The organism is Rhodanobacter aciditrophus, from assembly GCF_042679525.1.
Lineage (GTDB): Bacteria > Pseudomonadota > Gammaproteobacteria > Pseudomonadales > Marinomonadaceae > Marinomonas > Marinomonas aciditrophus.
Map to the genome: position 1 here is coordinate 57,672 of NZ_JBHTMN010000003.1, position 57,671 is coordinate 115,342.

General features: G+C 47.8%; 44 protein-coding genes and 3 tRNA genes (2 of these 47 cut by a window edge). 25 read left to right on the top strand and 22 right to left on the bottom strand.

The window, feature by feature from the left end; all coding sequences use genetic code 11:
* From ACFQ45_RS01005 to ACFQ45_RS01045, 9 genes are all read right to left on the bottom strand, one after another.
* Positions 1 to 1,549 carry the 5' portion of a GNAT family N-acetyltransferase gene (locus ACFQ45_RS01005; protein ID WP_377364418.1) on the bottom strand. 458 nt of this gene lie to the left of the window's left edge, so only the first 1,549 of its 2,007 coding nucleotides appear in the window; its start codon is at positions 1,547 to 1,549; its stop codon lies off the left edge, out of view.
* 75 nt (positions 1,550 to 1,624) lie between these two features.
* Positions 1,625 to 3,595 carry a methyl-accepting chemotaxis protein gene (locus tag ACFQ45_RS01010; protein ID WP_377364420.1) on the bottom strand — a complete coding sequence of 657 codons (1,971 nt, stop codon included), beginning with the start codon at positions 3,593 to 3,595 and terminating at the stop codon, positions 1,625 to 1,627.
* Between the two features lie 195 nt (positions 3,596 to 3,790).
* Positions 3,791 to 5,278: a 2-methylcitrate dehydratase gene (prpD, locus tag ACFQ45_RS01015; RefSeq protein ID WP_377364422.1), complete on the bottom strand. Its 1,488-nt coding sequence runs from the start codon at positions 5,276 to 5,278 to the stop codon at positions 3,791 to 3,793.
* A gap of 31 nt (positions 5,279 to 5,309) precedes the next feature.
* Positions 5,310 to 6,437 (bottom strand): bifunctional 2-methylcitrate synthase/citrate synthase, encoded by a 1,128-nt coding sequence (gene prpC / locus ACFQ45_RS01020; protein ID WP_377364424.1) that lies wholly within the window; start codon positions 6,435 to 6,437, stop codon positions 5,310 to 5,312.
* Positions 6,438 to 6,559: 122 nt separating this feature from the next.
* The gene (gene prpB / locus ACFQ45_RS01025; RefSeq protein WP_377364426.1) at positions 6,560 to 7,441 is read right to left on the bottom strand and encodes a methylisocitrate lyase; all 882 of its coding nucleotides are present in this window, start codon (positions 7,439 to 7,441) and stop codon (positions 6,560 to 6,562) included.
* Between the two features lie 114 nt (positions 7,442 to 7,555).
* Complete coding sequence (locus tag ACFQ45_RS01030) at positions 7,556 to 8,245, bottom strand: GntR family transcriptional regulator (protein WP_377365063.1); 690 nt, start codon at positions 8,243 to 8,245, stop codon at positions 7,556 to 7,558.
* Between the two features lie 150 nt (positions 8,246 to 8,395).
* On the bottom strand, positions 8,396 to 9,109 hold the full coding sequence (locus tag ACFQ45_RS01035; RefSeq protein WP_377364428.1) for an SDR family NAD(P)-dependent oxidoreductase: 714 nt from the start codon (positions 9,107 to 9,109) through the stop codon (positions 8,396 to 8,398).
* A gap of 53 nt (positions 9,110 to 9,162) precedes the next feature.
* Positions 9,163 to 9,558 carry a thiol-disulfide oxidoreductase DCC family protein gene (locus ACFQ45_RS01040; protein ID WP_377364430.1) on the bottom strand — a complete coding sequence of 132 codons (396 nt, stop codon included), beginning with the start codon at positions 9,556 to 9,558 and terminating at the stop codon, positions 9,163 to 9,165.
* 9 nt (positions 9,559 to 9,567) lie between these two features.
* Entirely contained in the window at positions 9,568 to 10,014 is a 447-nt protein-coding gene (locus ACFQ45_RS01045; protein WP_377364432.1) for a DUF3429 domain-containing protein, read from the bottom strand.
* A gap of 209 nt (positions 10,015 to 10,223) precedes the next feature.
* On the opposite strand from ACFQ45_RS01045, the gene ACFQ45_RS01050 reads away from it, so the two are divergent.
* Positions 10,224 to 11,600, top strand: coding sequence for a glycine--tRNA ligase (locus ACFQ45_RS01050; protein ID WP_377364434.1), 1,377 nt, complete (start codon positions 10,224 to 10,226; stop codon positions 11,598 to 11,600).
* Positions 11,601 to 11,697: 97 nt separating this feature from the next.
* Here ACFQ45_RS01050 and ACFQ45_RS01055 read toward each other — a convergent pair whose 3' ends face one another.
* Positions 11,698 to 12,555: an alpha/beta hydrolase gene (locus ACFQ45_RS01055; RefSeq protein ID WP_377364436.1), complete on the bottom strand. Its 858-nt coding sequence runs from the start codon at positions 12,553 to 12,555 to the stop codon at positions 11,698 to 11,700.
* A gap of 121 nt (positions 12,556 to 12,676) precedes the next feature.
* On the bottom strand, positions 12,677 to 14,617 hold the full coding sequence (locus tag ACFQ45_RS01060; protein ID WP_377364438.1) for a bifunctional 2',3'-cyclic-nucleotide 2'-phosphodiesterase/3'-nucleotidase: 1,941 nt from the start codon (positions 14,615 to 14,617) through the stop codon (positions 12,677 to 12,679).
* A gap of 222 nt (positions 14,618 to 14,839) precedes the next feature.
* Between ACFQ45_RS01060 and nfsA the strand changes: the two genes are divergently transcribed.
* Together nfsA and ACFQ45_RS01070 are read left to right on the top strand one after the other, a co-directional pair.
* On the top strand, positions 14,840 to 15,577 hold the full coding sequence (gene nfsA / locus ACFQ45_RS01065; RefSeq protein ID WP_377364440.1) for an oxygen-insensitive NADPH nitroreductase: 738 nt from the start codon (positions 14,840 to 14,842) through the stop codon (positions 15,575 to 15,577).
* 102 nt (positions 15,578 to 15,679) lie between these two features.
* Positions 15,680 to 15,756 (top strand) — tRNA-Ile (locus tag ACFQ45_RS01070).
* 76 nt (positions 15,757 to 15,832) lie between these two features.
* Here ACFQ45_RS01070 and ACFQ45_RS01075 read toward each other — a convergent pair.
* Positions 15,833 to 18,136, bottom strand: coding sequence for a methyl-accepting chemotaxis protein (locus ACFQ45_RS01075; RefSeq protein WP_377364442.1), 2,304 nt, complete (start codon positions 18,134 to 18,136; stop codon positions 15,833 to 15,835).
* 407 nt (positions 18,137 to 18,543) lie between these two features.
* Here ACFQ45_RS01075 and ACFQ45_RS01080 point away from each other — a divergent pair, with 407 nt between their 5' ends.
* On the top strand, positions 18,544 to 20,532 hold the full coding sequence (locus ACFQ45_RS01080; RefSeq protein ID WP_377364444.1) for a methyl-accepting chemotaxis protein: 1,989 nt from the start codon (positions 18,544 to 18,546) through the stop codon (positions 20,530 to 20,532).
* Positions 20,533 to 20,597: 65 nt separating this feature from the next.
* Here the strand turns inward: ACFQ45_RS01080 and ACFQ45_RS01085 are convergent, their stop codons facing one another.
* Genes ACFQ45_RS01085 through ACFQ45_RS01110 form a run of 6 tightly spaced genes read right to left on the bottom strand, consistent with a single transcriptional unit; the run spans position 20,598 to position 31,178 of the window.
* The gene (locus tag ACFQ45_RS01085) at positions 20,598 to 21,908 is read right to left on the bottom strand and encodes a DEAD/DEAH box helicase (protein ID WP_377364446.1); all 1,311 of its coding nucleotides are present in this window, start codon (positions 21,906 to 21,908) and stop codon (positions 20,598 to 20,600) included.
* A 40-nt stretch (positions 21,909 to 21,948) separates the two neighbouring features.
* Positions 21,949 to 22,830, bottom strand: a complete 882-nt coding sequence (locus tag ACFQ45_RS01090) for a transglutaminase family protein (RefSeq protein ID WP_377364448.1) — start codon at positions 22,828 to 22,830, stop codon at positions 21,949 to 21,951.
* Positions 22,827 to 25,394: a circularly permuted type 2 ATP-grasp protein gene (locus ACFQ45_RS01095; protein ID WP_377364450.1), complete on the bottom strand. Its 2,568-nt coding sequence runs from the start codon at positions 25,392 to 25,394 to the stop codon at positions 22,827 to 22,829. Before ACFQ45_RS01095 ends, ACFQ45_RS01090 begins: the two co-directional genes overlap by 4 nt.
* A gap of 22 nt (positions 25,395 to 25,416) precedes the next feature.
* Positions 25,417 to 28,779: a transglutaminase family protein gene (locus tag ACFQ45_RS01100; protein ID WP_377364452.1), complete on the bottom strand. Its 3,363-nt coding sequence runs from the start codon at positions 28,777 to 28,779 to the stop codon at positions 25,417 to 25,419.
* Positions 28,776 to 29,720 (bottom strand): alpha-E domain-containing protein, encoded by a 945-nt coding sequence (locus tag ACFQ45_RS01105; protein ID WP_377364454.1) that lies wholly within the window; start codon positions 29,718 to 29,720, stop codon positions 28,776 to 28,778. Before ACFQ45_RS01105 ends, ACFQ45_RS01100 begins: the two co-directional genes overlap by 4 nt.
* A 3-nt stretch (positions 29,721 to 29,723) precedes the next feature.
* Positions 29,724 to 31,178, bottom strand: coding sequence for a circularly permuted type 2 ATP-grasp protein (locus ACFQ45_RS01110; protein WP_377364456.1), 1,455 nt, complete (start codon positions 31,176 to 31,178; stop codon positions 29,724 to 29,726).
* 310 nt (positions 31,179 to 31,488) lie between these two features.
* Between ACFQ45_RS01110 and ACFQ45_RS01115 the strand changes: the two genes are divergently transcribed.
* Both ACFQ45_RS01115 and ACFQ45_RS01120 read left to right on the top strand, forming a co-directional pair.
* Positions 31,489 to 32,691, top strand: coding sequence for an FAD-dependent monooxygenase (locus ACFQ45_RS01115; protein ID WP_377364458.1), 1,203 nt, complete (start codon positions 31,489 to 31,491; stop codon positions 32,689 to 32,691).
* Between the two features lie 52 nt (positions 32,692 to 32,743).
* On the top strand, positions 32,744 to 33,625 hold the full coding sequence (locus ACFQ45_RS01120; RefSeq protein WP_377364460.1) for a DMT family transporter: 882 nt from the start codon (positions 32,744 to 32,746) through the stop codon (positions 33,623 to 33,625).
* 7 nt (positions 33,626 to 33,632) lie between these two features.
* On the opposite strand, the gene ACFQ45_RS01125 is transcribed toward ACFQ45_RS01120, so the two are convergent.
* The gene (locus ACFQ45_RS01125) at positions 33,633 to 34,202 is read right to left on the bottom strand and encodes a TetR/AcrR family transcriptional regulator (RefSeq protein ID WP_377364461.1); all 570 of its coding nucleotides are present in this window, start codon (positions 34,200 to 34,202) and stop codon (positions 33,633 to 33,635) included.
* 101 nt (positions 34,203 to 34,303) lie between these two features.
* On the opposite strand from ACFQ45_RS01125, the gene ACFQ45_RS01130 reads away from it, so the two are divergent.
* Together ACFQ45_RS01130 and ACFQ45_RS01135 are read left to right on the top strand one after the other, a co-directional pair.
* Positions 34,304 to 35,497: an efflux RND transporter periplasmic adaptor subunit gene (locus ACFQ45_RS01130; protein ID WP_377364463.1), complete on the top strand. Its 1,194-nt coding sequence runs from the start codon at positions 34,304 to 34,306 to the stop codon at positions 35,495 to 35,497.
* A gap of 18 nt (positions 35,498 to 35,515) precedes the next feature.
* On the top strand, positions 35,516 to 38,620 hold the full coding sequence (locus tag ACFQ45_RS01135) for an efflux RND transporter permease subunit (RefSeq protein ID WP_377365066.1): 3,105 nt from the start codon (positions 35,516 to 35,518) through the stop codon (positions 38,618 to 38,620).
* A 72-nt stretch (positions 38,621 to 38,692) separates the two neighbouring features.
* Here the strand turns inward: ACFQ45_RS01135 and ACFQ45_RS01140 are convergent, their stop codons facing one another.
* Positions 38,693 to 40,636 carry a DUF7800 domain-containing protein gene (locus tag ACFQ45_RS01140; protein ID WP_452600437.1) on the bottom strand — a complete coding sequence of 648 codons (1,944 nt, stop codon included), beginning with the start codon at positions 40,634 to 40,636 and terminating at the stop codon, positions 38,693 to 38,695.
* Between the two features lie 182 nt (positions 40,637 to 40,818).
* On the opposite strand from ACFQ45_RS01140, the gene ACFQ45_RS01145 reads away from it, so the two are divergent.
* The 8 genes from ACFQ45_RS01145 (at position 40,819) to ACFQ45_RS01180 (ending at position 48,445) form a co-directional block, all read left to right on the top strand.
* On the top strand, positions 40,819 to 41,601 hold the full coding sequence (locus tag ACFQ45_RS01145) for a hypothetical protein (RefSeq protein WP_377364467.1): 783 nt from the start codon (positions 40,819 to 40,821) through the stop codon (positions 41,599 to 41,601).
* A 104-nt stretch (positions 41,602 to 41,705) separates the two neighbouring features.
* Positions 41,706 to 43,295 (top strand): peptide chain release factor 3, encoded by a 1,590-nt coding sequence (gene prfC / locus ACFQ45_RS01150; protein ID WP_377364469.1) that lies wholly within the window; start codon positions 41,706 to 41,708, stop codon positions 43,293 to 43,295.
* A 79-nt stretch (positions 43,296 to 43,374) separates the two neighbouring features.
* On the top strand, positions 43,375 to 43,716 hold the full coding sequence (gene erpA, locus ACFQ45_RS01155) for an iron-sulfur cluster insertion protein ErpA (protein WP_452600438.1): 342 nt from the start codon (positions 43,375 to 43,377) through the stop codon (positions 43,714 to 43,716).
* A gap of 78 nt (positions 43,717 to 43,794) precedes the next feature.
* A complete protein-coding gene (locus tag ACFQ45_RS01160) occupies positions 43,795 to 44,316 on the top strand; it encodes an outer membrane beta-barrel protein (protein ID WP_377364471.1) in 522 nt (173 codons plus the stop codon).
* A 91-nt stretch (positions 44,317 to 44,407) separates the two neighbouring features.
* The gene (locus ACFQ45_RS01165) at positions 44,408 to 45,505 is read left to right on the top strand and encodes a polyamine ABC transporter substrate-binding protein (RefSeq protein WP_377364473.1); all 1,098 of its coding nucleotides are present in this window, start codon (positions 44,408 to 44,410) and stop codon (positions 45,503 to 45,505) included.
* Between the two features lie 95 nt (positions 45,506 to 45,600).
* Positions 45,601 to 46,722 carry a polyamine ABC transporter ATP-binding protein gene (gene potA / locus ACFQ45_RS01170; protein WP_377364475.1) on the top strand — a complete coding sequence of 374 codons (1,122 nt, stop codon included), beginning with the start codon at positions 45,601 to 45,603 and terminating at the stop codon, positions 46,720 to 46,722.
* Positions 46,723 to 46,739: 17 nt separating this feature from the next.
* Positions 46,740 to 47,633 carry an ABC transporter permease subunit gene (locus ACFQ45_RS01175; protein ID WP_377365071.1) on the top strand — a complete coding sequence of 298 codons (894 nt, stop codon included), beginning with the start codon at positions 46,740 to 46,742 and terminating at the stop codon, positions 47,631 to 47,633.
* The gene (locus ACFQ45_RS01180) at positions 47,630 to 48,445 is read left to right on the top strand and encodes an ABC transporter permease subunit (RefSeq protein ID WP_377364477.1); all 816 of its coding nucleotides are present in this window, start codon (positions 47,630 to 47,632) and stop codon (positions 48,443 to 48,445) included. The genes ACFQ45_RS01175 and ACFQ45_RS01180 overlap by 4 nt, the downstream gene beginning before the upstream one ends.
* Before the next feature lies 1 nt (position 48,446).
* Here ACFQ45_RS01180 and ACFQ45_RS01185 read toward each other — a convergent pair whose 3' ends face one another.
* Entirely contained in the window at positions 48,447 to 49,259 is an 813-nt protein-coding gene (locus ACFQ45_RS01185; RefSeq protein WP_377364479.1) for a hypothetical protein, read from the bottom strand.
* An 86-nt stretch (positions 49,260 to 49,345) separates the two neighbouring features.
* Positions 49,346 to 49,648 (bottom strand): YhbY family RNA-binding protein, encoded by a 303-nt coding sequence (locus ACFQ45_RS01190; protein ID WP_377364481.1) that lies wholly within the window; start codon positions 49,646 to 49,648, stop codon positions 49,346 to 49,348.
* A 532-nt stretch (positions 49,649 to 50,180) separates the two neighbouring features.
* Here ACFQ45_RS01190 and ftsH point away from each other — a divergent pair.
* The 9 genes from ftsH to nusA form a co-directional block, all read left to right on the top strand.
* Complete coding sequence (gene ftsH, locus ACFQ45_RS01195; protein ID WP_377364483.1) at positions 50,181 to 52,157, top strand: ATP-dependent zinc metalloprotease FtsH; 1,977 nt, start codon at positions 50,181 to 50,183, stop codon at positions 52,155 to 52,157.
* A 40-nt stretch (positions 52,158 to 52,197) separates the two neighbouring features.
* Entirely contained in the window at positions 52,198 to 53,037 is an 840-nt protein-coding gene (gene folP, locus ACFQ45_RS01200; RefSeq protein WP_377364485.1) for a dihydropteroate synthase, read from the top strand.
* Positions 53,030 to 54,382, top strand: a complete 1,353-nt coding sequence (glmM, locus tag ACFQ45_RS01205; protein ID WP_377364487.1) for a phosphoglucosamine mutase — start codon at positions 53,030 to 53,032, stop codon at positions 54,380 to 54,382. Before folP ends, glmM begins: the two co-directional genes overlap by 8 nt.
* Before the next feature lie 84 nt (positions 54,383 to 54,466).
* Positions 54,467 to 55,210 (top strand): triose-phosphate isomerase, encoded by a 744-nt coding sequence (gene tpiA / locus ACFQ45_RS01210; protein ID WP_377364489.1) that lies wholly within the window; start codon positions 54,467 to 54,469, stop codon positions 55,208 to 55,210.
* A gap of 4 nt (positions 55,211 to 55,214) precedes the next feature.
* On the top strand, positions 55,215 to 55,577 hold the full coding sequence (gene secG, locus ACFQ45_RS01215) for a preprotein translocase subunit SecG (protein ID WP_377364491.1): 363 nt from the start codon (positions 55,215 to 55,217) through the stop codon (positions 55,575 to 55,577).
* 23 nt (positions 55,578 to 55,600) lie between these two features.
* Positions 55,601 to 55,686: transfer RNA gene (locus ACFQ45_RS01220), tRNA-Leu, on the top strand.
* 45 nt (positions 55,687 to 55,731) lie between these two features.
* Positions 55,732 to 55,808 (top strand) — tRNA-Met (locus tag ACFQ45_RS01225).
* A gap of 144 nt (positions 55,809 to 55,952) precedes the next feature.
* Positions 55,953 to 56,414, top strand: coding sequence for a ribosome maturation factor RimP (gene rimP, locus ACFQ45_RS01230; RefSeq protein ID WP_377364493.1), 462 nt, complete (start codon positions 55,953 to 55,955; stop codon positions 56,412 to 56,414).
* Between the two features lie 30 nt (positions 56,415 to 56,444).
* On the top strand, positions 56,445 to 57,671 hold the 5' portion of the coding sequence (nusA, locus tag ACFQ45_RS01235; RefSeq protein ID WP_377364495.1) for a transcription termination factor NusA. It continues 264 nt past the right edge of the window; 1,227 of the gene's 1,491 nt are visible here — the first part of the coding sequence; the start codon lies at positions 56,445 to 56,447; its stop codon lies off the right edge, out of view.

A 57,671-nucleotide genomic window follows, 5' to 3' on the forward strand; every position in this document is an offset into this window, starting at 1 on the left:
CTTGATCCTGGCTGGTGCCAAGTCGAACACTTACGAAGTGATTCTTTTGCCAAAAGGTGAGCACTTCCGTGGTGGCCCCAAAGCTGGTGCAGACAAAGTCTATTTGCTCAGATTGTGCCTTGCGGTAGATGTCATCTAATAGACGACTCCCGTGCCCCTGTTGGCGAACGTTGGGGGCCACAGCAATACGACTCACTCGCCAGTAACGGTACCGTCCTGCGTCCTCAATGCCCTCGTGAGCTAATAATGACTGGGGTAATAAATGCCCCCGTGGGCGGCGTTTACCTTGAGCTACTTGCTCCGATAAGTCGTCTGGCAAGGAACCTTCTTCACTTACAAGGGCGACCCCTACAAGTTGATGGTGGTGGTAACTTAAAAAGCATGTCACGCTCGGGTCATCCACCAGCCATCTTTTATTATCTGGGGTTGTTTGATAGTGAGCACTTACAAGTAAAGCGAAAGCTTGATCTAAAAGCTGCGGATAATCGAGCCATTGTGCCCCTTGAAGCACTCTAGGTGTTTGCGAGTGAGCTTGGTGAAAGCTGTACTCGACGAACAGTAGCTCATTGAGCCAGAGTTCAAAGGGGTCATTTTCCGCCCAACGTAATGGTTGGCTAAGGGTGTGCTCAATCAGTGGTTTAGATTGGGCATGTAGAAGCGCTTTAAATTTTAGCCCAAAGCCTCGCCCTGAACCCTCATAACCATAATCAGTACTGCTAAAAACAACGGTTTTCGCTTTTTCTTTTAAGCGGTCTAACACTGGTAACGGTAAGCTAGCGGCTTCATCGACCACTAAGACATCATAATAGTTATCACTGGCGAGAAGTGCGTCTGGTGCTGAAAACGGGCATTCGCATGAAACCGTTTGTTCAAAAGCTGATTTCAATGTAATGGCATTCTGTGGTGAAGAAGCCGTCGCCATAAGGTTGTAGTCCAGGGTTTTACATTGAGCCAGCAAGGTGCCTAGTGCATAGGACTTGCCTCGACCCCGAGGAGCCAGAAGTAAATGGTTCGATGCCTGCAAAGGAAACAAGGATTGAATGAAATTGGCCTGATCTTGGGTCAGAGTGTTTGTATGACTCGCCGCCTTACTGGCAGATAAGGCCGTGGGCCATTGCTCCGAAAAGGGAGAGTGGCTTTCATGTAAGGCGCGCCAGAAGATGTGTTTATATTGGCTCGGTTGTTGTTCTGGTGTCAGCGGCCAAGGTAGAAACCGTGCCAGTTCGTGATCTGTGGCGTCCAGCCAGTTTTCGCCAAGATGAAGAATCAATGCGCCGCCGCCCTCAATGGTCCCCGCTAGAATGGCTAGAGCAGACAGGTTAATACCTTGGCTAAAGTCTAGTAACAGGGCGCGATGGGTCTGGCCGAGGACATTTTTTAAACCATTAAAGCCAATAACGGGACAAGGGCTGTCGAGAGATACTTGATGGGTAACGACTAAGCTCTGCTGGGGACACCCGTGAGTGAGGCGGTGGAATTGCGCTTGGGCGTCTGACCAAGGTAACAAACTTAGAGTGCAGTGGCGATGTTGTTGTGCACAGTCAGACATGTTGGACTCATTGGGTTAGTAGACATCAAGGCGCATGTTATGTGCGCCTTGAGTATCATACCCGCGAAGCTTGAATTACTGAATTCTAAACTTGGAAAGGTTTGCTTGCAGCTCGTTGGCCAGCTCGTAAATGCGCTCGCTCTGTTGTTGCGAGTTGCGCACTTCATCCAAGGTGCTTTGGGCTGCATTATGCAAGTCTTCCGAGTTGCCACGAATCTGTGTGGCGGCCACGCTTTGTTCTTCCGATGCGGTTGCCACATGGGCGATACGTTCGGCAACCAACACCATGGAATCGTGGATTTGCGTCAATAGGGCGCCAGCATCCCCCGCTTGTTCTACGCTGAGTGCCACTTGGTCACGACCATTTTCCATGGTGGCCACTGCAGAGCGGCTGCCTTTTTGCAAGCGCTCGACCACTTCGCGGATTTCTTCCGTGGATTGCTGAGTACGTTGTGCTAGCACTCGCACCTCATCCGCCACGACCGCAAAACCTCGGCCCTGTTCTCCCGCTCGAGCGGCCTCAATGGCTGCGTTTAAGGCAAGCAAATTGGTTTGCTCAGCGATTTCATTGATCACGGTAATGACGGCGCCAATGTTAGTGGTGCTGACTTCCACTTCTTCTATGGTTTTTGCTGCATGTTCAAAAGAAGTAGAAAGGTTAGCAACGGTCTTTTCAACGTCTTTCACCGCCAAATGGCCGCGCTCAGTCATGCCATTTACTTGTTTTGTTTCTTCAGACACTTCTACAGTGCTGGTGGCCACTTCTTCTGTTGCGACGGACACCTGTTGAATGGCAGAGGCGACTTCGGTGCAGGACTGGGTGCTTTGATTAGCTTTATCAAATAGCTCTGCGTTGGACTCGTTAATACGCTGGGACGATTCAATTAAATGAACGCTAGACTGCTTCACCTGATTAATCAGGGTTAGCAGATTGTCACGCATTATCTGGATAGAGGTTTGCAGCTGATGCAGCTCGTTGTTGCTGTTTGAGTCCACTTGCTTGTTAAAGCGGAATGCAAGGTTGCCTTGACCGATCTCATTGAGTCCACTAGAAATCTCACGCAATGGGTTGAGGGTACGGCGCACAAACCACCAAACCGTTAAACTTAGAATCACTGCCCCCACCGCTGCGACAATGGCGGTAAACAGTAGAACGCTGTTGATTTCTTCTTGGTATTCTGAAGTGTAGGTTTTAATCACTACCACCCAGTTCCAGCCTTCCACTTTTTGGAAAATAGCTTTGGATTCCCGTTGTTCTTTGTCTTGTCCCGCCACTTTTGCTGTGTAGTAGAAAATCCCTGCATCAGATTGGTACATCTCACGGAAGTTGGCTTTTAAATCGGGGAAAAGACTGTATAGGTTTTTGCCTGCAAGGCTTGGATGAACCACAAGCTTGGCTTCATCGGCACCCGTATCGGCCACATAGATATAGCCTGATTTGCCAAATTTTAGGCCGTTTAAGTGTGCGCTGACCTCGTTTAATACTGCGTCATAGGGGATGAGAGTAATAAGGCTTAACTCTTGGTTAGACGAAAGAGTTCCAACCGTGGCAAAGTATTTCTGGCTGCCAATGGTCACTTTGCCGAAGCTGCCATCGCTGCTAAGGGTGCTGGGCAATGAAAAGGCATTCGCTACCTTGCTGTCCGTTGAGGCAATCACATTTAAGCGATTACCCGAGCGGCTGCCCAGTACGATTTCCGCTTGGGAAGCCTGTTTTAAGTTAAGTAGGGCAGGGGAGCGACTGGTTAACGCTGCGCCTTGGATTTGATATTGGCCGTTACGAGCTGTGATCATGGGGCTTAGGGTTGCGTTCACCAGATTGTTTGAGCGAGTCAATGACTCTTTTACCATGCGGTACTCTGATTCCAGCTCGTGGGCAATCAAACTCACTTCCGTTTGTTGATGGTTCGATACAATGTCATTGAGTTGAACCGATAACAATTTACTGATGGATAGCACCATGACAATGAAGATGGCACAGATCAGGATCAAGCTGCCTAGGCTGACCTGATTAGGGAGTCGCATGTTTCTGAGGGATGAAAACATTGGGAAGTCCTTTCTCATTTAGGGGATAACGTGCACTTTATATTCTATTTTCATCAAACATGTTGTAACGAAAAGTAAGAAGCGAATGATAATCAGATTTTCATGGCGAGAATTATTCTCAATTGGGTTTTTGTGTCAAGAAAAAATAAGGCCCACAGAATGTGAGCCTTATGGAAAAGAAGGGGAATTTTAAGGTTAAGCGATGACGAAAAGGTCCATGAATTTATGGACAGGTGTGGCTTCCAGCGCATTTTGGTCTTTGCATAGGGCAAAGATTTGCTGGCTGCGTCCACTTGGGAAGCGGGTCGCAAGGTTGGCTTTGAATTTCTTTTCCAATAGTGGAATACCTTGCTCTCGACGACGTCGGTGACCGATTGGGTACTCTACTGAGACTTCTTCGGTGGCGGAACCATCCTTAAAGAATACTTGTATGGCGTTGGCGATAGAGCGCTTGTCTGCTTCTAAATATTCCGCGGAGAAGCGTGGGTCTTCTACGATCTCCATTTTCTCACGCAGTTCATCAATGATTGGGTTGGCAGCATGGAAGTCATCTTCATAGTGCTCTGCTACCAAGTTGCCAAATGCCAATGGTACGGCGGTCATATATTGCAGACAGTGGTCTCGGTCTGCAGCATTGGCCAAGGGGCCGACTTTGGAAATAATCCGAATGGCCGATTCATGGGTGCGAATCACGATACGTTCGATTTGGTCTAGTCTATCTTTCACCTGTGGGTGCAGGGTGACCGCAGCTTCCGCGGCGGTTTGGGCATGGAACTCGGCTGGGAAGGAGATCTTAAACAGCACGTTTTCCATCACATAGGAACCGTAGTCTTGGGTGAATTTAAAGGCTCGGTCCTCTGGTGCTTTTAGAGCTTGGTTCTTGTTGGTTTTGGAGAATGACACATCATAAAACCCCCATTGTGGTGCCGTGAGTACTCCGGGAATCCCCATCTCGCCTCGCAGTGACATGTCTGCCAGACGTACGGCTCGAGACGTGGCATCCCCTGCCGCCCAGGATTTACGTGAGCCTGCATTCGGTGCGTGACGATAGGTGCGTAACGCTGAGCCATCTACCCAAGCTTGAGAGATGGCCGCCATGATTTGCTCACGGTCGCCTCCCATCATTTTGGCTAACACAGCGGTGGAGGCGACGCGAACTAAGAGTACGTGACAAAGACCGACTCGGTTAAAGGAGTTTTCGAGGGCGATAACCCCTTGGATTTCGTGAGCCATGACCATGGCTTCTAGTACTTCCTTCATGGTCAAAGGTGCTTCACCTCGGGCGACTCGGGTTTGTGACAAATGGTCTGCCACGGCCAAGATGCCCCCAAGGTTGTCCGATGGGTGCCCCCATTCCGCGGCCAACCATGTATCGTTGTAGTCTAGCCAACGAATGATACAGCCAATGTCCCACGCGGCTTTCACTGGGTCTAGGGTGAGTGAGGTTCCGGGCACTCGGGCACCATTTGGCACTAGGGTGCCGGGTACTATGGGGCCAAGGTGTTTGGTACATTCAGGGAAGCGAAGGGCTAGCAAACCGCAGCCTAAAGTATCCATTAAACAATTGCGGGCGGTGTCCAACGCTTCGGCGCTGGTAACCTGATAATTCATTACATAATCAGCAATGTCTTGGATGACTTGGTCGTATTCTGGGCGGTTGTTTAAATCTACGTTTGCACTCATGGTTCAGTCCTAATAGTAAAATGATCAGCGGTTATGGGCGGTCATCCAGCTCAACCCATTGGGCTTTTTCTGGTCCTGTGTAATCTGCGCTAGGGCGAATAATGCGGTTGTTAGCCCGTTGCTCCATCACATGGGCTGCCCAACCGGTCACACGGGCGCAAACGAAAATAGGGGTAAATAAAAGGGTCGGAATACCCATAAAGCGGTATGCACTGGCGTGGAAAAAATCGGCGTTACAGAACAGTTTTTTCTCGCGCCACATAACCGCTTCGCAACGTTCAGATACTGCATAAAGGTGGGTGTCCCCCACTTCTTCTGAAAGGCGTTTTGACCATTGCTTAATGATGTCGTTACGTGGGTCACGTTCTCGGTAGATGGCGTGACCAAACCCCATCACTTTTTCTTTGTTTGCGAGTTTATCCAGTAGTGCCGCTTCGGCTTCATCTGGCGTTTTCCATGGTTCAATCATGTCCATAGCGGCTTCGTTGGCGCCACCATGTAAGGGGCCGCGCAAGCTGCCGATGCCGCCTGTAATACAAGAGTGCATGTCCGAAAGGGTGGAAGCACAGACGCGAGCAGTGAAGGTTGAGGCATTGAATTCGTGCTCTGCGTACAGGATCAAAGAGGCATTCATAACCTGTTCGTGAAGCGGGTTAGGGGTATCGCTGTGCAGCATAGCTAGGAAATGCCCTGCTAAGCTTGGTACCGATGGGTTGGAGGTATCGATGCGAACTCCATCATGGCTAAATCGGTACCAGTACAGAATTATGGCCGGTAGTGTGGCAAGTAGGCGATCTGCCGTGTCTTGCTGCTGGCTGAAATCCGTTTCTGTTTCTAGGTTGCCAAGAAAGGAACAGCCCGTGCGCATCACATCCATTGGGTGAGCATCTTTAGGGATAAGTTCTAAAGCAGCTTTGAGGGCTTGAGGTAACTCTCTCAGAGACATGAGTTTGTTACGGTATTGGCTTAGCTCAGTGCGGTTAGGCAACTTGCCATGAAGTAGCAAATACGCTACTTCTTCGAAGCAGGCTTTCTCTGCTAACACTTCAATGTCATACCCGCGATAGGTGAGGCCTGAGCCGGTTTTGCCGACGGTGCAGAGTGCGGTTTCGCCAGCGCTTTGGCCACGTAGACCTGCGCCTGAAAGTTCTTTAGCCATTGTTGATCTCCATTTTTATTTTTCGAGACGTCAGGGCTACTGCGCTTGCCTCGTATTGGCTTCGCTCGTGACGCCCTGTCATTGTCTCTTTTGTGAGATATCTCTATGTGATTTTTAGGGGGTTATTTATCCTTGGAATAGAGTGCGTCTAGCTTTTGTTCGTAGTCGTGGTAATTCAGAAAATCGTACAGTTCCATGCGCGTTTGCATGGTCTCTACCACATCCCTTTGATGACCGTCGTTGAGTAGGTGCTGGTAGACGTTCAAGGCGGCTTTGTTCATGGCGCGAAAGGCGCTCAATGGGTAAAGCACCAGATCAACTCCAGCGCTGCCAAGCTCTTCTTTACTGAACAGCGGCGTGGCGCCAAACTCGGTAATGTTCGCTAATACTGGGACTTTTACCGCATCAACGAATTCTTTGTATTGTTCGAGGGTCAGCATGGCTTCTGGGAAGATCATGTCAGCTCCGGCTTCCACACAGGCCACAGCACGCTCAATGGCAGACTCCATGCCTTCTACCGCAAGGGCATCGGTGCGCGCCATGATGACGAAGTTATCGTCCGTGCGGGCATCCACTGACGCTTTGATGCGATCAACCATTTCCCCTTGGCTAACGATGGCTTTATTAGGGCGATGTCCGCAGCGTTTTTGCTGAATTTGGTCTTCGATGTGCACCGCGGCGGCGCCGGCTTTTTCCATCTGTTTAATGGTTCGGGCGATATTAAAAGCACCTCCGAAGCCTGTATCGATGTCGACTAACAGGGGTAATTGGCTGGCAGAAGTGATGCGACGCACGTCTTCTAACACATCATTGAGGTCCGTCATGCCCAAGTCAGGAAGTCCATAAGACGCGTTTGCAATGCCACCACCGGATAAGTAAATGGCTTTATGTCCGGTTTGTTCAGCCATCATGGCACAGTACGCATTGACCGTGCCGACCACTTGAAGTGGAGCATGGTCTTTAACGGCTTGGCGAAATCGCGCTCCTGGTGATGATAGTGTCATATTTTCCTCACTTATTATTTTTGGGACTTTTGCACGACGACTGCGCTTACCAAATACTTTGTTAAAAGCAGACTCGTCTGGCGTCGCTCGCGACATCCTGCAAAGGTTCCATTGTTATTGGCCTGTATTGCCCTGAGATTTGTTGTCTTGCATCATCGCTTGTTTCAAAAGATTTGCCGCTCGGCTGATGTGACGGCGCATCAAGAGTTCTGCCAAATCCCCTTCGCGGTTAGCGATGGCGTCTAAAATGGCTTTGTGTTCACGTAACGCTTGGCGTGGATCAGAACGAGAGTCCGCCGTGTGGCGACGGTACATTCGAATGGTGGCGTACAGATCTTGAGTCAGCAGGCGAATCAGCTTTTGGTTCTGACTGGCGTAGATAATTCGTAAGTGGAAATCTTCGTTGCCATGTTGACTGGTGTAATGCTCATCTTGGTTGGAGTCCAAAAAGGCTTGGTGATCCTCCAATAAAGCATAGAGGTTGCTAATTTCCTCGTCGCTGATGAGCTCTGCGGCTAAACGTGCTGCCATGCCCTCCATGGCTTCACGTAGGGTAAAGGTGTCCAGCAAGTCGGCAATATTAAGCTCCACCACTCGAGCGCCCACATTCGCAGTGCGAGTAATGAGTCCTAAAGCTTCCAGCTTGACTAGGGCTTCACGCAGTGGGCCACGGGACACGCCGTAACGCTTCGCCAGCTCAGGCTCCGAGATCTTGCTCCCCAAAGGCATGTCACCTTCGACAATGGCGCTGGTTAAGCGTTTGACGAGATCTCCTGAAAGGGTATCTGATTTAATGTGTGTCACCTTGTCCAAAGCAGTCTTCCTAGTAGTTGTCGACAATGTCTATTTTATAGGATGAGAATAAGTATAAATCAAGGTGGATTGTCGACAATAATACTTAGGTATTAGTTGAAAATCAGAATTCAGTCCCACAATTGTCGACAATATTAGGTTTTACCATTGGATTGGCTGGTGGTTCCAATCCATGTAACTGGCCGTACCATCGATCTCAAGGTTATTCAGTAAGGCTAGTAGCTGACTGGCGACAAATTCAGGTGTAAACAATTTCCCCTCGGGGACAGAGCGTTGGAAAGGCTTTGAGAGAGGCGTATCTGTGGTGCCTGGGTGAAAGGCCAAGAGTTTGACATTTTTAGCCCGCCGCGCCAATTCAATGGAAAAGGTTTGCACGAGCATATTGAGTGCGGCTTTAGAAGCTCGATAACTGTACCAGCCCCCTAATTGATTGTCGGAAATACTGCCAATTCGAGCACTGAAAAGAGCAACTTTGCAGGGGGTGTCACTTTTTAGATGGGGGGTTAAATGGGTCAACCATAAGGTGGGGATCACGGTATTGCTATGGAGAATCTCCGTCAGTGCGGATTGGTTAATGTCTTCGATTCTGCGTTCCGGTTGCTTGTGCTCATCGTGCAGTACACCGTTGCAAATAATAACGCGACTTAGGGGAGCGGTCAGAGTGAGATCACGGCAAAGGGCAGCGATGTTGGCTTCTTGATAATCACAGGTCAGGGAAGTCACTGGACTTTGGAAGTCCTGCTGGGTGCGGCTGATGGCTATGATTTGAACCAAATCGGGATCTTTGGCAAGTTGTTGAATGATCGCCTGTGCAATCTTGCTGCTGGCTCCAATGATGATGGCGCTAGAACTCATAAGATCTTCTCCAAATATTAGGGAGATACGTAACCTGCCAATAACTGGATGTATCAGTCTTTGTTGCAAACGCCTTTTTCGCAGGGTTCACAGCGCTCTTGTCCGGTCAGCCAGCGGGAAATTGTGTAGCGGTGTTTTGCAAACAGCAAATAAAAACGATCAGCAAACCAGCGAATGATGGGCCAGCGCAACACTTTTAGCCATGGATGCTTGCCTACCGCTTGCCAAACGGAACAGTTTGCATCCAATCCTAATAGCAGAGTGCCGTCTTCTAACTGGGCGTGCAGGATTCGGTCTGCCGCTTGTTTATCTATGTGTGGGTACTCTTGCTCGAAATCCGACTGATGGATATCGACCAGTTTGAGTTGGTTTTTATTATTGTAGCGTCTTAATTGATCCATCTCTTTGACGCACAATGGGCAATAGCCGTCGTAGAAAAGGGTGATCATTTTTGACCTCTAATAACGTGGGTACAGCATCAACACATGTAAAGAACAAACGATTGCCGTGAGGGTAAAACGCATACTAGGGTAGAAACTGTTATCAGTGCGTAGAATTTTTAGCCAGCGAGCTTCCACCCAAAATAGGCTTACGTACCCCAATAACAATAACAGCAAGGATAATTGAGCTTGCTGCACTAGCAATGCCACCCAAGCCCCAAGGGTTATTAAATTGCTGCAAATGAGTAGAGCACGTCCCTTGGCTTGATAAGGCTGTTCTAGAACTTGTCCCCAAACCGCACCACTTAAAAAGCTCAGGATAATGGCACCATATGAGATGAATACTTTTTGCCCTAGCGTGGTCGCATGGAACCATTCCACGTGGTAAGCCACTAGGCTAGCGACAAAAGGTGCGAGTCCGAGAAAACCCAGCGTAGTGATCAGATACCGCGATGAAGTGCGCATGGTCATGCCTATGATGTGAAGGAGTGTGTAAACAATACGCATTATCCGCTAGGTTGGATTTCAATACATTAAAAAAAAACCGTATTCAGTAAAAATTATCCACCATTGAGAGAAATCGGGTCACGGAGTACAATGTCGAACTTATTTTTATAGGCTCCTTGCTAAGAGCTCGGCGTCTCCGAATCAACAAATTAAGGTGTGTTTAAAAAATGCCAGCTAAAACGATGGATGAACTCGTCTCCCTTTGTAAACGTCGCGGATTTATTTTCCAAGGCAGTGAAATTTACGGTGGTATGCAAGGGGCTTATGACTACGGTCCGCTGGGCATTGAATTAAAAAACAATCTTAAAGGCGCTTGGTGGCGTGCCATGGTCTATGACCGTGACGACGTAGAAGGTTTGGATGCTGCCATCATCCAAAACAAACACGTGTACAAATACTCCGGTCACGAAGACACGTTCACAGATCCAATGGTGGACTGTCACGAATGTAAGTCTCGTATGCGTGCCGACCACATGAAAGACATTAAAAAGTGTGACAACTGTGGCTCTGATAACGTGACTGAACCACGTGATTTCAATCTAATGTTTAAGACCAACGTTGGCCCAATGGTGAACGAAGACTCTTACACTTACCTTCGTCCAGAGACTGCACAGGGCATCTTTACTAACTTTAAAAACGTTGTGGACTCTACTTCCCGTGCTTTGCCTTTTGGTATCGCTCAGATTGGTAAGTCGTTCCGTAACGAAATTACACCGCGTAATTTCATCTTCCGTGTTCGTGAATTTGAACAAATGGAGCTGGAATTCTTCTGTAAGCCAGGGGAAGACGAGCAATGGCACGACACTTGGGTGAAACTGCGTAAACAGTGGTGGCTAGACCAAGGTTTGGCGGAAGAAAACATTGAATTTGAATACGTCACAGGTGATGACCTAGCGCACTATTCCAAAGCTACTGTGGATATCTTGTACAAGTTTCCACATGGTTTTGAAGAATTAGAAGGTGTTGCGAACCGTACTGACTACGACTTAGGTTCCCACACTAAGGCTCAGGATGAATTCGGCCTGTCAGCTAAAGTGAAGAAAAACGAACACTCTACGACTAAGCTAGCCGTTCGTGATCTAGAAGAGAACAAGATGGTCGTGCCATTCTGTATCGAGCCTTCTGCAGGTCTTGATCGTGGTGTGTTGGCGGTTTTGACTGAAGCCTTCACCGAAGAGCAACTAGACAATGGCTCTAGCCGTATCGTCTTGAAACTTAAGCCACACTTGGCGCCTATCAAGGTTGCTGTATTACCGCTTAAGAAGAACAAGCCAGAAATCGTTGAAGCCGCGAAGGGCATTAAAAACCGCCTACAAAAACTTGGCCTAGGTCGTATCCTGTACGAAAACACGGGTAACGTGGGTAAGGGTTACCGTCGCCATGACGAAGTAGGCACGCCGATCTGTATCACTGTAGACTTCGACACCATTGAACAAGAAGGCGCACCCGTGACCGTTCGTCACCGTGACACCATGGAACAAGAAGTGGTGAAAACCGCAGATCTGCCAAGCTTCATCTTGAACTACTTTATCAATCAAGACTAAGCCTTAAAGTTCTGGTTAATAAAAAACCGATGCCTTAATAAGCATCGGTTTTTTTGTATCCGGACGCCGCCCTAAATGGTTGAATCTTTAGTGGGGCTTATTGATATTGATTAAAAAAATCGCTGACATCCTGAACAATAGGCGCTTTGGTTGGCAAAAACCAAACAAGGCTCGACACCATATCTACATGACCCGTATCAGGGTAAGTTTTGGTCTCCACTTTGCCACCTTTGGCATTGATCTCTTGGCTAAGTAGGTCGATGTTGCGGCGTCCCACCAATTCGTCGTCTTCCCCCCAAAGCAGCAACATAGGCGGTTCATTACCTTGGATATAATGGGTCACGGTGATCTCTGGGAACTGTTCTTCTGGGCCAAACATATCAATCAGGTCGTCCTCTTCTGGCACAAAGTCATATGGGCCAGCTAAACCTGCAAAAGCATCGATAATGTCCGGCTCAAGTTGATGGGCATTGAGATATTCAGGGTCTGCCGTGACTAAGCCTGCGATGTGTGCCCCAGCGGAATGCCCCATGAGAAACAGCTTATCAGTATTGCCGAAGTAAGATTGAATGTTGTTAAACGTCCAAGCCACCGCCTGTGCGCCATCTTCCACGAAAGTTGGGAATTTAACTTCAGGGTATTTTCGATAATCTGGAATCACCACCACATAGCCTTGCTGGGCAAAGGTTTCCCCCACAAATTGGTACAATTCTTTGTTGCCATCGGTCCAGCGTCCACCGTAAAAGAACACTAATACTGGTCGTTGGTTATCCGCCGCAGCCTTTTCTGGGATGTAGATATCTAAAGATTGGTTCGCTTGATCACCATAGGTAACCTGAGTTACCCGTTCGGTATTGCTAAGTTTTGCAGGAAGATTTGCGATATCGACACCCACTTGGGTACACCCTGCCATGACAAAGGATGCCAAGGCGACTGCGGATTTTTTTAAGGTCATGGTCCATCTCTTTTAATAGGCTATGTGTAACCTACGTAGTAAATGGCAAAAGAGATGACAAGTGTTGGGAGAAGATCAAAAGATCACTGGGTGGTGGTGCCACCCAGTGATTGCAGGGGGGTTATTGGGTAGATTTTAATTCAAAAACCGCAAAGCCTTTGTCATTGATGGAATCAAAGCGCATAGAGCTGGCCGCTACGTCTTTCGCCTTAGGTGAGGTGGTAAAGAGAACCTTGGCCTGACCAAATGGGGCGAAGTGCCAATTATTATCTGCTGCTGGGTTAATCGTGGTTTGAGACAGCAGGTAATTGGCCACTACATCGCGGTTTTTATCCGGTGCATCAATGACAGTGGTAGAACCATCCAGATCTGGGAAATGACCGCCACCGGACGCGCGGTAGTTGTTAGTTACCACTAGGAAAGCTTGATCTGGTTGGACAGGTTTGCCATTAAACGTCACTTTGGTAATCCGGTGGGCTTCGGGGGCGACCAGTTCCCCATCTGCGTTATAGCGGTTTGGCTGGGTCACATCGATCTGGTAGTGGATGCCATCGATAACATCGAAGTTGTAGGTTGGGAAGCTGTCATTGATCAAGGCTTGAGGCGCAGATTGATTCGGATCAATTTGATTAAACTGACCGGCGGCGCGCTCCAGCCATTCCACAACTTGTGTCCCAGATAACTTAACGACTTTAACATCGTTCGGGTAAATGTAGAGATCGCTCACGTTTTTCAGGGCGATGTCACCCTTCGGCACATCTGTGTAATACTCTGGGCCACCACGACCACCTGCTTTAAACGGCGCTGCAGCAGATAAAATGGGCAGTCCTTCGTAGGAGGTGCCTCGAACGATGTTTTGTGTGTACCAGGTTTGCGCGTTGTTCACGATCTGAATAGAAGGATCGTCTTGTACCAAGGCAAAGAAACTATTGATATCCGCTGTGGATTCCCCCACCTTGCGACGCATGTAGGCTAGGGTGCCTTCATGCTCCGTATGGACTGCTTCGTTAATCGCGCTGTCTGCCTCCACTAATGGAATGGTCTCGCGGCCTTCACGCTTTGCGATGGCGCGTACCGCGCTGGTGCCACTTGTGACAGTCCAGTCGTCACCGTTTGATTCTAAGGTAAGATCGACCAATCCTAAATGTGATCCCCAGAATCCAGGCATGGTTGCAGGAACCCCGAAGACGGTGCCTGTGGCGTTATCGACCCCTTCGATGCCGTCTAATGACGAGTCCCCAGGAAATACTCGGTGGGAGTGACCAAACAGTATGGCGTTAATGCCTTCTACCTTCGCTAAGTGGTAAGTGGCGTTTTCTTCCCCTTGCTGATAATGACCTGTGTACATACCACTGTGTGGGATTGCTATGATCACGTCTGCACCATTTGCCTTCATTTCAGGTACGTACTTTTTGGCGCTTTCTATGATGTCTTTGGCGATCACCTTGCCGGTTAGATTGTCTTTATCCCAGGTCATAATTTGCGGGGGTACAAAGCCTATGTATCCCACATTTAGGGTGTGAGTTTGGCCGTCACGATCTGTCACTTGGGTCGGCTTGATTAAATAGGGTTGGAAATAAGGCTGGTCGTTACTGGCGTCTTGATCCCCATCGTCTAAATAGACGTTGGCGTTGATGTAAGGGAAGTTGGCCCCTGAGAGTGATTTCATTAAAAAGTCTAAGCCATAGTTAAACTCGTGGTTACCTATGTTGCCAACATCGTAATCCAGTAAATTCATGGCCTTGTAGGCTGGGTGTGTCTCCCCAAATCGCAAGGCACGCCCCTTAGCCACGTAATCACCAAGTGGGTTCCCCTGAAGTAAGTCTCCGTTATCTACTAATACAGAGTTGACGGATTCGGCGCGAGCTTGCTTGATCAGTGTCGCCACCCGAGACAAGCCGACTTTATCGCTTTGCTTATCAGCATAGTAGTCATAATCGGCAAGGTGCATGTGAATGTCAGTGGTTTCTAAAATGCGTAAATCGACCGTTGCCGCATGTAAGGCGCTGGCACAAGCCAAAGAAGTTCCCAGTAGTATTTGTCGTGTGAAAGTCCACGTCATGAAAAAGCTCCAAGTTCCTATTGTGATGTTGTGCTTTGAGTGTATCTTGACCTTTAAGTCAGAAATAGGCTGAATCGCAATTTTATTTGTCTAAGATGACGTTTGTGTCTCATGGGGTAGAGTGAAATTAAAATGTGTAACTGATTGGGATATTTCACATGTCCCTTGGTTATAGCGGTGAAATGCGCATAATTTCAGCCAAAGTATTTTTAAGGAAGTCCTATGAATTCGGTTATTGATCTTCTCACTGCCCATCGATCCATTCGAAAATTCACCGATCAGCCTCTGCCAGAAGGGTTATTAGAGACCTTGATAACGTCTGGGCAAGGAGCGTCGACGAGTAATCACGTGCAAGCTTGTTCCGTCATTCGTGTTACTCGCCCTGACAACCGGGAAGCTTTGATGGGGCTGGCTGGTAATCAAGCATACATTCAAGCAGCCCCAGAGTTTTTAGTATTTTGCGCTGATATGAAGCGCAACATAGACGCGGCGGAGCGCACTGGTGTCGAAGCCGTGCGAGGGATGACAGAGCAACTATTAGTGGCCACCATTGATGTGGCGCTGTTTGCCCAAAATGTCGCCATTGCTGCGGAATCGGAAGGACTCGGCTTGTGTTACATCGGTGGTATCCGTAACAACCCAGAACAAATCAGTGAACTTTTAAAGCTCCCTAAACATGTCTACCCAGTCTTTGGCATGTGTATTGGCTACCCCGATCAAGATCCAGAAGTGAAGCCCCGTTTGCCTCTTTCTACTGTGTTAAAACAAGACGTTTACACTGAGGAAAATGACGAAGCCATCGTGGAACAATACGACCAAACTATGAGCGATTATTACCAACAACGTACGGGTGGGAATAAAGACTCAAATTGGTCAAAAGGCATGGCGCCTATGTTTTCCGGAAAACTCCGTCCACACATGCGAGAATTCCTCATCAAGCAAGGATTCGAACTCAAGTAATCTACTGAATTGTCAGTGAGTTAGGGAGCGGATTAATTGCCATAAAGTTCGCCATCTAGCTTGGCAAAAGATGGCTCTCTGGCTATAATGGGCGCCGTTTTTGGCCCCATAGCTCAGTTGGTTAGAGCATCCGACTCATAATCGGCAGGTCCCCTGTTCAAGTCAGGGTGGGGCCACCATATAAGAAAGCCCCAGTAGGTTAGTTCCTACTGGGGCTTTTTTGTTTTAAAGAGCGCTCTTTGTTTATTAAAGCTTTTAGACTTTAAACTCTTCTATGGCCTTTTTAATGTTATCAGATAGGGCTGATAGGTGTTGTGACGCTTCGTTTGCATCCTTGATGACGGTCTTGGTTGAGCCCGCTTTATCTTGCACGATTTGGATGTTCTGATTGATTTTCTCCGATACGGTAGCCTGTTCTTCGGTCGCTGCGGCGACGTTAGCGGCGGCATCAATCAAGGCGTTGGCGCTGCTCAATACATGATTAAGCACTTCCACTGTTTCTAGAGCGGCGGTGCGACCATTTAGGGCCAAGTTGTTACACTGTTGTAAACGCTGCACAGTATCTGATGTAGCCGATTGTAGTTTGCTGATGGTCTGCTGAATCTGCTCTGTGCTGTTATGGGTGCGATTTGCAAGGGCTCGAACTTCGTCGGCTACAACGGCAAACCCTCGACCTTGCTCCCCAGCCCGAGCCGCTTCGATGGCTGCATTCAGTGCGAGAAGATTGGTCTGTTCAGCAATGCCTTGAATAACATCCAGTATCGAGACGATTTCTTTGCCAAGACTTTCGAGGCGCGATAGATCCGCTACGCTGTTTTCTACTTCATCCGCGAGGGCCACGATGTTGCCTGACATGGTTTCAGATTGGCGGCTGCCGTTTTGTGCTTGCTCAGTAATCTTGCTGGCCAGATCATGAGAAGACGACGCTTGTTGGGCAATTTCAGACACACTGCCGACCATCTCGCTCATGGCTGTAGCCGCTAATGCAATTTGCTCTGACTGCTGTTCTACGTTTTCGCTCACTTGATTGGCCACGTTAGCCGATTGTGTCGAGGCTTGTTGCATGGTGCCAATGCCTCCAGCAAGTTGCTTAATGGTTTTTGCAACCCCATCGAGCAGTTCGTTGACGCTGTTGGCAGCTTGCCCTAATTCATCATTACGGTTGAGTGCGATCCTATGTGCTAAGTCTTTGTGAGTCGTAATGTGATGAAGCTCTTTACTGATATAGAGAATGGGGCGTGCTAAACGGCGTCCCGTAAACAGGCCAATGAAGACAGCCAAGACAATGATGGCGACTAACGTGATGGTGGATATTAATAAGGTTCTATCGATCAATTGCTGACTAGCAAAGTCGGCTTCTTGTTTGCTTAAATCCGCTACTACCTGCCAATTCTGTCCGAACACAGACAAAGGGCGGAATGATGTGTAGGTGCTTTTACCCAGGTAGTTAGAGGTTTCAGCAAAATCGCTGCTTTGATCTGTTAACGCTGTCGCCACAGTGGGGCTGACATGCAACAACCCTGTAGTGTGCCCAGCTAAAATCTGTTTGGTTTGGCTTTGTTCAAGTTGTAAATCACTTACGTCCTGCTGGAAGCTATTGGGAGCTTCTATGAACTCTCGACTGCCTGTTCGTAAGCTACCGTCTGGCCCGACAAGGTACACTTCACCGGTTGTGCCTAAGCCAACTTCTTTCCAACGTTGATTATACGTCATGAGCTGATCGACAGATTGGCGATCCATTTGAAATACCAAAACCCCAATCAGTTGATCAATATTGTAAATAGGAGAGGCAATAAACGCAGCAGAGGATTCGTAGCTAGGTGTGAACATGCTGAAGTCGGCAAATGCCACTTGGCCCTTTTCCAGTTGCAAAGCGGATTGATACGCCTTTGCTAGCCCTGATTCACTAAAGGGCCCTGAGGTTAATGAGGTACCGAAGGCAATATTCTTAGTGACGGAATAGGTCACGTAGTCATTTCCTGAGTCAACAATATAGATGTCACCGACCCCGAGATTTTCCCGAAGCTTTCGCAGCTCCACATGGGCGGCTTTATGACTCATGTTGTACATGGAGTATTCTTGGCTTTCCAACAAACTCGATTTTTGATCCATTGGGTTAGGGTTATCGGCAATGTAGAGAAATTGCCAAAACCGAGCGATTGGGTCTAATTGTTCTAGCAATTCCATTGGATCAGTGGCGAGGGCGCCTGCTTGCTCAGCGTAATAGGGGCTGTAGGTGCTCTGATACCAATTTTTCAGAGCTGAATCTTGTTCAGGGGTTGGCTCTACCAGCTCGAAAGAGTAGTGAATATTTTTAGTATTAGAGATGACGGCTGGGCTGGAGGCCCATTGCTCAAGCTGTTGCTCCAAGGATTGGAAGTAATGGGTCACTTCACTGGCTTTGGTTTCTTTAATGGAAGCCAGTTGGTTAGTGACGCTTTGAAGCGACGCTGTGCCAATGGAGTTGATACTCAGGGTTGCTAGAATCAGCATAATAGCCAAGGCAGCAATCCCGGAAGTGGTGACCATACTTACGGATATACGAGTAGAAATATTCATCTCTGACTCCAAGTTAAACGATTTGTTATTTTTATTACTCAGAATCCGAGTAGGACTCTGGGTGACCGTTTTCTAATTGTAGTGTCGTCTAAACTTCTTTTCCTAGGCAATATAGATCCCGAAGATAAGCAGCAAATTGTGTTTTTTCTATCATTATGCTTCTGTCAGTATGATCTAAAAATTCGCCAGTATGTGTGTTATTGGGCAGTTTTTGAGTGTGTCGCCGGTATCTTCAGCTCATCATTGTCTTCGCCTTAGTTGTAGGGCGATCTATGCCCCAAAGTCTGAAGGGGGGGGATTCTTATAGTCATGGATTTATGGGTAAAAAATCCTTCTAATTATTTGCCGTACCTCTAGGCATGATCCATTCTTTATAGCTAGGTATTTATACATAAGGAGATGGTATTGTGCTGAAGAATCTAAAAGTCGCCCACGCTATTGCGCTGGTTGGGGCTCTTCCTTTAATTCTAGTGGCCGTTTTGGCTGTATCTTATGGCTCAGTTTTGCTTGATAACATCCATGATGCGAGACGGGGCAATGATGTGGTTTTGTTGTCTAACAGGTTAGACGCGGTAGCTCATAATTTTGCAGTGGAGCGCGGTCTTACCGCTGGCTTTTTAGGATCGGGTGGCGCTCAAGGCAAAGAGGCTGTAGCCAAACAAAGACTCAAAGCGGACGCGGCCAGTCAGGGGTTAAAAAGTCTTTCTCCTACAGACTTTGAAGAACTCTCACCAGAAACCTTAGAGAGTTTACTGGCACCAGTGTTGAAGGATTTAGAGCGTGTGAGTGACGTCCGTACCAAGGTTGATGCACTGGCATCAGATAATGGCGCATTTGTGTTTTATTCTGCTTTAAATGATAAGGCGCTCCATACGGTGCAAAAAGCCATTACTTTATTGCGCACCCAGACGACAGTACAGTCGCTTTCCGCTCGTTTGGGCTTGCTATGGATGAAAGAGCGTATTGGGCAATACCGTGGTGCATTAAATGGTGCCTTCAGTGCTGGGGCCATTACCGAGCGACGTTTTGTACAAATAAATGGCTTTATCGATAATGAAAAGGTTTGGGAAGCTTACTTCAAAGATGTGGCATCATCTGATCAAAAAGCACAGCTAGGTGCTGTTAAGCAGAGTGCAACATGGCAAAAAGTAAACCAAGCTCTCAATGCATTTCAGTCAACTCCAGATTTGAGCCAGCTCTCTGGTCCTAGTAATTGGTTTGAGATGGCGACAGCCCGTATCGGTTTGGTGAAGGGCGTTTCAGATCAGATTGCATCAAATACTCAAGCCTATGTTGAGACTCTTAAATCCCAAACCTTAAGCATCTTTATAAGCGTGGTTATTGGCATCACTTTAGTTATGGTTGCAGTGCTAGCCTTGATGCGAATCGTGATTCGTTCCGTTTCCTCGAGAGTGTCTGCGGTGCAAGAGGCCATAGAGGCCGTAGGGCTTAAAAAAGACTTTACCGTGCAACTGGATGCCAGATCGAGTGATGAGATTGGTGTCATTATGCAAGTATTGAATGAACATCTAACTCATTTATCTCAAACTTTTGCCATGTTGGTGGGTAAATCTGAGGAATCTAAATCCAGTATGACGAGCTTGATCAGTCAGTCCCGCACCGTATTAGAGGAGTCCCAAGATCAATCATCCCGCACAGACCAGATTGCTGCAGCGGTGGAAGAGATGTCCCTTACCAGTGGTACCATTTCCTCGGATATGCAGGATGCTGCAAAGGAAACGGAAGTGATTCAAAAACGTGCTGCCGAAGGTCGCTCTGGCATGTTGGCGATTCAAGGGGCCATCAGTAATCTGAACAACGAGGTCCGTGGGGGCTATGATTCAGTGCAGCAGGTCACCGGACAGACAGAGCAGATCGGCTCGATTCTGCAAACCATTGAGTCCATTGCCGAACAAACCAATTTACTCGCATTAAATGCTGCCATTGAGGCGGCACGGGCTGGTGAGCAAGGTCGCGGTTTTGCTGTCGTTGCCGATGAGGTGCGTAGTCTTGCCCAGCGAACTCAAGACTCAACGGAAGAAATTCGTTCGATGATAGAAGCGTTAATCGCGTCTGGCCAAAGTGCACTATCCTCCATGGAGAGTTGCTCGAACATGGCGGTACAAAGTGCCTCAGAGGTCTCGAACAATGCCGAGATGCTTGAGTCGCTGTTTGCCTCAATTGAAAGTATCAATATGACCATAGAGCGGGTGGCGACGGCGGCGGAAGAGCAGTCTCAAGTGTCTGAAGATATTAACCAAAATGTCCAACAGGTACGTGATCGCTCAAGTCATATTATGGATTCGGTGACGACTACGGCAGATGAAGCCAAAGAAACGCAACGTCGTTTTGATCAAGTAGTCGCGGAGTTGTCTTCCTACAAACTTCGCAGCTAAGTGCTTGACTTATAAAAGCAAAAACCGCTCTTGGAGCGGTTTATGTCATTTATAACGTGATCAAGTTACTTCTTTTTGGCTTTCGCAAAGGGATTGCTGCGTAACCCTGGGCCTTTGGTCACATCTGGAGGGGGTAACTCAACTTTAGGCTTTTTGCCTTTGCCTTTTGCTTGAGTAACAGTGGTGTCTTTCGCTTTTGCTTTGCCTGACTTCTGGCTACGGGGGTGGGAATCGGGAACCCGATGTTCCGCTTCAAATCCGGGAATTTCTTTACGGGAAATACGCTGATTGAGTAAGGCTTCGATGGATCGTAATGCCTCGATTTCGTCGGCACAGACCAAGGATACGGCACGACCTTCTTGCCCAGCACGCCCTGTACGACCAATGCGGTGGATGTAGTCTTCGGCAACATGGGGAAGACTTACGTTAATGACGACAGGTAGCTCAGCAATATCGAGACCGCGCGCGGCAACATCGGTAGCGATTAAATAAGTCAGTGTGCCGTCACGGAAGGCTTTAAGTGTGGCAAGACGAGCGTACTGCTGCTTATCCCCATGCATGGCTGCGGCGTTGTAACCCTCAGCAATCAGGATGTCTGTTAGCTCATCCGCTTCCCGTTTGGTTTTAACGAAGATCAAGGCTTGGGCCCAATGTTGGCGTTGCAAAAGCTCCGTTAATAGCTCAGGTTTACGTGCTTTATCAACAGGGTATACCTGATGGCGTACTGTGGTTGCGACCTTGTTGCTGTGTTTAACCGCCACTTCTTCTGGGTCATTAAGCCATACCTTGGCTAGGGTTTTCACGGCGTCAGAGTAGGTCGCTGAAAACATCAAGGTTTGGCGAGCTTTAGGCAGTGCGGCTAACAGGGCATTAAGAGATTCCTCAAAGCCCAGATCTAACATACGGTCTGCTTCGTCTAAAACAAGGTATTCCAGCTCATCGAACTTTACTTCCCCTTGGTTAAATAGGTCCAGCAAGCGCCCAGGTGTCGCCACAAGAATGTCGGTGCCCCGTTTCAATCCATTGATCTGTGGATGGGCTTTGACGCCCCCATAGATGATTTGGCTGCGCAACCCTAATCCTTGGCTATAGCTGCGAACGCTTTCACCAATTTGGCTGGCCAACTCTCGAGTAGGTGCCAATATTAAACTACGTACTTGGTAGGCGCTAGCGCGTTCTCTACCTAATAATTTGGCGAGAATGGGCAAGGTAAAGGCGGCGGTCTTTCCTGTGCCTGTTTGCGCCGCGGCCATGGCATCTTTACCGGTTAGAATCAGCGGAATTGCCTTGTCTTGGATCGGCGTCGGTTGGTGGTAGCCAAGGGCGTCGAGAGTGCTCAGAAGCGGCGCGGGTAGGCCAAGTTTTGCAAAGGTCATAATGGTTCAAACATGAGAATGAATGGCTGGATGGAGCGCCTCAACAGCGCTGAACATCCACTGAAACTTTGATGTTTTGTGAGTCGCCACCATCAAAAATAACCCCTTGAAGTGGGGTGACATCACTGTAATCACGGCCCCAAGCGGTGACAATGTGCTGGTCGCTCGGCATCAAGTCATTGGTTGGGTCGAATTCTACCCAGCCCATCTCTGGGATGTAAATGGCAAACCAAGCATGGGACGCATCAGCACCCACGAGCTTTTCTTGTCCCGGAGGGGGGAGGGTTTCCAAATAGCCGCTGATGTAGCGAGCAGGTAATCCTACGGACCGAATGCAGGCAATGGCCAGATGAGCAAAGTCCTGACACACACCGCGTTTTTCCTTGAGTACTTGATCCACTGGTGTACTGACACTGGTGGCCGTTGGGTCAAAGGTGAACTCGTTGAAAATCTTATGGGTGAAGTCCAACGCCGCTTGCAATACGGGCACATGATCGGCAAAAGTGTCTTGGGCAAACGCCGCCAATTCTGCTGTACGAGGAATTAAAGGCGAGTTGAGTAAATACTCTTTTACCATTCTCAGCTCTGGTGTCCCTGCGTCGGTGAGTAACTGACGCAGTTCTCCACAGGTGATGGACCCTAGCGTTAATTGATTGGCCAGCTCAAGGGGCGTTACCTCGTACAAGCATTCCACGTCGATGGTGAGCTTTTTGTGGGGCTCTTGAATGGAAAAATAATAGGTGGGATTACCGAAGTAATCCGTCCCTTCTGTTTGATAAATTGGCATTGGCGTGACATGCAGGCGACGACTCAGACAGGTTTGATTACCAGTATCTCGAGGGAGAAGGTGAGCCATGTTGTAGCATAGGGTCACGGGGGCACCGTAAACGTATTCTGTCAGATGTCGAACGCGGTATCTCATACGTCATTTTTCCATTTAGATTTGATCAACTGCTGTGGGCCAGCAGTATGATCAAAATACTTATCACTGATGATGGTCGTCAGTTGCTCCAGCTGGTCTGTGATCTGTGTCATGAGATCCTCTAGGGCTTGACGAGACTGTGTGGTCTCATCGATCTGTGCCAAAGACTCTAGGTCCGCTAATTGGATATCGTTTAATGACTTGATGATTAAACGGTTTTCAGGGGACAGTCCTAAGCTCGCTTGCTGGGAATGGGGCAGTTCATTTAGATACTTACGCAGTTGCTCCACTTGGTAAATAAGAGAGCGTGGGTTCGTGCGGTCGATCATCAACAGATCCAAACCAAATGAAACACGAGCTTGGGTGCGGTACCTGCGTCGGAAGGAGATCAGGGCTTCGACGCTCAATAGCACGGACTCCAAAATCTGCTGTTGTTGCAGGCTTGGCAAAGGTTGGCTTAGGGTGGCTTTCAGTAACTTGGCTGTGAGCAAAGCGCGCTCTGTACGGCGACCAATTTCTTGGAACATCCAGTCCATGCCACGTAGCATGCTTTCGTGATTCAATCCTGACAGGGCTAACAAGGTGGTCACCAAGCTGTCTAGGGACTCTTCCGGTACTGATGGCAAGCCATTGATGTAGGCGCGCTCTAAGCTATGAATATGATCCCGCAGTTCGTTCAAAATGATGCGAGTGTCAGCCGACAGCATTTCCTTCACTTGTTCACCGCAGGAGAGCATCAATTGTAAGTTGGATTTGATGCTTCCTGTTCGCTGTTCATCAATCACCAGCGAAGCCAGCTCATTACTTGGGTTTTGAATCAGCTCATCATTATCTTGGAAGCCCGGTAAGCAACCAGTGATCTCTGATAAGGCTGACAGCAGTATTTCACGACTTTCGGTAGGGAAGTGATCAATACCGTTTAATTGCTTAAAGGTGGTACGCATCAAACGCAAACTCATTTCCGCTCGCTCTGCGTACCGACCAAACCAAAAGAGGTTCTCGATGACGCGACTTGGCAAGTTAGTGACTTGAGCTTGAATGGTTTGCAAGCTGCTCACGCTGATGTCTTGATTCAACTCGGGTTCATCACTCAGTACCCAAGTATCTTTGCTACGGGAGCCTGATAGCTTAGTCACTATGGACTCGACAGAAGAGTCCGCTACTCGAGTTAACCCTCCTGGCATCACGCAATAGCCTTCTTCACTGGCAACCGTGAAGGCGCGCAGGATACAAGGGCGTGCTCTGAGTGTTTCGTTTTCCCAGATTGGGGTATGAGACCCAGGGATGTAGCTTTGAGCCACATAGGCAGCTGGATTTCTGAGAATGGTTTCTTTGGCGTTTTTAAGTCCCTCTAGATCAAGACTGTGACCATAGATACTTTGACTGTTTACGCCGCGAAACGCAGGTTTGATGATCCAGTCTTTGAGATTATCTAATACGAGCGCTAAGTCATTTGGATTACCGCACCATTTGGACGTGACCGATGGCAGCATCAAGGTCTCGTTCATTAAGAATTCGCTAATCTGTGGTAAGAAAGACAACAACGCAGGGGTCTCTAAAATCCCTGAACCGAGTGGGTTGGCAATGACCACGTTCCCTTGTCGTGCCACCTCTAATAAACCTGGCACCCCCAGCATGGAGTCGGAGCGCAGTTCCGCTTGGTCACAGAAGGCATCGTCCATACGACGCACGATGACGTCCACCTGTGATAAGCCTGCCAGAGATTTCATCCATACCTTGCCATTACGAATGGTCAGGTCGCCCCCTTGCACCAATGGGTAACCCAAATGGTTGGCCAGATAGGCATGTTCAAAATAGGTGCTGCTGTATGCGCCTGGCGTTAGTACCACTATGCGTGGCGCATCGGTAATGCGATTGGCTAAATTAGATAAGGTGTCGCGGATCGTTTGGAAAAAACGCGCCAAACGCAAGGTATGACTGTCGCGGAATAGGCTTGGTAGCACCCGTGAGACAACGGTTCGGTTTTCTAACGCGTAGCCCGCACCACTGGGAGCTTGGGTGCGATCGCCAATGGCTACAAATTGTCCTGCTTGATCCCGAACTAAATCTACCGCGTGAAACGTTAGGTGTTTGACCCCTGGTAAATCTATCCCATGGCAACGGCGTAGGAAGCCAGGATGACTAAGAATAATTTCAGACGGCACTATGCCTTCTTTAAGAAGACGTTGTTCGCCGTAGAGGTCCTTGTAGATAAGGTCGAATAGGGTGGAGCGTTGCGCTAAGGCAAGCTCCAATGTTTGCCATTCAGCCGCAGAAATGGTGTTTGGCAATATGTCCAAAGCCCATACGTTAGGCGAAAGCGGATCATTTTTTAAATTATAGGTGGCGCCGTCGTCCCGAAGAATTCGTTGGGCGCGACGGTGCCGGTCCTGCATCCCTTCAGTTCCCAAACCTTTAATACACTCCAGAATAGCTTGCCATTGAGGGCGAGCCATTCTGTTGAGATCAAAGGCTTCATCGTACGCTCCATTCGGTTGTTCGTAAGGAGACGCAAGCAGCGACTCAGAGGTCGCTGCAATAGGGGTGGAAACAGTGCTGTTCATGGTTTGCTAAGTTCTAGTGTCATTAGAGCCTAGTATACTTCTTTCTTAGATCTAATGTATGTGGATACTCGTGACATATTTCTTCCTGTGGTGGTGCCATAGGGCGTGGGGGTTCTTTATTTTCATAAAAACCACGCATGCCGGTGAATTCAGGCGGTGGTGAGAAGGGGCCTTGGGTAAACCCATGATCCCAAAAGCGATTCACGCGACGGGCTTCAGCTTCATTACTGTTCACCGGAAGCGTGTCATAACTGCGTCCACCAGGATGGCTAACATGGTACGTACAACCGCCAACCGATAGGCCGTTCCACGTATCAATCAAGTCAAACACCAAGGGCGTATCTTGATTTAAGGTTGGATGCAGAGCCGAAGGTGGCGTCCAAGCTTTATAGCGCACGGCACCAACTGCTTCACCTTTTTGTCCTGTTGAACGTAATGGCACTCGACGACCATTACAGGCCAGTACATAGCGTCCTTCAGTGAGACCGGTTAAGCGAACCTGTAGGCGCTCCACGGAAGAGTCTACATAGCGTGCTGTGCCGGATTGGCTAATTTCCTCACCTAATACATGCCAAGGCTCAATGGCCCAGCGCAGTTCCAGCTCCACTTCGCCAATTTGTTGACGACCGTAATGGGGGAAGCGGAACTCTTCAAAGGCTGCTAGCCATTCAAGTTTGAATGGGAGGCCATGGGCCTGCAGGTCATCGACGACTTCCTTAATGTCGTTCCAGACAAAGTGCGGCAACATGAATTTGTCGTGCAGAGAGGTGCCCCAGCGAACCAAAGGTTTTTTGTAAGGCTCATTCCAAAAACGCGCTACGAGACAACGTAGCAGCAGCATTTGTACGATAGACATGCGGGCATGGGGTGGCATTTCAAAGCCGCGGAATTCAAGCAAGCCTTGTCGACCACTGCTGGTGCCTGCGGCATAGAGTTTGTCGATACAGAACTCTGAGCGGTGGGTGTTACCCGTGATATCCACCAGTAAGTTACGCATCAGGCGATCCACTAGCCATGGCTCATCTACAAAGCCTTCTGGCATGTTCTGGAAAGCAATTTCCATCTCATAAAGAGCTTCATCACGGCCTTCATCTGGACGTGGCGCTTGGCTGGTTGGGCCAATGAACATGCCTGAGAAGAGATAAGAAAGGCCAGGGTGATGCTGCCAGAAGGTGACCAAGCTGCGCAGTAAATCAGGGCGACGTAGCAAAGGACTGTCAGCAGGCGTGACGCCACCTAGTGTGACATGGTTGCCGCCACCTGTGCCTGTATGGCGTCCATCCAGCATAAATTTCTCAGTGCCTAGGCGGCAAAGATAGGCTTGTTCGTAGAGGGTCTCAGTGTTGAATACCAACTCTTTCCAGTTTTTAGCAGGATGAATGTTGACCTCGATAACACCTGGATCAGGGGTGATCAAAAACTTCTGCATACGTGGATCTTTGGGTGGCTCGTATCCCTCGATCACCACTGGGATTTTCAGCTCAGTGGCAACTTGTTCAATAGCATTGATTAATGCCACATAATGTTCGAGCAGATTCACAGGGGGTAAGAACAAGTGCATGCGGCCATCCCGAGCTTCCACACACAAAGAGGTGCGAATCACGTCTTTAGTGACCGTGGTGGTCTTTTGTGCTGGTTGCGTTTGAGGGGCTGTTTTCTGCGCCTTGGTATTTACCGAAGTACCACTTCCACTGGCTGTGGTACTAAAGCTGGGTAATGGCTCACGGGGGGCAAACGGATCACGCTCGTGGGGTTGCTCTTCTTGGCTGATGGCCGGTAACGAGTTCAACGGTAAACGTAGCCCCATAGGGCTGTCCCCTGGGATGAGGGTGATCACATCGGCACGCATAGGCCATAGGCTGCTTTGCCATTGGTAGCCGTTATGTTGGACCGGAAGTATGTAACCGCTCACTCGCTCTAGTCCGTGGTTTAATAATTTGGCCAAACGGCGACGTTCTAAGTCGTCTTTGAGGGAAGCTTTACGTGGGTTAACGTTGTCCGGTAGTGAGCGTTCTAACCATAAGTAATATAGGGTGTCTTCGTAAGCAGGTTGCAGGTATTTGTTTTCCAGCCCTAGGACATCACAAAGTTTAGCGCCAAACTTGTGGGCGTCTTGTTCGGTAAAGCCATAGTTTTTATCTACCCGTGCCAGATAATCTGGGTCTTGCCAGAGGGCCTCACCATCGGTGCGCCAAAAACAACCCAGTGCCCAGCGAGGGACTTCTTCCCCTGGATACCATTTGCCTTGGCCGTAATGGAGCAGGCCATTGGCGCCAAATTTGGACTTCATTTTTAGCAGTAGGTCTTTCGCTAAGCGCAGCTTGTCAGCCCCTAAAGCACCGGTATTCCATTGGTCAGAATCCATGTCATCAATGGAGACGAAGGTCGGCTCCCCACCCATGGTCAGGCGCACATCTCCTGCTTCGAGCTTTTTATCAACGGCTTCACCCAGCGCTTTGATGTTGAGCCATTCTTCGTCGCTGTAGGGTTTTGTTACCCGTGGGTCTTCGTGGATACGCGTGACGACGTTTGAGTAGCTGAATTCACATTCACACTCATCGGTATAGCCGGTAATAGGCGCGGCCGAAATCGGCTCAGCGGTACAGGCCAAAGGAATGTGGCCTTCTCCGGCAAATAGGCCACTGGTCGGGTCTAATCCAACCCAACCTGCACCGGGTAAGTAAACTTCACACCAAGCATGTAAATCGGTGAAGTCTTCTTCTGGTCCAGATGGCCCATCTAATGCTTTGACGTCTGCCGTCAGCTGTACAAGGTAACCAGATGCAAAGCGAGCCGCCAAACCAAGGTGGCGAAGGATTTGTACCAATAGCCAAGAGGTGTCTCGGCATGAGCCCTTTTTCAGGGTTAGAGTCTCTTCACAGGTCTGCACCCCTGGCTCTAGGCGAATGCCGTAGCCAATATCGGAAGCCAAGCGTGTGTTCAACGCGACCAGAAAATCAATGGTCGGTGTGGGCTTTAGATCAACGCTTTTCAGCCAATCTTGCAACTCAGCACAGTCATCTGTTTTCTTCAAATAGGGTTCAAGCTCTTCTTTAAGTTGCTTGTCGTATTTGAAGGGAAATTTCTCTGCGTACTTTTCAATGAAAAAATCAAACGGGTTGATGACGGTCATATCGGCGATGACTTCGACTGAGAATTCAAGTTTCTTAGTTTTCTCAGGGAAGACTAGGCGCGCTTGATGGTTGCCGTAAGGGTCTTGCTGCCAGTTGATAAAATGATCTTCTGGCGTGACCTTTAGGGAGTATCCATGAATGTGTGTGCGAGAGTGTGGCGCAGGTCGAAGGCGCAAGATATGCGGCGCAACGTTTACAAAGCGATCAAAGTCATAGGTGGTGGTATGTTGAATCGCTATCCGAATGGTCATGCCGCATCTCCTTGCTTGAAGTTAAACCAGTTCTCAGTGATCTGATGATGCAGTGAAATAATGTCTAGCTGAACCTGATTTAGATAATCGCTGAATTCTTGATTCAGTAAGCTGGAGTGTTCTACACCGTGAGTGCTGTCCAATAACTTATCGGCGCTGACTTGGACAATACCCGAGCGGGGCAATGAGGCGGCAGCTTTTTTGATTTCTTCCAAGCAGTAGCGTTGTGAGCGTGGGAAGTGAGGATCCGTTAACAGGAAGGTCACAGCCCGAGCACCACTGATGGACGTGCGCATGGTGCGTCTAAAGCTAAGGTGCGCACTTTGGGATTTTAGGACTTTTGACCAAACTACTTGCCCTAGCTCGATGTTTTCTTCTGCTTGGGATTGCATCATTAGGGTGTTGGCGGCGTCTATAATACGGGTGTTCATATCAGCTCGTTCTAGGTAACGACCAAGAATCAAGAAGCTCCAACCTGCACCACGATCCATGGTGCCAGCCATCAGTCCGATGATTTTTTGGCACCCTTCAATAATGATGTTCAGGTACGCATGACGGTCAGAACGATTAATGCCTTGCTTGATGTTTTGGCGCGCAAACAAGTCCAGTTCATTGATTAACTCCCAGGTTTCTCCAGGCAGTACGTCACGGCTGGTACGAATGTTTTCGCGAACCATTTTGAGGGACGATAATAAGGAGCTTGAGTTGGTATCATCGGCCAGCAAAAACTTCACCACATTTCGCTCGTCACGAACTTTGTAGCGTTGGTTAAAGGCTTCGACGCCGCTGTTGATTTCAATTAGGTTGTACCAAGAAATCGCCACATCTGGTGGCAAATCAAATAGTAAATCATCGTACACGCTGACTAGGCGAGCAGTATTTTCGACGCGCTCAAGGTAACGGGCGCTCCAGTATAGGCGTTCAGCAACTCTTGAAAGCATCGGTTAAGCTCCTTTAGTGTTTACAATCCAAGTATCTTTACTACCACCGCCTTGTGACGAATTTACGACGAGGGAACCTTTTTTCATTGCGACTCGTGTTAATCCCCCTGTGGTCACATGGGTGTTTTTGCTTTGCAAGATGAAAGGGCGCAAGTCCAAGTGTCGAGGCTCTAAGGAGCCCTTGCCGATCAAGGTTGGCGAGGTCGACAGTTTAAGGGTTGGTTGAGCAATGTAATTACGTGGGTTGGCTTTAATTAATTCAGCAAACAGTTGTTGATCTTTCTTGGTGGAATGAGGTCCTACCAACATGCCATAGCCGCCGGATTCGTTGGCAGGTTTTACAACCAGTTTGTCCAGATTGGCGAGTACGTATTCGCGGTCTTTCTCATCATCGCAAAGGTAGGTTTTGACGTTTGGCAGAATCGGTTCTTCGTCCAAGTAGTAGCGAATCAGATCTGGTACATAGGCGTAGACTACCTTATCGTCGGCCACTCCAGCGCCAGGAGCATTGGCTAAGGCAACGTTACCGGCTTTCCATGCACGCATGATTCCTGGTACTCCTAATACGGAGTCTTTGTGGAAAACTTCTGGGTCAATAAACAGATCATCAATACGGCGGTAAATCACATCTACCCGTTCTGGGCCGTAGATGGTTTTCATGTAGACGCAGTCATCTGAGTCCACAAATAGGTCGTTACCTTCTACCAACTCCACCCCCATTTGCTGAGCAAGAAAGGCGTGTTCAAAGTAGGCAGAGTTATAAATACCAGGGGTTAATACAACGATTTCGGGTTGTTCAATGTCTCGTGGCGAGAGTGCGGCAAGGGTGTCAAACAGCTGGGAAGTATAAGAGCCGACTGGCTGGATATCATCGTTTTCAAATAGCTCTGGTAGAACGCGTTTAGTGATAGCGCGGTTTTCAAGCATATAAGACACACCGGATGGCACTCGCAGGTTGTCTTCTAGCACATAGAATTTACCGTCTTCATCACGCACTAAATCTGTGCCACAAATATGCGCCCAAACACCAAAGGCAGGATTTACGCCGACACATTCAGGACGGAAGTTTTTCGAATCTTTAATGATGTGTTCAGGAATAATGCCGTCTTTGATGCAGTTTTGGTCGTGGTATAAATCATCAATAAAGCGATTAAGTGCGGTAAGACGTTGCTTGAGCCCTGCCGCGGTGACTTCCCAGTCTTTGGCATCTATGGTTCTTGGGATAATGTCGAAGGGCCAGGCTCGGTCAATATTGCCCTCTTCGGTGTAAACCGTAAAACTGACACCCATTTCCTGAACCGTGGCTTCGGCGGCTAGGCGGCGTTTTTCCAGTTCTTCTGTTGGTAAAGAGTTGAGGTACTTCAGGAGTTGTTTAGCGGGCGGTCGAGCGTTTCCTTTTTCATCAATCAGCTCATCAAAAAAAATGCCAGCTTGGTAATTGCTTGTGAGTGTATCCATGTATTGCTTTCCCCTTAAACGGCATAAGATGCCGCATCAACTAAGTGCATCTGGTTGCCTCGCATACAAAATAGATGCGCTAAAACTGAGCGTAAGGCAAATGCCTCTAACCTTGTTTATTTTCTAATTCTTGCTTCGTCTAAACTCATCAATAACCCTGGTCTTCAGGTGGTTATTTAGCCATTTATACGCCTAGTTGACACAATATGTAAGAACTATGGCTTTAATATTCGGCTAACCTATATCAATTATCTATAATTGGGTTTTGATACAATGTTTTCAAAAATGGCCATTTGAAAAGGATTAGACAGTGAGTAATGTGCATCAGCCGTGCCACATTGTTGTGGTAGGTGCCGGCATTGGTGGGCTAACACTAGCTTTAGGCTTAGCCAAACAGGGATTTCAAGTTCGAGTTTTTGAGCAATCGAAGGCATTAAGTGAAGTGGGAGCAGGCCTTCAGTTGAGCCCAAATGCTATGAAAGTGCTTAGAAGTTTAGGACTAGACACTGCTTTAGAGAGCCACAGCTTTGCCCCAGAATATGCCTGTATTCGAGACTACAAATCCGGCTCATATTACTTACGTTCACCGTTAGGTCAGGAGGTCATAAATCGCTATGGCGCCCCGTATTGGCATGTCCATCGAGGAGATCTTCATGCTGAACTCGTTCAGGCCTGCTATGCCAATGATGTGGACATAGAGCTCGATCATAAGGTGCTGGGGTATCGGAATGAGCGCAATGGTGCTTCCATACTACTAGAGGGCAAAACAGAGTGGGCGGATTTACTGATTGGTGCAGATGGCATTCATTCTAAAATTCGTGAACTCATGTTGGGAATTGAAGCGCCCTTGTTTACTGGGCAGGTTGCCTGGCGCGGTACCGTTCCAGTTAATGCCATTAAGAATGTCCAAGTTCAGCCCGATGCCACCGTATGGGCTGGACCTAACCAACATGTGGTAACTTACTACCTGAAAGGCGGTGAGTTGATAAACTTTGTGGCGGTCGAAGAACGAGCGGAATGGTTGCAAGAATCATGGCGCCAAGAAGGGGATGTAAAGGACTTACGGCAAAAATTCTCAGGTTGGCACCCTGAAGTGACTGAGATACTTGCTGCCTGTGAATCGTCTTTTGTGTGGGCTCTTAATAGTCGTCCCACGTTATCAAAGTGGTCTGACGGAGCCGTGACTCTGTTGGGGGATGCTTGCCATCCTATGTTGCCATTTATGGCTCAGGGGGCTGCAATGGCCATTGAGGATGCTTATGTACTGGCAAATTTGCTCGGCAAGGGATCTTTCTCTCAAGCTTTTAACGACTACGAGGCGATTCGTAAGCCCAGAGTTACTGCTATTCAGCAATTGTCACGGGAAAATGCTGGGCTTTACCATATGCATGGCGGTTTGACGGGGCAGTTGAAATTAAAAGCCTTAAGTCTTGCATCCCGCTATGCTCCGAGTATTGTGCACAGCAAATTAGACAGCGTTTATGGTTACGACGTAACCAGTTTAACCTTGTAATTCTCCCAAGCACTCGATTAGGGTGCTTTCTCTTTTATCTAGGACATGAGTTTTGAGTCAACACACTCACTTTAAGGCCGAGTTGATCTTGGTTTTGGTTACGATCATTGCGGGATTTGGTTGGATTTTTTCTAAAGAAGCCTTAGCTGGATTACCGCCATTTTTCTTTATGGCGATTCGATTTTTGGTGGCAGGCTTTGTCTTGTTACTCGCCGGACGCAAGTATTTTAGTGACCTTCGTTGGCAGGATGTGAAAGGGGCGATCATTGTGGGCTTCTTTATGGGGCTGGCGATGACCTTCTGGGTGTTGGGATTGGATCAGGGCAGTAGCCTTGGTGTTGGTGCTTTTATCACCAGTCTAGGGGTTATTTTGGTGCCCATTTTTGCCCGTTTTATTTTTGGTGACAGACCGCCTAAAAGTATTTGGTTTGCTTTACCTGTGGCCGTGGTGGGGCTGGCTTGTCTAGCGTTAAATGGTCAAGTAGCGTTTGAATGGGCACTGGTGTATTTCTTTATTTCGGCGCTGGCTTTTGCTTTGCAATTCAATATGTTGTCCCGTATGTCAACGCGATTGCATGTGTTTGTTTTGACTGCCATCCAGCTTGGCACCGCCGGTATATTTTTACTGGTATTATCATTGTTGACTGAGACTTGGCCCGATGTGGTGTCTTTGCCTGTCTTAGGGTGGTTCTTAGCCAGTACTTTGATCGCTACCAGTCTGCGCTTTTTACTGCAGACTTATGGTCAGAGTCTAACCCCTGCAAGCCATGCGGCGGTGATTATGAATTTAGAACCCGTATGGACTGCTCTGTTTGCTATGGTTTGGTTTGGAGAGCAGATGCTAACCATTCAAATTATTGGATGTGTGTTGATATTTGCGGCCATGCTGATTAGTAAATGGACGCAAATTCGTGCGGTGTTTACGCCCAATTAGTTGGTTTTTAATCAGGAAAAAGTTCGTCAAAAATGCGCTGGTATAAAGCGTGAGCTTGAATTGAAAAAGGGCGTTCTAAAGAGTCACTGCGCACTAGTAAGCCTTTAGTCAAAGCAATTAAAAACTCAAGTCGGGCGGCAATGTCCGCCTGATTATTCAAATCATAGCGTTGCTCGATCAGTTTCAAGGCATGCTTGTTTAAACGGGCTTCAGCCTGCTCTTGAATAGCCGCTATGCTTGGAGAGCGGCTAGCTTCTGCAAGGATCTCTAAGTGAAGCAGTCGGTTTCGCTTAAATTCTTCCGTCTCTGCATGCTCAAAATGTCGGGCGAGCCAGTCTTTTTTTTCTAAAAAATCTTCCATGGTGGTCAGGTAAGATTCCGTTTGCTGCTCAACCAGTACGCAAATCATCTCTTCTTTGTTACTAAAATACCGATAAATTTGTCCCACACTTAGTCCCGCTGTCTTGGCGATCTCTGCCATGCTGGCGCGGTGGAATCCCTTATCAATAACGTGCACGATAAATGCATCTAAAATATGCGAGCGGCGTTGTTGGTCATTAATACTGGGCTTTTTCATATTTATTTGCACGTTTTAAAGATGGGAACGAAATCTTAGCTAGATTATAGTGTGAATGAACGTTCATTCTCAAATGATAATTATTGGAGTCTCCACAGTTTATGCTGTCACGAAATACACTTTTGACGGGGTTGGTTCTGGCCTCTGCGGTCTTGGCGGGGTGTCAAGAAAGCGAAAGCAGTGCATCGAATAGTGCGGCTGGTCAGCAAGCGCCGAAAGTTCAAGTAGGCGTGGTGACGATTCAGCCACAAGATGTGAAGCTTACAACTGAGTTACCAGGACGCACAGCGTCGAGCCTCGAAGCGGAAATTCGCCCTCAAGTGGGTGGTATTGTAGAAAAACGTTTGTTTGAAGAAGGTCAGGCCGTAAAAGCTGGTGACCTACTTTATCAAATTGAAGACTCCACTTATGAAAGCAGTGTTGAACAAGCCCAAGCGGATTTGGAAAGTGCGGAAGCGACACTTAAATCAACTAAACAAACCTACGACCGTTACTTGACTCTGAAGGAGCAAAATAATGTGTCTCAGCAAAACCTTGATGACGCTTATGTTGCCTATCTGTCTGCTGTAGCGGCCCAGAAAAAAGCACAGGCGTCTCTTAATAGTGCGAAAATCGATTTAGAGCATACTAAAATCACTGCGCCAATTGATGGTAAAACAGGTATTTCTCGTGTCAGTGTTGGGGCGCTCGTGACCGCTGCTCAATCTACCGTGATGACGACCATTCGTGCGACAGATCCTATTTACGTAGATTTAGCACAAACCAGTGTCGACCAGCTTCATACTCGTACACTGCTAGCAAAGGATGGTATTGAACAAGGTGATCAAACCGTCTCTCTGACGCTAGAAGATGGTACGGCTTATGCGCTTGAAGGTGTTGTGAAAACCCGCGAAGTGAGCGTAGACGAATTGACTGGTTCGGTGACTGTTCGTGCAGAGTTTCCTAACCCTGATGGCTTGTTGTTGCCAGGAATGTTCGTACGTGCACAGTTGAGTGATTTGCGTGATCGTCAAGCCTTATTGGTTCCTCAGCAAGGTGTTTCCCGTGATGTGAAAGGCAATGCGATTGCCTATGTTGTGACACCAGAAAACAAGATTGAACAACGTATTTTGACCACTGAACGTGCTGTCGGTAATCAATGGTATGTGACGGATGGTATTGCCGCGGGTGACAAAGTCGTTGTAGAAGGCACTGCTAAAGTACGTGCTGGCGTTGAAGTCACTACAGTGGAATTGAAGCGTGATGCTCAAACAGGTCGAATGGTTGCGGCAAATGCTGCGACGACTGGCCAGTAAAGAAGGGAGTCATCTATGATCGCTCAATTTTTCGTACGTCGCCCCGTCTTTGCGTGGGTCATCTCGATCGTCATCATGTTGGCTGGTATTCTGTCCATCACTCAGTTGCCGATCTCTCAATATCCAAACGTAGCCCCCCCGTCTATCCGGATTTCTGCCACCTATACTGGTGCTTCGGCTGAGACGGTAGAAAACAGTGTGACGCAAATCATCGAGCAGCAGTTAACAGGGCTCGATGGTTTGCTGTATTTCTCTTCGAGCAGTAGTGCCAGTGGCCGAACCAGTATCGATGTGACCTTCCAGCAAGGTACTGATGCGGATACTGCTCAAGTGCAAGTACAAAATAAGGTGCAACAAATCACCTCAAGTTTGCCTAATTCTGTTCAGCAAAACGGTGTCACTGTTACCAAGTCTCAATCTGACTTTTTGTTGATTCTGGCTTTGTATGATGAGACAGACACAGATACAGCCAACGATTTGTCTGATTACCTAGTGTCCAACATGCAGGACCCTATCTCGCGAATCGAAGGGGTGGGTAGTGTGCAGGTGTTTGGTTCCTCATACGCCATGCGTATTTGGTTAGACCCACTTAAGCTTGCGACATACAACCTGATGCCATCCGATGTGTCCAGCGCGATTACCGCACAAAACACTCAGGTTGCCGCAGGTAGCTTAGGAAGCTACCCCATCGAAGAGGGGCAAGAGCTTAACGTAACGGTAACTGCTCAGTCTAAGCTTCAAACCCCGGAAGAATTCGAAAACATCATTCTTAAATACGATGATAATGGTGCCACCGTACGTTTGAAAAACGTAGCGAAGGTTGAACTGGGTAGTGAAAACTACAACTTCTCCCCTCGTCTAGATGGCCATCCATCCTCTGGTATGGCGGTTATGTTGGCACCGGGTGCCAATGCTTTGTCTACTTCTGAAGCGGTTCGTGCTGAGATTGATGAGCTAACACGTAACCTGCCTGAAGGCTATGAAGTGGCTTTGCCACGAGATTCAACAGACTTCATTAAGATCTCTATTAAAGAAGTTGTTAAAACGATGTTTGAGGCGATTGTCTTAGTTGTCATCGTAATGTTTATCTTCTTGCAAAGCTGGCGCGCTACCTTGATCCCTGCCATCGCTGTACCTGTGGTGTTATTGGGTACTTTTGGTGTGCTGCAGTTGTTTGGCTACTCCATTAATACCCTGACCATGTTTGGTTTGGTGTTGTCTATCGGTCTGCTGGTGGACGATGCGATTGTGGTGGTGGAGAACGTGGAGCGGGTCATGGAGGAAGAGAAACTCTCCGCCCGAGAAGCTACCATTAAATCCATGAAAGAAATCACCAGTGCCTTGATTGGTATCGCGGTGGTCTTGTCAGCGGTATTTGTACCTATGGCATTCTTTAGTGGCTCCACAGGTGTTATCTATCGTCAGTTCTCGATCACCATTGTGTCTTCGATGATTTTATCTGTCGTGGTCGCCTTGACGCTTTCTCCTGCATTGTGTGCCACCTTGCTAAAACCAAGTCACCACAAAGAGAAGCGTGGTCTTGGTGGTTGGTTTAACCGTAACTTTGATCGTTTGAATACTCGTTACACTGGCGGCGTTGCTCGCATGATTCGTAAACCATTGCGTTGGTTGGCGGGTTATTTGGTCATTATTGCTGGTATGAGCTACCTAATGGTGAATGTGCCGACTGGCTTCCTACCAACGGAAGATCAGGGTTCCATCATGGTTATGGTGTCTTTGCCTGAAGGGGCATCAATGGCTCGTACCGAGGAAGTGATGGAGCAGGTGCAAACCCATTTCCTTGAAGGTGAGAAGGACTATGTGAAGTCGATCTTCACGATTTCTGGATTCAGCTTCATGGGCACTGGACAAAATGCGGGTATGGCATTTGTACTGTTAAAAGATTGGGATGAGCGTACGACACCGGGCAGCAGTGCTTCGGCGATTGTTGGTCGTTCGTATGGTGCTTTTGCTCAGTTGCGCGATGCACAGATCTTCTCGTTGTTGCCACCGTCTATCATGGGCTTGGGGCAAAGCAACGGCTTTACATTCCAGCTTCAGGCAGCAGGTAATACTTCCCGAGATACCTTGGTGGAAATGCGTGATCAATTGCTGGCAGATGCCAACGCGAGCGCTATTTTATCTGGTGTCCGTATGGGTGGACAGGGCGAAACGGCTCAATTGCATATTGATATAGACCAAGAGAAAGCGTCTGCTTTAGGTCTGTCTATGTCTGACATCAGTAGTACTTTGTCATCTGCATGGGCCGGTAGCTATGTGAATGACTTCATCGACCGTGGTCGAGTGAAAAAGGTCTACATTCAAGGTGATGCGGAATACCGTGGCGCGCCTTCAGACCTGCAGCATTGGTATGTTCGCGGTGATGGAGACACTATGACGCCATTCTCTGCTTTCGCTGAGAGCGAGTGGACCTACGGGCCTAAGAGTTTGACTCGATTCAATGGTCTGCCTTCTTACGAAATCCAAGGCTCTGCTGCGGGAGGCTTAAGCTCCGGTGATGCGATGACCGAAATGGCCCGTATCGCAGACAATATGCCTCAAGGAGCGACCTACTCCTGGAGCGGCTTGTCATACCAAGAGCAACAATCTAGTGGCCAGACATACTTCTTGTATGCGGTGTCTATCTTAGTTGTGTTCTTGTGTCTGGCAGCCTTGTACGAGAGCTGGACAGTACCTTTCTCCGTGATCATGGTGATTCCGTTGGGTGTTATCGGTGCGGTGGCTGCGGTGCATTTGCGCGGCTTGCAGAACGACGTGTTCTTCCAGGTAGCCTTGTTGACCACCATAGGTTTGTCGTCGAAGAACGCTATCTTGATTGTGGAGTTTGCGGAGGCAGCTTATCGTCGAGGTGAAAACGTCTGGAATGCGGCCCGAGAAGGTGCCATGTTGCGTCTTCGTCCGATTATCATGACTTCTTTGGCTTTCATCGTAGGTACGCTACCTTTGGCATTGTCTTCCGGTGCCGGTGCCAACAGCCGTATATCAATCGGTACGGGTATCGTAGGGGGAACGCTATCTGCCACAGTGCTAGCGATCTTCTTTGTGCCTTTGTTCTTTGTGGTGGTTCGACGCATGTTCCCGAAACGCCCAATCGAAGATTGATCGATTCCTAAGCATTAAAAAAGGAGCCCATAAGTGGCTCCTTTTTTTGTGCTTGTTGGCATTTAGATCGCGTCAGTGTTGGCGGCTGGACTTTTGGAAAGTGACCTTGTTTGCATGGTTGCACAACTGACTGATTTCTGTGGGTTGGCCTTCTTGATTTAGTTTCACAAGTCCCATGCCTGAGTGATTTAGTAGGCGTTCCCCTTTGTCCGCGTTGTCCGGTTTGCGTGGAGTGATCCGTAAGGCGCGACGCTTGGTAAAGACGTTAAGGGGAGACCAAGGGGCATAAAGCCAGCGATTTAATCGGTCAAACCATTCCAATAAGCTGTGTGGGAATTCATTGCGCTGACCACTGCTGGTGATTTGCCAAATGTTTGGACTGCTTTTTTGCCCTCTCAGTTTGATGTCATAGGCAAAAGAATAGTGCACATCCCCAGATAAGATGACGAAATTGTTTGGAGTCTTAGCATGGGTAAATAAATTCATCAGGGCATAGGCGGAGCCTGGGTGAGCCATCCAGTTCTCCGCATCCACCATGAGCGGTTTGCCTATCCAGGCAAAGATTCGTTGAATCGACTCAATGAGTTTTACCCCAAAGACTGGGGCAGGGGACACCATGATAACGGAGTCAAGGTTCTTAATGTCTTGCTGTAAATCGGTGAGGGCTTCCCAGTCCATAAGCCCAGAAGGACGATTGATGTCTTGTTCTGAGCGCCAGCGACGTGTACGGGTATCGAGTACCACTAATTTGGGAGTGGTTGGCCACTCGTAATGCCATTGTTCAAATTGCAGTAGCTCGTCAATATAGTCGTCTTGGTTCTTTCCTTGTTGAGCAATAGCCTCTTGGGCGGCTTGGAAGACACTCTCGTCAAAGGCGTCTGGATTATTGCCCCAGCCTTGGCAGAGAAAGTAACCCAGCAGGGCATTACCAATAATGCGCTTAGAAAGGGGATGCTCATAGGCTGCCACTTCCCATGCGGCGGTTAGGTTCCAGTCATCAGTCACGTCATGGTCGTCAAACATCATTGCCGTAGGCAGGTGTGCAAGGACCCGCTGTACTTTGTGAAGTTGGCTGTTGAATTCCTCAATCGAGCGTTTTTCCAGCTGATAGCGGGTTTTGTGTTCTTCGTTTTCAATGGTGTCTGGCATCTCTAGGGAGATATGTTTCCAAAGGGATGGCGACCACACTAGCAAATACATGCAGACGACTTCAGCGAGGCTAATCAGGTGGTTGTGCGCTGTATCTGTGGTAAAGACAGGTTTGCGCTTGCCTTTGAAAAATTGGGAACGCACATCGTCTGCCAACTCACTTTGGGGAAGTAGTGCTTCCCTATGATAGAGGTAAGCATTCTCTCCGAGAGTATCCTTACGATCAGGTAGGCTCTCTTCATCAATGCCCAATAGTTCAATCGCCTGACGAATAGCGTGAAGCATTGGGCCAGCCACGTCATCCGCATAGATTTGATCACCAGACAAAATAAGTAAGTCCGGCCAATCGTTTGGGGCTGTTTGCTTCAAAAGCTCATCAGCTTGGGCTAAACCATCGCCTACCTGAGGGCGATTCTCCATGTTTTTGTAACCATAGTGGGCTTTACGACATGAGCCATGGAGTAGCGACGAGATCTGAACAGGGCGCTTAAAAGAAAGGGTGTCATGATTGCTGTAAAGTAGGTTATCCAACTCGGTAGGGACATCATGTCCGTTTTTGTCAGATAATGACACGTGATAACCGTAGGTCGTATCTGCTTTAAGATCGCACTCAGTTGTCAGTGTTATAAAGTTAAGGAAGAGTCTTTCCCCTATCTTAATAGTGTGTGTATGTTGTTCTGATGTTAGTGTGTCTTTACTATCGTTTATTGATATGGAAACTCTGTACGGTGCGCTAGTTGCCAGCCAGAAATGACAGGAGTTGCTCTCCACTTTTCGAACAATGGGCCCAGCTAAGATGGGGTCTAATGTCAGTTCGGTTAGATCCTTTGGCATACTTACTTTCCAATTCTGAGTGCGAGTCACCATGCTAGCGTAGATGAGGTCATATAAAAGTAATTTGTTATTAAAACTTATCCACCTTTTTTGCAAAAACTGCGCAGCTTGAAAGATTGCAACAGGCGCTAGGATTCGATAGCGTTATGAACTTAAGTTATTTTAGGTATCTCTGAGTTCAATTAGAGATGAATGTATCAGTAGTCGGTGTTTGTATGATTAGAAAGTCTGTATGTTGTTCGTTAGCCACCATGTTAGCTCTTGGTGCAACGTCCATGTTTGCACAAGCCAACAGTACAGCCTCTTCTTCTATTTCTTCTCCGATCAAAGATACCACCCCAAAACCTTTTACCTTTCCCTCCAAAACTCATTTTCTGATGGCCGTTGATCGTCAAATCGTGTCTCGTATTCAGTATCAAGATGTGTCTGAGTTGTTGGGTCTTGAAGATATGAACGTGGCGGATGAGGTGACAGTTTACCGTGGCATGCGCAAAGCCATGTTAAAGCACGCAGCCAAAAAATGGGATGCAGGTATGGCGGAGTATTACGGCCGTCAAGTTGATCGCATGTTGGGTTGGCGTGGACAATATAACGGCTCAGGGGAAGACATTGAGAATCGACTCATGTTGTTTCGCTATGCCCAAGAGTCAAAAGACGCTAGCCAAGTTATGAAGCGCTATGATGAAAAACTGGTGGCTGTGCTACAGGAGCCAGAGCAGCAGGAAGCAGTAGAGCTTGGTAAGTGTGATGATGAGTTGGTTTCTCAGGCAGATTATGGCTTTTATCAACATCTAGGCACTTCGGTTAAGCAAGAAGATCAGGCTATTGATTTAGCGATTTTGTATGAATCTCTTGAGCCTTGTGAGCGTTTCGTTGTCGAGCGTCGACTCGACAGTCATAGCCATCTTTCTGAATCTGTTATTGAACACAGCATCATCGACGTACAATCCACCCCAATTTCTCACGTACTTCTCTCTTATTCCCAAGATCAACGTTGAGTATCCTCTCAGGATCGGTGAAAATACGCGCCAGTTTTGAAAATCCTGATTTGCGCCGATTCGAGCGTAGTGTCTAGTCAATTTAACGAAGAAGATCATTGTCCATGTCCCATTCTGAATTTGTTCAGCAGGTAAACAGCCGCCGAACGTTTGCGATCATATCCCACCCTGATGCTGGTAAGACCACCATCACTGAAAAAGTACTGCTGTTTGGGCGTGCGATTCAGCAAGCGGGTACCGTTAAAGGTCGCGGTTCTAAGCAACACGCAAAGTCAGACTGGATGGACATGGAAAAAGAGCGTGGTATCTCCATCACCACATCTGTGATGCAGTTTCCATACAATGACTGCTTGGTAAACCTGCTGGATACACCTGGGCACGAAGACTTCTCGGAAGATACCTACCGTACATTAACGGCGGTGGACTCTTGTTTGATGGTGATTGACGCAGCAAAAGGTGTCGAGGATCGTACCCGTAAGCTAATGGAAGTCACTCGCCTACGTGACACGCCAATCGTGACCTTCATGAACAAATTGGACCGTGATATTCGTGATCCAATGGAGGTGTTAGACGAGGTGGAGAGTGAGTTGAACATGCTTTGTGCTCCAATCACTTGGCCAATTGGTTGTGGTAAAGCGTTTAAAGGGGTGTATCACATCCACGATGATGAGACGATTCTATACGCCACTGGACAAGGTCATACGATTCAAGAAGTTCGTAAAATTAAAGGTTTAGATAACCCTGAGTTAGACAAAGCGGTCGGTGAAGATTTGGCCGCACAGCTACGAGAAGAGCTTGAGTTGGTGATCGGGGCCTCTAACGAGTTTGATGAAGAGTTGTTCCTTGCGGGCGAGTTAACCCCAGTTTACTTCGGTACAGCATTGGGTAACTTTGGTGTGGACCACATGCTAGACGGCTTGACTCAATGGGCGCCTGCGCCGTTACCTCGTCAAACCAATGATCGTGAAGTGGTGGCAACCGAAGAAAAATTCTCAGGTTTCGTATTTAAGATACAAGCCAACATGGATCCGAAACACCGTGACCGTATTGCCTTCATGCGAGTAGTGTCTGGTACCTATACTCAGGGCATGAAAATGAATCACGTGCGCATTGGTAAGCAGATCAGTATTTCGGATGCGGTGACCTTCATGGCGGGGGACCGTTCTCGTGCTGAAGAAGCCTTCGCAGGGGACATTATTGGCTTGCATAACCACGGTACGATTCAAATCGGTGACACCTTTACTCAAGGTGAGAACTTAAAATTTGCTGGGATTCCAAACTTTGCCCCAGAGTTGTTCCGCCGTATCCGTCTAAAAGATCCGTTGAAGCAAAAGCAGCTTTTAAAAGGCCTAGTGCAATTGTCTGAAGAAGGCGCTGTACAGGTGTTTCGCCCATTCCAGAACAACGACCTAATTGTAGGTGCAGTCGGTGTGCTTCAGTTTGATGTGGTGGTGGCGCGCTTAAAAGCAGAATACAACGTGGAAGCCATTTACGAGAGTATCAACGTGGCCACTGCCCGCTGGGTCGAAGCGGAAGAAGGCAAAAAGTTTGAAGAGTTTAAACGTAAAAACGAAGCAAACTTGGCGCTTGATGGTGGGGATAACCTCACTTACATTGCGCCAACCATGGTGAACTTAAATCTAGCCAAAGAGCGTTACCCAGAAGTTGAGTTCCGTGCTACCCGTGAGCACTGATCAATACTTGACTGAATTACTTGGTTAAGTGGATAATGACCGCAATTATTTTTAGCGTAATAAAGGTGTTTTTCTCATTATGGTTGAGTCTGCGGATCCTATTTCTATGACCTCTGCTGCGGCTGATAAGCTTAAGTCATTGATTGTGGAGGAAGAAAACGAGCGCTTAATGTTGCGTGTCTACGTGACAGGAGGCGGTTGCTCCGGTTTTCAGTATGGTTTCGCCTTTGATGAAGAGTATCAAGAAGACGATACTGAAGTGGTACGTGATGGCGTGAAACTAGTGGTTGATCCCCTAAGTTTTCAGTATTTAGTGGGATCCGAAGTGGATTACTTAGAAAACCTAGAAGGTGCCCGGTTTACTGTCGCCAATCCGAATGCAGCATCCACTTGCGGTTGTGGTGCGAGTTTTAGCATCTAGACGCAATTTTGATTGAAACAGGTTACAGTAGAAACCCTCGTTTATGACGAGGGTTTTTTTATGGCAAAAGGAAGGTAAATGAAAACGCTAGCATGGGCCGGATTAATGGCCGCACTATTGATGTCTAATGCCTATGGCGAAGAAGGGGATTGGCGTATCGCCGCTGGAATTGGCTCCATGTATTTGGATGGCGAAAAACATGGTTACGACGACAGTAAATTAGATGCTTACGCGTTAGATTTGCAAGTTATGTATGTAGTGTCACCTTTGTTAGATATTTCGGCAGGCTATATGCATGGTGTTCGAGGGTTGACGGAGCAAAATGGCGATCCGATTGATGCTTCAATGATGTATCTTGATAGTCATTGGAAGCTTTCTGAGGGCTCTATTCGCCCCTATTTCGTTTTTGGCGTAGGCATGGTGGATGTGTCCAATGAAATAGGTAAGCAGATTCCTAGTGTTCGTGGTGGTTTAGGGGTCATGCATGAGCTAGTCGATAACTTGGATTTGAATTTTTCTTATGTGGCGTCTTCGGCAAGTGTTGAGGACGCAGAAATGGAGAGTATGACCACGATCGGTGTGGCGTACACATTTCGCTAGTGCTAAAAAAGTGCCCTGTGGCATTTAACTCAAATGGGTTGACGGTTAGAATCGTCGCCCATTTTTAAGCATTCAAAACTGGAGGTGACCAATGAAATTTACGTCTCGCGTTTCTATGCTGGCCGTAGCTGCAAGTGTTGTTGTTCCGCTTAGTGTTCAGGCGGAAGATGTGGTGCATTTTTATAATTGGTCGGACTATATCGATGAAGAGACTTTGCCCAGTTTTGAAGCACAAACGGGCAATAAGGTCGTTTACGATGTGTTCGATAGCAACGAAGTGCTAGAGGCGAAGCTGCTGTCAGGTCAATCCGGTTTTGATTTGGTGGTGCCGACGAATGACTTTTTAGGTAAGCAAATCCAAGCGGGGGCTTTTATGGAGCTGGATCGCTCTAAGCTGCCAAACTGGTCAAACTTAGATCCGCAAATTATGTCTTTGCTTGAAAACGTAGACCCAGATAACAAATATGGCGTTCCCTATATGTGGGGCACCACGGGCATTGGCGTTAACGTGGATAAAGTGAAAGAGGTGCTGGGTGACGATGCGCCGATTAATAGCTGGTCTTTAGTGTTTGAAAAAGAGTACCTAGAAAAGCTTCAGTCCTGTGGTGTGGTGTCTTTGGACGCTCCGACTGAAGTGATGAGTTCAGCGATGAACTACCTCGGACTTGATCCAAATAGCACGGCGAAAGCGGATCTTGCTAAAGCCACGGATCTACTTATGTCCGTGCGTCCTTACTATCGTTATTTCCACAGCTCCCGTTACATTAATGACCTAGCGAACGGTGACATATGTGTGGCGATTGGTTGGTCTGGGGACGTTGCCCAAGCAGCGGCTCGTGCGGAGGAAGCTGACAATGGTGTCAACGTGAGTTACACCATCCCGAAAGAGGGAGCCCTGATGTGGTTTGATATGCTTGCCATTCCCCGTGATGCTCGTAATCCCGAAGGTGCTCATGAGCTGATTAACTACCTAATGCGTCCTGAGATCACAGCGAACATTACTAACTATGTCTGGTATGCCAATGCGAACCCTGCGTCCATGTCCATGGTGGATGAGGAAATTGCAACGGACGAAAGTATCTTTCCTCCTGCTGATGTGAAAGCCAAACTTTGGTTGCCTGTTGTGCTGGATCAACGTACTGCTCGTACAGTGACCCGCAGCTGGAACCGTATCAAAACTGGCCAGTAATTCCGGCCCTAGCCTAGGACGAGCGTTTGCGTCCTAGGCTGCTTCCTTTTTATTATCTTAGTGTACCGAACTTAACCTGAAGCAGAGGGTAATTGATGATAGAGCCGAGCCTTTCTCGAGATGTGACCGATGAGAGCTTTCTTCAAATTCAAGGCATTGTAAAAACTTACGATGACGTAGTAGCAGTAAATGATGTGTCTTTGGACATTGCCAAAGGTGATATTTTTGCCTTGCTAGGCGCGTCAGGCTCAGGGAAATCCACTCTTTTGCGTATGTTGGCAGGCTTTGAAGCGCCAAATTCAGGGCAGATTCTATTAGATGGTGAAAACATTGTCCCGCTTGAGCCCTATCGTCGCCCGATCAATATGATGTTCCAATCCTATGCATTGTTTCCTCATATGACCGTAGCTCAGAATATTGCCTATGGTTTGAAGCAGGATCGTATGCCCAAAGCATTAATCGCAGAAAAAGTCGATGAAATGCTTCGCTTAGTGCACATGACAAATTATGCCAAACGTAAGCCTGATCAATTGTCTGGTGGGCAACGCCAGCGTGTGGCGTTAGCTCGAAGCTTGGCAAAATCGCCCAAGTTATTGTTGCTTGATGAGCCAATGGGAGCGTTGGATAAGAAACTGCGCAACCGCATGCAATTGGAAGTGGTGGACATCATTGAGCGAGTGGGTGTGACCTGTGTCATGGTGACCCATGATCAGGAAGAGGCCATGACCATGGCGAACCGAATCGCCATCATGGAAGAAGGACGCATCGTTCAGGCGGGCTCTCCGCGGGATGTTTATGAGGCGCCAAACAGCCTGCAGGCGGCGGAATTCATCGGCAGTATGAACTTGTTCCATGGAGTGATTTCTGTTGATGCCCAGGATCATGCGGTGATTGACGCAGAAGGCGCCTCAACGCAGCTTTATGTGTCCTATGGTGTGACCACGGCCATTGAAGACAAGTCCGTGGTGTTTGCCGTGCGACCTGAGAAAACCTTAATCAGTCGTGAACAACCTCAGTCTCAATATAACTGGTGTAAAGGTGTGGTGCATGATATCGCTTACCTAGGTGGTCATTCTGTGTACCATATTCGCTTGGAGAATGGGCAAATCCTGAATTCATTTATGATCAATTCGGATCGTTTTGCCGACCTGCCTACATGGGAAGATGAAGTGTTCGTGTATTGGTCTGACGACAGCGGATTGGTTTTGCGCCCATGATGAGCTTATTGGATACCTTGAAACGACGTGTGATTTTTGGAAAGCAATGGGTGGTTGCTATTCCGATGGTTTGGTTGGTGCTGTTTTTTGCTCTGCCGTTTGTCATCGTTTTAAAGATTGCCTTTGCGGAAGCGGCTATCGCTATTCCGCCTTATACCGCTTTGGTGAGTCTGGCTGATCAAGCGCTTGATTTGCATGTGTATCTAGGTAATTTCGTCTTTTTGACAGAAGACGATCTCTACATTCATGCCTATCTCAACAGTTTGGAGATGGCGGCCATATCGACCTTTTTGTGTTTATTGATTGGTTATCCTATGGCTTATCATATTGCCCGTGCTAAGCCTGAAAAACAGTCCGTTCTCTTGCTGTTAATTTTATTGCCTTCTTGGACCTCTTTTCTCATTCGTATTTATGCTTGGGTTGGTATCCTGAAGAGTAACGGGGTACTCAATAATATGTTGCTCTGGATAGGTGTCATTGATGAGCCGCTGGCGTTACTGAATACGAATATTGCCGTTTATATAGGCATTGTATATGCCTATTTGCCCTTCATGATATTGCCTTTGTACGCTAATTTGGTGAAACACGATTACAGCTTAATTGAAGCTTCTCAGGATCTGGGGGCGAAGCGTATTACGTCATTCTGGAATATTACTTTTCCTCTCTCTCGTAATGGCATGATTGCTGGCTCTATGTTGGTGTTTATACCTGTTGTAGGGGAGTATGTGATTCCAGAGTTGCTGGGCGGTAGTAATTCTATTGTGATTGGTAAAGTCATGTGGCAAGAGTTCTTTAATAACCGGGACTGGCCGTTAGCGTCTTCTTTGGCATTGATTATGTTGCTCTTGTTGATGATTCCGATTCACTTCTTTAGGCGTTACCAAGAGAAAGAGTGGGAGGCGGGTAAATGATAGCGCGACCTAGTTTTTCTCAAGTTATGTTTTGGTTTGGTATGGCATTTTTGTATCTGCCCATGCTGAGTCTGATAATTTATTCTTTTAATGAATCGCGACTGGTCACCGTTTGGGCAGGGTGGTCGGTGAAGTGGTACGGTGAGTTATTCCAAGATCGTGACTTGATGACGGCTGTTTGGCGCAGTTTGAAGGTGGCCTTTTGGAGTGCTAATGCGGCGGTAGTGCTGGGTGTTTTAGCATCGGTGGCGCTGACACGATTTGGTCGATTTAAGGGACGATCCTTGTTGCATAGCTTGGTGACGGCGCCATTGGTGATGCCGGATGTGATTATTGGTCTGTCTTTGCTCTTGTTGTTTGTGTCCATGTCGGATTTGATTGGCTGGCCACAGAATAGGGGGCTGCTAACCATTTGGATTGCCCATGCGACTTTCTGTACCGCCTATGCAACCGTGGTGATCACGTCTCGATTGAAAGAGCTGGATCGTTCCTATCTTGAGGCGGCCATGGATCTAGGGGCAACGCCATTAAAGGCTTTTATACAAATAACCCTGCCGATTATTATGCCGGCTTTGGTGTCTGCTTGGTTGTTGGCTTTTACGCTTTCATTGGATGATGTGGTGATTGCGAGTTTTGTGTTGGGGCCTGGTTCCACTACGTTGCCGATTGAGGTGTTTAGTTCTGTACGCTTAGGGGTCTCTCCAAAGATCAACGCTTTGGCAACCATCATTATCTTGATCGTTTCCTTGGTGACTCTGTGTGTGTGGTGGCTGTCTCGCCGCAAACTACAGAAAAGTAAGGGGCACGCTTAAATTAGGCGCTGGTATCAATGTCACCTTCATGATGAATGGTGGGTGACTGATGCTCTGACGCGGTGCTCCCTGTGCCGTAATTGCCAATGTATACATATCCAAAATTTGGATCAGCAATGAGCAATGGCAGAGCGTCTCGTTCTTTTTCGTACCAAATTTGCAATCCGGGTACCGATATGGTGTAAGTCGCTCGAGTGCTGACATTATTGTAAAGGCTTGAAAGAGGCTGCTGCTCGCCATCTTGATCCATTTCAAACGTCCAGTGTTCTGGCAGGCTTTGCAACTGTTCAATGCTGTAGGGGGTTGTAAGCTGCTGGTTTGGTGGGATGCCTTGTAACCTCTGTATGGCTGAAGTGTTGAGATGCTGGATTCGAAATAGCAGCATCAGCTTTCGTTGTTGATTGCTTTTGCCCAATAGAGTGAACTCAAAACGTTTTTCAATGCCTTTCTTTTGTTGAGCCTTTAGATGCTCTGTGTAATCGGTTGGAGAATCTTGTGCTTGCTCGAGAGGTGGTGTCTGTAGCGGTAATTCCCAGTCTTCTTGGTTGGCGGCAAGCTGAGAAAGTGCCGTGACATCCAGTTTCTGGTTCTCAAACTGCTCTAATAAAGTTTCCAAAATGTTAGCGATGATGCTATCCACAGGGGTGAGTTCAAACGCTGCGTCTGCGGTAAGGGTGATGTGTTGAACATAGGTTGCGGCTTCGCTTAGGGTCAAACTGTCATTAGAACTCACAGTACGGCGTCGACGTTGAAACACCGTATCATCCCTTTCAGGAAGTTGTCGTAAGCGATTTACCGTATCGATGAAGATCATATCAGCATCCAAAGCAGTGGTTATTTAAAGCTTATCGGCTGAAAAAGAGAAGAGTTGAGGCTGACAAGTGTCAGCCTCAGGGAATCTTAGCGAAGCAAGTTAGAAAGCTTTGGGTTTGGCTCAATCGCTGCGCGGTATAAAAGTGCTACTTTACCGATGGTTTGTACCACTTCACACTTCAAAATTTTGCTGGTTTCTTCTACGTGAGCATAACGTGCTTCACGGTCAGCGATGCTATAACGCACCTTGATCAATTCGTGGTCTTCCAGGGCGCGGTCGATTTCGGTCAAGACGGATTCTGTTAAACCGTTACCTGCAATCGTTACTACTGGATTAAGTGAATGCCCAATGAGGCGATATTGCTTTTTTTGAACGTTCGTCAAACTCATAATTAAAATTTCTCATCTTAGTTGACCCTCTTTATTGGAGGCTTCAGAGGTTAGGCGATATTATAGCGGAATATTGGTCTGATTAGGTATGATTGCAAGGCTCCTGAAGGCAAAAAGTCAGGTTGGCGGAATACGGGGAACGTTTCCGGCAGGGCTTTGTCCATAAACGTGCTGAGGTGTCTTCTGATATAGTAAAGTGCGTCCCTTGATTCGACCTTGGTCACGAAAATATACGTATCAGGGTTGGAACTATGGGAGTGAATCTTGTAATTTGGAATATGACCCCAATATGTAAGCTCATGTATGGGAAAAGTTTTCTCGGACATGGTAAATAATCGGTGGTAATGCTTATCGCTCACGATCAATGTGAATGCTAAGCTTATAAAGCGATACGGGACCAATTTGGTTCGGCTGTGCCCCTAACAACCGATGCTTTCGTTGACTCGAAATGTATCCAACTAGGACGACAATTAAGGGTTGTTTGCAGAAGTGGCGAAAACGCTTCGTTTGATGACCATTAAGAGGTGTACTCTTGAACGATATGCTAAAAAATATTTTATTGTGGTTGGTAATTGCCGCAGTGTTACTGACGGTGTTTAACAACTTTAATACCTCTACTGAGACAAATAGAATCTCGTACTCCGAATTCGTGCAAGAAGTGCATGATGGACGTATTGCCCGAGTGGTAATCGACGGATATACGATCAGCGGCTCTCGTACGGGCGGAGACAGCTTTGAAACTGTTCGTCCTGCAGCACAGGATCCAAAAATTATGGATGACCTGTTGAGCAACAATGTAGTTGTGGAAGGTCGTATGCCTGAGCAACAAAGCATTTGGACTCAGTTGTTGGTTGCCAGCTTCCCGATCCTCTTAATTCTCGCCATCTTTATGTTCTTTATGCGCCAAATGCAAGGCGGTGGTAGTGGCAAGGGCGGCCCAATGTCGTTCGGTAAGTCGAAAGCGCGCTTGTTGCCTGAAGATCAGATTAAAACCACATTCGCCGATGTGGCGGGTTGTGATGAAGCCAAAGAAGACGTGGAAGAGCTAGTGGACTTCCTGCGTGAACCAGGAAAATTCCAACGCCTAGGTGGTAAGATTCCACGTGGTATCTTGATGTGTGGTCCTCCAGGTACAGGTAAGACCTTACTTGCGAAGGCCATTGCAGGTGAAGCTAAAGTACCTTTCTTCACTATTTCTGGTTCTGACTTTGTTGAAATGTTTGTGGGTGTGGGTGCGTCCCGTGTTCGAGATATGTTCGAACAAGCGAAGAAACATGCGCCTTGCATCATCTTTATCGACGAGATTGATGCGGTAGGTCGTAACCGTGGCTCTGGTATGGGCGGTGGTAACGATGAGCGCGAACAAACCCTTAACCAATTGTTGGTTGAGATGGATGGTTTTGAAGGTAATGAAGGTATCATCGTGATCGCCGCTACCAACCGTCCAGATGTATTGGACCCAGCGTTATTGCGTCCTGGCCGTTTTGACCGTCAGGTAACAGTGGGTCTGCCAGATATCCGTGGTCGTGAACAGATTCTTAAGGTACACCTTCGTAAAGTACCTGTAGATGATGATGTGGTGCCTAAAAACATTGCCCGTGGTACACCAGGTTTCTCTGGTGCTGATTTGGCCAACTTGGTGAACGAAGCAGCATTGTTTGCGGCCCGTTCTAACCGCCGCTTGGTTAACATGGAGCTATTGGAGCTTGCAAAAGACAAAATCCTAATGGGTGCTGAACGTAAGTCCATGGTGATGAAGGAAGAAGAGAAACTGAATACGGCGTACCACGAAGCAGGTCACGCGATTGTCGGTTACTTGATGCCTGAGCATGATCCAGTTTACAAGGTGACTATTATTCCTCGTGGGCGCGCCTTGGGTGTCACCATGTATCTTCCAGAAGAAGATAAGTACAGCTTAAGTAAGCGCGGTCTAGAGTCTCAGATCTGTAGTTTGTACGGTGGTCGTATTGCCGAGGAATTGATCCATGGCTTTGACGGGGTCTCCACAGGGGCATCAAATGATATAGAGCGTGCGTCTAGTTTGGCTCGTAACATGGTGACCAAATGGGGTCTTTCTGAAGAGTTGGGTGCTTTTGCCTACGAAGAAGACGATCAGCAGAGCATGACGGGTAGTAAGAATAACTACTTCTCTGCAGAGACTGGCAAAGTATTGGATAAAGAAGTTAAAGATATCATTGATCGTTGTTACCAGAAAGCGACTGATATCCTTGTCGAGCACCGCTCGAAGCTTGATATGATGGCAGACGCTTTGATGGTGTACGAAACAATCGATGCCGATCAAATCAAAGAAATTATGGAAGGTAAAAAGCCTAGCCCTCCAGCAGGTTGGACTGATCCATCTGGTGGTAATGGACCAGGCAGCTCTGAGCCAGAAGTAGCTCCTGAGCAGGCTGATACAGCGGAAGCACCAAAAGATGCGTCTACTGACCAAATGACAGGTCAAACAGGCCAAGCTTCCGTTTCTCAAAAAACCTCTGGCGAAGCGTAAGCTTCGCCAGACACCTCATCAAACGCTATTTGGACACATAATGTCTGTGATGAAATTTGGCGATAAGTCTCTCGACTTATCGCTTCCTCACGTTATGGGGATACTCAATGTCACCCCTGATTCCTTTTCTGACGGTGGTCAGCACAACTCTTTAGAGGCTGCGTTACGACAAGCTGAAAAGATGCTTGAAGATGGCGCTAGCTTTATTGATATCGGTGGTGAGTCGACCCGCCCTGGCGCAGCAGAAGTCAGTGAGCAAGAAGAGCTAGATCGTGTATTGCCTGCTGTGGAAGCTATTGCTCAGCGCTTCGATACGATTATCTCAGTCGATACGAGTACACCTTCCGTTATGCTGGAGTCGGCAAAGTTGGGGGCTGGGTTGATCAATGATGTTCGTGCTTTAGAACGTGATGGCGCAGTGGCTGCGGCCGCGCAAACAGGTCTGCCTGTTTGTTTGATGCACATGCGCGGAACGCCCAAAGACATGCAGCAGTCACCCTCCTACGACGCGTTAATTGAGGATGTGGAGCAGTATCTCCTAGAGCGTGTTGCTATTGCGGAAGCGGCGGGGATTCAGCGGGAACAAATTCTGCTAGATCCAGGGATCGGCTTCGGTAAAAGTTTGGTCCATAATGCCACATTACTGAATTACACTCAGAGATTTGTGGACTTGGGGTTTGAAGTGCTGATAGGAGTGTCCCGTAAAACTATGATCGGTGACATTTTGGGTGTGCCGGTTGATCAGCGTTTGTATGGCACAATGGGGGCAAATGCTTCAACCTATCTTAAAGGTGCGCGAATTTTTCGTGTTCACGATGTGAAGCCCCATGTAGACATGTTGAAAGTGATGCATCAAATAGAAGAGAGTCGAAATGCGTAAATATTTTGGGACAGATGGAATTCGTGGTGAAGTAGGGAAGGCGCCGATCACACCAGAATTTATGTTGAAACTTGGTTGGGCCGCTGGGCAAGTGTTCAAAGAACACGATAAAAAGATCTTGATTGGCAAGGATACGCGCATTTCTGGCTACATGTTTGAATCTGCCCTTGAATCAGGCATCGTGGCGGCTGGGGCGGATGTGCGCTTGGTGGGGCCAATGCCTACGCCAGCCATTGCCTACTTAACGAGAACATTTCGTGCCAGTGCGGGCATTGTGATCAGTGCTTCCCATAACCCTTATACGGATAACGGCATCAAATTCTTTTCAGCCCAAGGTGGCAAAATATCGGATGAAATAGAGGAACGAATCGAATACTTCCTTGATCAACCAATGGAAGTGGTGAAATCCGAATTAATTGGTCGTGCTAAACGTATCGATGATGCGGCCGGTCGTTACATTGAATACTGTAAGGGTACTTTTCCGATTGGCCTGCAGCTGTCTGGACTCAAAATCGTAGTTGATTGTGCCGATGGGGCTACTTACCACGTGGCGCCGCGAGTCTTCTCAGAGCTTGGTGCAGACGTGGTGGCTGTTGGGGTGAACCCAGATGGCCTGAATATTAATGAAGTTAGTGGTGCGACTAAGCCAGAACTACTTCGTAAAAATGTTTTGGCAGAAGGTGCGGATCTCGGCATTGCTTTGGATGGTGATGGAGATCGTTTGATCCTCGTGGATGCCAAAGGTGTCGTCCGAGATGGGGATGATGTGTTGTATATCATTGCCAACCACCTAATGAATACCGGCCGCTTCAATGGCGGTGTTGTTGGTACTTTGATGAGTAACTTCGGCCTTGAATTGGCGTTTTCAGAAACGGGTATTGGTTTTAGCCGTGCAAAAGTGGGCGATCGTTATGTAAATGAGAAGTTGCTTCAGCATGGTTGGGTGTTGGGTGGCGAACCATCTGGACATATTGTCTGCCGAGATATCACCACAACAGGGGATGGCATCATTGCTGCGCTGCAAGTATTGCGCGCCATGGTGGAAGAAGAAAAGACACTGGAAGAGCTGTTAGAAGGCTTGGTTAAATTTCCTCAGCGCCTGAAAAACGTACGGGTGGCCGAGCGTTTTGCCCCTGCGGAAGAGCCTTCCCTACAAAAAGCCATTGCCCATGCCAATGAGCGTTTGAACGGTTTAGGGCGCGTATTGCTGCGTGCATCGGGTACTGAGCCATTAATACGTGTCATGGTAGAGGGGCGTGACCAAGTCATGGTGGATGAGTTGGTTGATATTCTCACGGAAGAAGTGCAAGCGGTAGCAAATCGCAAAGCTCAGTCAATTGGCTGATTTCTAAACCTAAATTCTTAAATAGCGCTTGATATGCTAAGGGCAATTGCCTAGAATGAGCGCCTCGAAATCAAGGGTATCAATATGACACGTCGTAAGATTGTTGCTGGTAACTGGAAGATGAATGGCTCGTTAGGGTCGGTTGTTGAACTAGTGAAGGGCATTAAGTCAGATGACGCCGTTGATGTCGTAGTCGCTCCTTCGTTTGTTTACCTAGCTAAGGTAAGTGAATTAGTGCCTCAAGCTGGTATTAAGCTGGCGGCGCAAAATGTGTCCGAGCAAAACAAGGGTGCATTTACGGGTGAAGTAAGTTTGTCCATGCTGAATGACTTTGCGGTCTCTCACGTGATTTTAGGACATTCAGAGCGACGTGCTTTGTATGCTGAAACGGATGCGATGATTGCGCAGAAGGTTGAAGCAACACTGGCAGCAGGTCTAACCCCAATTCTATGTGTGGGGGAAACCCTCGAGCAGCGCGAAGATGGCACAACCCTAGCGGTTTGTAATGGCCAAATTGATGCGGTATTGCAGGTTGTTGGAACAGAGCGTTTTGCTGATGTAGTCGTAGCTTATGAGCCAGTTTGGGCTATAGGCACAGGTAAATCTGCTACATCTGAGCAAGCACAAGAAGTGCATAAAGGTATTCGAAATCACATTGCTCAGTCTTCTGAGACGGTTGCTGAAAAAGTAGCCATCCTATACGGCGGCAGTGTGAAGGCATCTAACAGCGCAGAGTTGTTTGCTCAGCCTGACATTGATGGCGCTCTTATTGGTGGCGCGTCTTTGGATGCACAAGAATTTAATTCGATCATAGAAAACGCGAAGTAGATTAATGGAAACTTTAGTTTTAGTTGTTCATGTATTAGCCGCCGTAGCTATTATCGGGTTGGTGCTAATACAGCAGGGTAAAGGTGCTGATGCCGGCGCATCATTTGGTGGTGGCGCATCACAGACAGTATTTGGTAGCCAAGGTGGCAGTAGCTTCTTTGGTCGTATGACCGCAGTATTTGCGTTGGTTTTCTTCCTAACTAGCTTTGGTTTGGCGTTCTTTGCGAGCGAGCAAGCTAAAAATGTTAGTGGCGGTTTGGATTTTGTTCCAAGCGCTCCTCAAGTAGAAGAAAACGTTGATATGCCTAACCTAGATTCAGGTGAAGCAGAATCAACTCAAAACAACGATATTCCTACAGTAGAGTAATCAGAATCTACTGAGAAAGAATTGCCGATGTGGTGGAATTGGTAGACACGCTATCTTGAGGGGGTAGTGGCCTACGGCTGTGCCGGTTCGAGTCCGGCCATCGGCACCATTCTTGAGAGTCCTGCTATGATGTAGTAGAATAAGCTCTCGTTGACGCGGGGTGGAGCAGTCTGGTAGCTCGTCGGGCTCATAACCCGAAGGTCGTCGGTTCGAATCCGGCCTCCGCAACCAACCTAGTTTCTTTCGAGAAACTGAGGTCTGAAAAGATCTTGAAGTTTGGATGGCCCCTATATGGGGTTTTTTGTTATCTGAACTTTTGTTAAATGGGCCTAGAGCCCGTTTTTTGTTTCTAGGGTTTTTATTCGGAGAAGTTATTTGTCTACTAAGTTTACACAGCTTGAAGAGCTAATCAGACCAGTAGTCGAGGGTTTGGGGTTTGAGTTTTGGGGCCTAGAATACCTGTCTCAGGGAAAAGATTCGGTTCTTCGTGTTTTCATTGAAACGGACTCCGAAAAAGGCATTGATGTCGAGGATTGTGCGTCAGTGAGTCGCCAAGTAAGCGCCATTCTTGATGTCGAAGACCCCATTACAGGCGAATACAGCTTGGAAGTGTCATCCCCAGGTTTGGATCGCCCTCTATTTGACCTTAACCAATACCAGCGTTTTGTTGGATCGGTTGTGTCGTTACGGTTGCGCGTACCCTTTGATGGTCGCCGTAAATTCAAGGGTCAGCTCAGTGGTATTGAAGGTGATGAAGTGGTTCTTCTCGTGGACAACGAGGAATACTTATTGCCAATTGAGTTGATCGAAAAAGCAAACATCGTTCCTCAGTTTTAATTTATTTAACCTTTAAGAGAGGCTAAAAGGATGAGCAAAGAAATTCTTTTGGTAGTAGAAGCAGTTTCAAACGAAAAAGATGTGCCTAAACAGGTGATTTTTGAAGCTGTAGAGACTGCATTAGCAAGTGCCGCAAAGCGTCGTTTTGAAGGCGATGTAAAAGTACGCGTATCCATCGATCAACGTACAGGTGAATACAAAACTTACCGTCAATGGGACATCGTTGCAGACGAAGATTACTCTGCACCAGATTCTGAATTGACAACTGATGACATGGAAGAGATGGGGCAAGCACTGGGTGCTGGCGAAATCTACGAAGAAGAAATTGAATCAGAAGAGTTCGGCCGTATTGCTGCGCAAACAGCGAAACAAGTGATCGTACAAAAAGTACGTGAAGCTGAGCGTGCGAAAATGGTGGCTCGTTACAGCGAGAAAGTTGGCAAACTCGTTCATGGTCAAGTTAAGAAAGTGACCCGTGACAGTTTGATTATCGATCTAGGGGAAAATGCAGAAGCGTCTCTACCAAAAGATCAGCTGATTAATCGCGAAACTTTCCGTATGAACGATCGTGTCCGTGCTTTGTTGCAAGAGATTCGCGAAGATTCTCGTGGCTCACAATTGGTTCTTTCTCGTACGTCTCCTGAGTTTATGGTGGAGCTTTTCCGCCTTGAAGTGCCTGAGATTTCAGAAGAAGTGATTGATATTCGTGGTGCCTCACGTGATCCAGGTCTACGTGCGAAAATCGCTGTGAAAACCAGTGACCGCCGTATAGACCCAATCGGTGCTTGTGTGGGTATGCGTGGCGCACGTGTACAAGCGGTATCGAATGAAATGAATGGTGAACGTGTTGATATCGTGCTTTGGGATGATAACCCAGCACAACTTGTTATTAATGCTATGGCGCCAGCTGAAGTTGACTCAATCGTTATTGACGAAGATGCGCACTCTATGGACGTGGCTGTGAAAAGCGACAACCTAGCGCAAGCGATTGGTCGTAATGGTCAAAACGTACGCCTAGCGTCAGCCCTAACTGGTTGGACGCTTAATGTTATGACCAGCGAAGATGCTCAAGAGAAACAGCAAGAAGAATCTCAAAAATTGATCGACTTGTTTGTGACAGCCTTGGACATCGATGAAGACCTAGCGATTATGCTGGTCGAAGAAGGCTTTGCAACGCTTGAGGAAGTTGCATACGTACCTATGGAAGAAATGTTGGACATCGACGGATTTGATGAAGATTTGGTAAACGAGCTACGT

Excerpts from the sequence above, each read along its gene's own strand:
- ACFQ45_RS01010 (WP_377364420.1), bottom strand. The coding sequence starts at position 3,595 with ATGTTTTCATCCCTCAGAAACATGCGACTCCCTAATCAGGTCAGCCTA.
- prpD (WP_377364422.1), bottom strand. The coding sequence starts at position 5,278 with ATGAGTGCAAACGTAGATTTAAACAACCGCCCAGAATACGACCAAGTC.
- prpC (WP_377364424.1), bottom strand. The coding sequence starts at position 6,437 with ATGGCTAAAGAACTTTCAGGCGCAGGTCTACGTGGCCAAAGCGCTGGC.
- prpB (WP_377364426.1), bottom strand. The coding sequence starts at position 7,441 with ATGACACTATCATCACCAGGAGCGCGATTTCGCCAAGCCGTTAAAGAC.
- ACFQ45_RS01035 (WP_377364428.1), bottom strand. The coding sequence starts at position 9,109 with ATGAGTTCTAGCGCCATCATCATTGGAGCCAGCAGCAAGATTGCACAG.
- ACFQ45_RS01040 (WP_377364430.1), bottom strand. The coding sequence starts at position 9,558 with ATGATCACCCTTTTCTACGACGGCTATTGCCCATTGTGCGTCAAAGAG.
- ACFQ45_RS01045 (WP_377364432.1), bottom strand. The coding sequence starts at position 10,014 with ATGCGCACTTCATCGCGGTATCTGATCACTACGCTGGGTTTTCTCGGA.
- ACFQ45_RS01050 (WP_377364434.1), top strand. The coding sequence starts at position 10,224 with ATGCCAGCTAAAACGATGGATGAACTCGTCTCCCTTTGTAAACGTCGC.
- ACFQ45_RS01055 (WP_377364436.1), bottom strand. The coding sequence starts at position 12,555 with ATGACCTTAAAAAAATCCGCAGTCGCCTTGGCATCCTTTGTCATGGCA.
- ACFQ45_RS01060 (WP_377364438.1), bottom strand. The coding sequence starts at position 14,617 with ATGACGTGGACTTTCACACGACAAATACTACTGGGAACTTCTTTGGCT.
- nfsA (WP_377364440.1), top strand. The coding sequence starts at position 14,840 with ATGAATTCGGTTATTGATCTTCTCACTGCCCATCGATCCATTCGAAAA.
- ACFQ45_RS01075 (WP_377364442.1), bottom strand. The coding sequence starts at position 18,136 with ATGAATATTTCTACTCGTATATCCGTAAGTATGGTCACCACTTCCGGG.
- ACFQ45_RS01085 (WP_377364446.1), bottom strand. The coding sequence starts at position 21,908 with ATGACCTTTGCAAAACTTGGCCTACCCGCGCCGCTTCTGAGCACTCTC.
- ACFQ45_RS01090 (WP_377364448.1), bottom strand. The coding sequence starts at position 22,830 with ATGAGATACCGCGTTCGACATCTGACAGAATACGTTTACGGTGCCCCC.
- ACFQ45_RS01095 (WP_377364450.1), bottom strand. The coding sequence starts at position 25,394 with ATGAACAGCACTGTTTCCACCCCTATTGCAGCGACCTCTGAGTCGCTG.
- ACFQ45_RS01100 (WP_377364452.1), bottom strand. The coding sequence starts at position 28,779 with ATGACCATTCGGATAGCGATTCAACATACCACCACCTATGACTTTGAT.
- ACFQ45_RS01105 (WP_377364454.1), bottom strand. The coding sequence starts at position 29,720 with ATGCTTTCAAGAGTTGCTGAACGCCTATACTGGAGCGCCCGTTACCTT.
- ACFQ45_RS01110 (WP_377364456.1), bottom strand. The coding sequence starts at position 31,178 with ATGGATACACTCACAAGCAATTACCAAGCTGGCATTTTTTTTGATGAG.
- ACFQ45_RS01125 (WP_377364461.1), bottom strand. The coding sequence starts at position 34,202 with ATGAAAAAGCCCAGTATTAATGACCAACAACGCCGCTCGCATATTTTA.
- ACFQ45_RS01130 (WP_377364463.1), top strand. The coding sequence starts at position 34,304 with ATGCTGTCACGAAATACACTTTTGACGGGGTTGGTTCTGGCCTCTGCG.
- ACFQ45_RS01140 (WP_452600437.1), bottom strand. The coding sequence starts at position 40,636 with ATGGTGACTCGCACTCAGAATTGGAAAGTAAGTATGCCAAAGGATCTA.
- ACFQ45_RS01145 (WP_377364467.1), top strand. The coding sequence starts at position 40,819 with ATGATTAGAAAGTCTGTATGTTGTTCGTTAGCCACCATGTTAGCTCTT.
- prfC (WP_377364469.1), top strand. The coding sequence starts at position 41,706 with ATGTCCCATTCTGAATTTGTTCAGCAGGTAAACAGCCGCCGAACGTTT.
- erpA (WP_452600438.1), top strand. The coding sequence starts at position 43,375 with ATGGTTGAGTCTGCGGATCCTATTTCTATGACCTCTGCTGCGGCTGAT.
- ACFQ45_RS01160 (WP_377364471.1), top strand. The coding sequence starts at position 43,795 with ATGAAAACGCTAGCATGGGCCGGATTAATGGCCGCACTATTGATGTCT.
- ACFQ45_RS01165 (WP_377364473.1), top strand. The coding sequence starts at position 44,408 with ATGAAATTTACGTCTCGCGTTTCTATGCTGGCCGTAGCTGCAAGTGTT.
- potA (WP_377364475.1), top strand. The coding sequence starts at position 45,601 with ATGATAGAGCCGAGCCTTTCTCGAGATGTGACCGATGAGAGCTTTCTT.
- ACFQ45_RS01180 (WP_377364477.1), top strand. The coding sequence starts at position 47,630 with ATGATAGCGCGACCTAGTTTTTCTCAAGTTATGTTTTGGTTTGGTATG.
- ACFQ45_RS01185 (WP_377364479.1), bottom strand. The coding sequence starts at position 49,259 with ATGATCTTCATCGATACGGTAAATCGCTTACGACAACTTCCTGAAAGG.
- ACFQ45_RS01190 (WP_377364481.1), bottom strand. The coding sequence starts at position 49,648 with ATGAGTTTGACGAACGTTCAAAAAAAGCAATATCGCCTCATTGGGCAT.
- folP (WP_377364485.1), top strand. The coding sequence starts at position 52,198 with ATGTCTGTGATGAAATTTGGCGATAAGTCTCTCGACTTATCGCTTCCT.
- glmM (WP_377364487.1), top strand. The coding sequence starts at position 53,030 with ATGCGTAAATATTTTGGGACAGATGGAATTCGTGGTGAAGTAGGGAAG.
- tpiA (WP_377364489.1), top strand. The coding sequence starts at position 54,467 with ATGACACGTCGTAAGATTGTTGCTGGTAACTGGAAGATGAATGGCTCG.
- secG (WP_377364491.1), top strand. The coding sequence starts at position 55,215 with ATGGAAACTTTAGTTTTAGTTGTTCATGTATTAGCCGCCGTAGCTATT.